At 40.4% G+C, this 57671-nt stretch carries 53 protein-coding genes and 1 riboswitch (2 of these 54 only partly in view); of the genes, 40 read left to right on the forward strand and 13 right to left on the reverse strand.

Annotation, left to right across the window (positions count from 1 at the left end):
- The 5 genes from B0I26_RS09240 to B0I26_RS09260 form a co-directional block, all read left to right on the forward strand.
- Positions 1-686 carry the 3' portion of an ABC transporter substrate-binding protein gene (locus B0I26_RS09240; protein ID WP_111645159.1) on the forward strand. The gene continues 316 nt to the left of window position 1, outside the view, so 686 of the gene's 1002 nt are visible here — the last part of the coding sequence; its start codon lies beyond the left edge, outside the window; its stop codon occupies positions 684-686.
- A gap of 162 nt (positions 687-848) precedes the next feature.
- Positions 849-1856, forward strand: coding sequence for an ABC transporter permease (locus B0I26_RS09245; protein WP_111645160.1), 1008 nt, complete (start codon positions 849-851; stop codon positions 1854-1856).
- Entirely contained in the window at positions 1822-2616 is a 795-nt protein-coding gene (locus B0I26_RS09250; RefSeq protein ID WP_111645161.1) for an ABC transporter ATP-binding protein, read from the forward strand. Before B0I26_RS09245 ends, B0I26_RS09250 begins: the two co-directional genes overlap by 35 nt.
- A gap of 116 nt (positions 2617-2732) precedes the next feature.
- Positions 2733-3452 carry an AzlC family ABC transporter permease gene (locus tag B0I26_RS09255; protein ID WP_111645162.1) on the forward strand — a complete coding sequence of 240 codons (720 nt, stop codon included), beginning with the start codon at positions 2733-2735 and terminating at the stop codon, positions 3450-3452.
- Positions 3445-3750 (forward strand): AzlD domain-containing protein, encoded by a 306-nt coding sequence (locus B0I26_RS09260; protein ID WP_111645163.1) that lies wholly within the window; start codon positions 3445-3447, stop codon positions 3748-3750. Before B0I26_RS09255 ends, B0I26_RS09260 begins: the two co-directional genes overlap by 8 nt.
- An 89-nt stretch (positions 3751-3839) precedes the next feature.
- Here B0I26_RS09260 and B0I26_RS09265 read toward each other — a convergent pair whose 3' ends face one another.
- Positions 3840-4430: an SCO family protein gene (locus B0I26_RS09265; RefSeq protein ID WP_111645164.1), complete on the reverse strand. Its 591-nt coding sequence runs from the start codon at positions 4428-4430 to the stop codon at positions 3840-3842.
- Positions 4431-4574: 144 nt separating this feature from the next.
- Here B0I26_RS09265 and B0I26_RS09270 point away from each other — a divergent pair, with 144 nt between their 5' ends.
- From B0I26_RS09270 to B0I26_RS09315, 10 genes are all read left to right on the forward strand, one after another.
- Positions 4575-5825, forward strand: a complete 1251-nt coding sequence (locus B0I26_RS09270) for a M48 family metallopeptidase (RefSeq protein WP_111645165.1) — start codon at positions 4575-4577, stop codon at positions 5823-5825.
- Between the two features lie 269 nt (positions 5826-6094).
- The gene (gene aceA / locus B0I26_RS09275; protein ID WP_111645166.1) at positions 6095-7381 is read left to right on the forward strand and encodes an isocitrate lyase; all 1287 of its coding nucleotides are present in this window, start codon (positions 6095-6097) and stop codon (positions 7379-7381) included.
- Positions 7382-7639: 258 nt separating this feature from the next.
- Positions 7640-7843: a hypothetical protein gene (locus tag B0I26_RS09280; protein WP_111645167.1), complete on the forward strand. Its 204-nt coding sequence runs from the start codon at positions 7640-7642 to the stop codon at positions 7841-7843.
- Between the two features lie 174 nt (positions 7844-8017).
- Entirely contained in the window at positions 8018-8560 is a 543-nt protein-coding gene (locus tag B0I26_RS09285; RefSeq protein ID WP_111645168.1) for a competence protein ComK, read from the forward strand.
- 148 nt (positions 8561-8708) lie between these two features.
- Complete coding sequence (locus tag B0I26_RS09290) at positions 8709-9320, forward strand: TVP38/TMEM64 family protein (RefSeq protein WP_111645169.1); 612 nt, start codon at positions 8709-8711, stop codon at positions 9318-9320.
- A gap of 11 nt (positions 9321-9331) precedes the next feature.
- On the forward strand, positions 9332-9886 hold the full coding sequence (gene lepB, locus B0I26_RS09295) for a signal peptidase I (RefSeq protein WP_111645170.1): 555 nt from the start codon (positions 9332-9334) through the stop codon (positions 9884-9886).
- Positions 9887-10085: 199 nt separating this feature from the next.
- Entirely contained in the window at positions 10086-13589 is a 3504-nt protein-coding gene (addB, locus tag B0I26_RS09300) for a helicase-exonuclease AddAB subunit AddB (protein WP_111645171.1), read from the forward strand.
- Positions 13582-17340 (forward strand): helicase-exonuclease AddAB subunit AddA, encoded by a 3759-nt coding sequence (gene addA, locus B0I26_RS09305; RefSeq protein WP_111645172.1) that lies wholly within the window; start codon positions 13582-13584, stop codon positions 17338-17340. Before addB ends, addA begins: the two co-directional genes overlap by 8 nt.
- 68 nt (positions 17341-17408) lie before the next feature.
- Entirely contained in the window at positions 17409-18584 is a 1176-nt protein-coding gene (locus B0I26_RS09310) for an exonuclease SbcCD subunit D (protein ID WP_111645173.1), read from the forward strand.
- The gene (locus B0I26_RS09315; RefSeq protein ID WP_111645174.1) at positions 18581-21958 is read left to right on the forward strand and encodes an AAA family ATPase; all 3378 of its coding nucleotides are present in this window, start codon (positions 18581-18583) and stop codon (positions 21956-21958) included. Before B0I26_RS09310 ends, B0I26_RS09315 begins: the two co-directional genes overlap by 4 nt.
- A gap of 277 nt (positions 21959-22235) precedes the next feature.
- On the opposite strand, the gene B0I26_RS09320 is transcribed toward B0I26_RS09315, so the two are convergent.
- The 7 genes from B0I26_RS09320 to B0I26_RS09350 form a co-directional block, all read right to left on the reverse strand.
- Positions 22236-22457, reverse strand: a complete 222-nt coding sequence (locus B0I26_RS09320) for a spore germination protein (RefSeq protein ID WP_111645175.1) — start codon at positions 22455-22457, stop codon at positions 22236-22238.
- Positions 22445-22885, reverse strand: a complete 441-nt coding sequence (locus tag B0I26_RS09325; protein WP_111645176.1) for a spore germination protein GerPE — start codon at positions 22883-22885, stop codon at positions 22445-22447. Before B0I26_RS09325 ends, B0I26_RS09320 begins: the two co-directional genes overlap by 13 nt.
- 20 nt (positions 22886-22905) lie before the next feature.
- Positions 22906-23085 (reverse strand): spore gernimation protein GerPD, encoded by a 180-nt coding sequence (locus tag B0I26_RS09330; RefSeq protein WP_111645177.1) that lies wholly within the window; start codon positions 23083-23085, stop codon positions 22906-22908.
- Positions 23086-23091: 6 nt separating this feature from the next.
- Positions 23092-23691 carry a spore germination protein GerPC gene (gene gerPC / locus B0I26_RS09335; RefSeq protein WP_111645178.1) on the reverse strand — a complete coding sequence of 200 codons (600 nt, stop codon included), beginning with the start codon at positions 23689-23691 and terminating at the stop codon, positions 23092-23094.
- Positions 23692-23787: 96 nt separating this feature from the next.
- Complete coding sequence (locus B0I26_RS09340; protein WP_111645179.1) at positions 23788-24009, reverse strand: spore germination protein GerPB; 222 nt, start codon at positions 24007-24009, stop codon at positions 23788-23790.
- 12 nt (positions 24010-24021) lie between these two features.
- Complete coding sequence (locus B0I26_RS09345; protein WP_111645180.1) at positions 24022-24243, reverse strand: spore germination protein; 222 nt, start codon at positions 24241-24243, stop codon at positions 24022-24024.
- Between the two features lie 66 nt (positions 24244-24309).
- Positions 24310-24534: a spore germination protein gene (locus tag B0I26_RS09350; protein ID WP_111645181.1), complete on the reverse strand. Its 225-nt coding sequence runs from the start codon at positions 24532-24534 to the stop codon at positions 24310-24312.
- A gap of 123 nt (positions 24535-24657) precedes the next feature.
- Between B0I26_RS09350 and B0I26_RS09355 the strand changes: the two genes are divergently transcribed.
- The 3 genes from B0I26_RS09355 (at position 24658) to B0I26_RS09365 (ending at position 28158) form a co-directional block, all read left to right on the forward strand.
- Complete coding sequence (locus B0I26_RS09355; RefSeq protein ID WP_111645182.1) at positions 24658-24882, forward strand: spore germination protein; 225 nt, start codon at positions 24658-24660, stop codon at positions 24880-24882.
- 398 nt (positions 24883-25280) lie between these two features.
- Entirely contained in the window at positions 25281-26873 is a 1593-nt protein-coding gene (locus tag B0I26_RS09360; RefSeq protein ID WP_111645183.1) for a long-chain-fatty-acid--CoA ligase, read from the forward strand.
- Positions 26874-26961: 88 nt separating this feature from the next.
- Positions 26962-28158, forward strand: coding sequence for a DUF418 domain-containing protein (locus B0I26_RS09365; protein ID WP_111645184.1), 1197 nt, complete (start codon positions 26962-26964; stop codon positions 28156-28158).
- A gap of 89 nt (positions 28159-28247) precedes the next feature.
- On the opposite strand, the gene B0I26_RS09370 is transcribed toward B0I26_RS09365, so the two are convergent.
- A complete protein-coding gene (locus tag B0I26_RS09370; RefSeq protein ID WP_111645185.1) occupies positions 28248-28430 on the reverse strand; it encodes an aspartyl-phosphate phosphatase Spo0E family protein in 183 nt (60 codons plus the stop codon).
- Between the two features lie 199 nt (positions 28431-28629).
- Between B0I26_RS09370 and B0I26_RS09375 the strand changes: the two genes are divergently transcribed.
- Positions 28630-29535 (forward strand): fumarylacetoacetate hydrolase family protein, encoded by a 906-nt coding sequence (locus B0I26_RS09375; protein ID WP_111645186.1) that lies wholly within the window; start codon positions 28630-28632, stop codon positions 29533-29535.
- 580 nt (positions 29536-30115) lie between these two features.
- Here the strand turns inward: B0I26_RS09375 and B0I26_RS09385 are convergent.
- From B0I26_RS09385 to B0I26_RS09395, 3 genes are all read right to left on the reverse strand, one after another.
- Positions 30116-32053, reverse strand: a complete 1938-nt coding sequence (locus B0I26_RS09385; RefSeq protein WP_111645188.1) for an insertion element protein — start codon at positions 32051-32053, stop codon at positions 30116-30118.
- Positions 32046-32297, reverse strand: coding sequence for a hypothetical protein (locus tag B0I26_RS09390; protein WP_111645189.1), 252 nt, complete (start codon positions 32295-32297; stop codon positions 32046-32048). The genes B0I26_RS09385 and B0I26_RS09390 overlap by 8 nt, the downstream gene beginning before the upstream one ends.
- A gap of 393 nt (positions 32298-32690) precedes the next feature.
- Positions 32691-33884, reverse strand: coding sequence for an ornithine--oxo-acid transaminase (locus tag B0I26_RS09395; protein WP_111645190.1), 1194 nt, complete (start codon positions 33882-33884; stop codon positions 32691-32693).
- 149 nt (positions 33885-34033) lie between these two features.
- On the opposite strand from B0I26_RS09395, the gene B0I26_RS09400 reads away from it, so the two are divergent.
- Positions 34034-34387 carry a YisL family protein gene (locus B0I26_RS09400; protein WP_111645191.1) on the forward strand — a complete coding sequence of 118 codons (354 nt, stop codon included), beginning with the start codon at positions 34034-34036 and terminating at the stop codon, positions 34385-34387.
- 125 nt (positions 34388-34512) lie between these two features.
- Positions 34513-37428 (forward strand): EAL domain-containing protein, encoded by a 2916-nt coding sequence (locus B0I26_RS09405; RefSeq protein ID WP_111645192.1) that lies wholly within the window; start codon positions 34513-34515, stop codon positions 37426-37428.
- A gap of 307 nt (positions 37429-37735) precedes the next feature.
- On the opposite strand, the gene B0I26_RS09410 is transcribed toward B0I26_RS09405, so the two are convergent.
- A complete protein-coding gene (locus B0I26_RS09410; RefSeq protein WP_111645193.1) occupies positions 37736-38284 on the reverse strand; it encodes a DUF2777 family protein in 549 nt (182 codons plus the stop codon).
- A 267-nt stretch (positions 38285-38551) separates the two neighbouring features.
- Between B0I26_RS09410 and asnB the strand changes: the two genes are divergently transcribed.
- The 19 genes from asnB to cobM form a co-directional block, all read left to right on the forward strand.
- Entirely contained in the window at positions 38552-40399 is a 1848-nt protein-coding gene (gene asnB / locus B0I26_RS09415) for an asparagine synthase (glutamine-hydrolyzing) (RefSeq protein WP_111645194.1), read from the forward strand.
- Between the two features lie 481 nt (positions 40400-40880).
- Entirely contained in the window at positions 40881-42182 is a 1302-nt protein-coding gene (locus B0I26_RS09420) for an ABC transporter substrate-binding protein (protein ID WP_111645195.1), read from the forward strand.
- Positions 42183-42290: 108 nt separating this feature from the next.
- Complete coding sequence (locus tag B0I26_RS09425) at positions 42291-43151, forward strand: carbohydrate ABC transporter permease (RefSeq protein WP_111645196.1); 861 nt, start codon at positions 42291-42293, stop codon at positions 43149-43151.
- Positions 43151-43966, forward strand: a complete 816-nt coding sequence (locus tag B0I26_RS09430) for a carbohydrate ABC transporter permease (protein ID WP_111645197.1) — start codon at positions 43151-43153, stop codon at positions 43964-43966. The genes B0I26_RS09425 and B0I26_RS09430 overlap by 1 nt, the downstream gene beginning before the upstream one ends.
- Positions 43967-44127: 161 nt before the next feature.
- Positions 44128-45654 carry an alpha-amylase family glycosyl hydrolase gene (locus tag B0I26_RS09435; protein ID WP_111645198.1) on the forward strand — a complete coding sequence of 509 codons (1527 nt, stop codon included), beginning with the start codon at positions 44128-44130 and terminating at the stop codon, positions 45652-45654.
- Between the two features lie 28 nt (positions 45655-45682).
- On the forward strand, positions 45683-46717 hold the full coding sequence (locus tag B0I26_RS09440) for a LacI family DNA-binding transcriptional regulator (RefSeq protein WP_111645199.1): 1035 nt from the start codon (positions 45683-45685) through the stop codon (positions 46715-46717).
- Positions 46718-46998: 281 nt separating this feature from the next.
- Positions 46999-47186: riboswitch (cobalamin riboswitch) on the forward strand.
- 195 nt (positions 47187-47381) lie between these two features.
- Positions 47382-47765 carry a (2Fe-2S) ferredoxin domain-containing protein gene (locus B0I26_RS09445; protein ID WP_111645234.1) on the forward strand — a complete coding sequence of 128 codons (384 nt, stop codon included), beginning with the start codon at positions 47382-47384 and terminating at the stop codon, positions 47763-47765.
- Positions 47766-48057: 292 nt separating this feature from the next.
- On the forward strand, positions 48058-48753 hold the full coding sequence (locus B0I26_RS09450; RefSeq protein WP_111645235.1) for an energy-coupling factor ABC transporter permease: 696 nt from the start codon (positions 48058-48060) through the stop codon (positions 48751-48753).
- A gap of 3 nt (positions 48754-48756) precedes the next feature.
- Positions 48757-49041 (forward strand): energy-coupling factor ABC transporter substrate-binding protein, encoded by a 285-nt coding sequence (locus tag B0I26_RS09455; RefSeq protein ID WP_111645200.1) that lies wholly within the window; start codon positions 48757-48759, stop codon positions 49039-49041.
- Positions 49038-49769: a cobalt ECF transporter T component CbiQ gene (gene cbiQ / locus B0I26_RS09460; RefSeq protein WP_111645201.1), complete on the forward strand. Its 732-nt coding sequence runs from the start codon at positions 49038-49040 to the stop codon at positions 49767-49769. Before B0I26_RS09455 ends, cbiQ begins: the two co-directional genes overlap by 4 nt.
- Positions 49770-49772: 3 nt before the next feature.
- On the forward strand, positions 49773-50603 hold the full coding sequence (locus tag B0I26_RS09465) for an energy-coupling factor ABC transporter ATP-binding protein (protein ID WP_111645202.1): 831 nt from the start codon (positions 49773-49775) through the stop codon (positions 50601-50603).
- Complete coding sequence (gene cobJ, locus B0I26_RS09470; RefSeq protein WP_111645203.1) at positions 50600-52159, forward strand: precorrin-3B C(17)-methyltransferase; 1560 nt, start codon at positions 50600-50602, stop codon at positions 52157-52159. The genes B0I26_RS09465 and cobJ overlap by 4 nt, the downstream gene beginning before the upstream one ends.
- A 13-nt stretch (positions 52160-52172) precedes the next feature.
- On the forward strand, positions 52173-53018 hold the full coding sequence (locus B0I26_RS09475) for a sirohydrochlorin chelatase (protein WP_111645204.1): 846 nt from the start codon (positions 52173-52175) through the stop codon (positions 53016-53018).
- Between the two features lie 15 nt (positions 53019-53033).
- Positions 53034-53807: a precorrin-6A reductase gene (gene cobK / locus B0I26_RS09480; protein ID WP_111645205.1), complete on the forward strand. Its 774-nt coding sequence runs from the start codon at positions 53034-53036 to the stop codon at positions 53805-53807.
- 17 nt (positions 53808-53824) lie between these two features.
- On the forward strand, positions 53825-54472 hold the full coding sequence (locus tag B0I26_RS09485) for a precorrin-8X methylmutase (RefSeq protein ID WP_111645206.1): 648 nt from the start codon (positions 53825-53827) through the stop codon (positions 54470-54472).
- A 3-nt stretch (positions 54473-54475) separates the two neighbouring features.
- The gene (locus B0I26_RS09490) at positions 54476-55594 is read left to right on the forward strand and encodes a cobalt-precorrin-5B (C(1))-methyltransferase (protein WP_111645207.1); all 1119 of its coding nucleotides are present in this window, start codon (positions 54476-54478) and stop codon (positions 55592-55594) included.
- A complete protein-coding gene (gene cbiE, locus B0I26_RS09495; protein ID WP_111645236.1) occupies positions 55575-56771 on the forward strand; it encodes a precorrin-6y C5,15-methyltransferase (decarboxylating) subunit CbiE in 1197 nt (398 codons plus the stop codon). Before B0I26_RS09490 ends, cbiE begins: the two co-directional genes overlap by 20 nt.
- Positions 56765-57466, forward strand: coding sequence for a precorrin-2 C(20)-methyltransferase (gene cobI, locus B0I26_RS09500; protein WP_111645208.1), 702 nt, complete (start codon positions 56765-56767; stop codon positions 57464-57466). Before cbiE ends, cobI begins: the two co-directional genes overlap by 7 nt.
- A protein-coding gene (cobM, locus tag B0I26_RS09505) for a precorrin-4 C(11)-methyltransferase (RefSeq protein WP_111645209.1) crosses the window boundary here: on the forward strand, positions 57463-57671 show its 5' portion. The gene runs 568 nt beyond the window's last position; 209 of the gene's 777 nt are visible here — the first part of the coding sequence; the start codon lies at positions 57463-57465; the stop codon falls past the right edge of the window. The genes cobI and cobM overlap by 4 nt, the downstream gene beginning before the upstream one ends.

Genomic DNA, 57671 nt, shown 5'->3' on the forward strand with positions numbered 1-57671 from the left:
CAACTCCAAGCGCATTGGCAGCATTAAATGCAACAAAAGATATTCCAATCGTATTTACATCGGTGACAGACCCTGTTGGCGCCCAGCTAGTCAAATCCATGGAAGAGCCTGGCGGAAATGTAACTGGTACGACAGATACTCATCCGGAAGCCATCCCGAAAACGGTGGAGTTTATTGATAAATATATGGACGGAAACCGTGTTGGAATGATTTATAACTCTGGCGAACAAAACTCTGTTGCCCAAGTTGAAATTGTGAAGAAGGCGATGGAAGGAACAGATTTAGAAATTGTCCCTGTATCTGTATCAACTTCAGCGGAAGTAAAGCAAGCAGCAGAATCACTTGTTGGCAAAGTTGATTGTTTTTACATCATCACCGATAATACGGTGGTGTCTGCGTTAGAATCCGTGATTCAAGTCGCTAACAACGAGGATATCCCATTATTTGTGGGAGAGCTCGATTCCGTTAAACGAGGCGGTTTTGCCGCATATGGATTCGACTATTACGATATCGGTTATGAAGCAGGAGAAATGGCTGCAGAAATTTTAGAAGGAAAGAAAAAGCCTTCCGATTTACCTGTTCAATATCCACAAAAACTCAAGTTGCAAATTAATAAGAAAGCCGCCGAAGAGATGGGGGTAGAACTCAACAAGGAATGGGAGACGATGGCGGAGTACATCGAATAATAGGATAACCATTCGGGGCTGATCGGAAAAGCAAAGTGTCAGATCCCACCACACAATATATAACACATAACATTGGATGAAATGAGCGATATATTGTGGAATGTATGTGAGGTCAGACACTTGTGGGTCAGCCCCATTACTTTTTAAAAGGACGGGAGAACGATGTTTACAGCATTTTTCGGTTCAGTTGAAGCAGGACTTATTTATGCGGTGATGGCTCTAGGAGTTTACTTATCTTTTCGGATTTTAGATTTTCCTGATTTAACGGTTGATGGCAGTTTTGTTACAGGAGCAGCGGTTGCGGCTGTTTTAATTATTAATGGCACAAATCCGTTTATCGCTTCTTTTGTTGCTTTGCTTGCTGGTTTTGCTGCAGGATGTATCACTGGATTATTGCATACGAAGGGGAAAATTAATCCGCTTTTATCAGGCATTTTAATGATGATTGCTCTTTATTCGATTAACCTACGAATTATGGGGAAATCGAATGTACCGCTTTTGCAGGAAGAAACCGTCATCACCATTTTGGTGGAGTGGTGGCAAAAAATCGGTGTTGATCAAATGATAGAAAATGCGTTGACATCGATGAATTTAGTGAATTTTGTGCCTAGAACATGGGCGATTGTTGTGCTAATGGCGTTTGTAGTTATCATTATAAAAGTTTTGCTCGACCAATTCTTAAAAACGGAAATCGGCTTGGCGTTGCGTGCTACAGGCGATAATAAGAAGATGATTTCCAGCTTCTCAGCGAATACGGATGTGTTAACGATTTTCGGTCTAGGCTTATCAAACGCGCTTGTTGCTTTTTCAGGTGCATTGATCGCACAATACGGCGGTTTTAGCGATGTCGGTATGGGAATCGGGATGATCATTGTCGGTTTGGCTTCCGTGATTATTGGTGAAGCGTTATTTGGAGCAAATTCGATTGCAAGAGCAACGTTAGCTGTCATTGGCGGGGCGATTGTTTACCGCATCGTGGTCACTTTAGCATTAAGGGTACAATTTCTTGAAACAGGTGATGTAAAACTGATCACGGCGTTAATTGTCATCGCCGCACTGATTTTCCCGCAATTTATCGCTTCGCAAAATGAAAAGCGGCGTAAAAAGCTAAAAAGCCGATTGAGAGGTGAAGGTGTTGCTGCAGCTAAAAAAGATTACGAAAGTATTTAACGAAGGGACATTAGATGAAAAGATTGCCTTACAATCAATTGATTTGACGCTGGCTCCCGGAGATTTTGTGACGATCATTGGCAGCAATGGAGCAGGTAAGTCAACTTTAATGAATATTATTTCGGGGCGGTTGCTGCCTGATACAGGCTCTATTTTGATTAATGGAAAAGATGTAACGGAAATGAGCGAGCATCAGCGTGCACGCTATATTGGCCGGGTATTTCAAGACCCTCTTGCCGGCACTGCACCGAATATGACCATTGAAGAAAATTTGGCGCTTGCCTATGGAAGAACGAGAAGGCGGACGTTGAAGTTTGGGGTGACGAAAAAACGCCGCGAATTTTTTAGAGAGACGCTGCAAACATTGCAGCTTGGCTTAGAAAATCGCTTAAATGCAAAAGTTGGTTTATTGTCAGGCGGCGAACGGCAAGCATTGTCTTTATTAATGGCAACATTTACAAAACCTGATTTGCTTTTGTTAGATGAGCACACGGCAGCATTAGATCCGGCGCGTGCTGATTTAATTACCCGATTAACAGAGGAAATTGTTTCTCAGTCGAAGCTGACAACATTGATGGTTACCCATAACATGGAACAAGCATTAAAACTTGGCAATCGGCTCATTATGATGGATAAAGGGCAAATTATCTTTGCAGCAAGCGGAGAAGAAAAGAAAAAGTTGACAGTTGAAAAATTATTACAGGAGTTCCAGCGCATTCGCGGCAGCCAGTTTGTCAGCGATAGAGCGGTGTTAAGTTAAAAGCTAAAACTTTGATGGAGTAGCTTTTTTAAGATGGTTCTCCCTTGAGTTTTTATTGCGGTTTTTTGTAAATTTTAAGAAAATAAGAATAATGATTGCATACAGGGGGGACTCACATGGAAACGACGCTTGCTGAAGGGAAATCATCCCAATTTCGCCAAGGAATGCAGGCGGGGATAAGCATTGCCATTGGCTATATGCCGATTGCTCTTACATTTGGACTGATTGCGAAAACAACAGGATTAGGTTTAGCGGAAACGGTACTTATGAGTTTAATTGTTTACGCGGGAGCCTCACAGTACATTTCTTTAAATTTGCTCGCGCTTGGAACGGGCATTTTTGAAATTGTGCTAACGACCTTTATCGTTAACATCCGTCATTTTTTAATGTCCGCTTCCTTGAACGAAAAGGCTGAAAAAGACAAGCTGTGGAAAAAAGCGCTTTATGCGTTTGGTATTACAGACGAAACATTTTCTGTCGTGGCAACAAAAGAAGGAACGGTAACTACTTCGTATATATTTGGTGTGAATGCCGTTTCATACGGAAGCTGGGTAATTTGCTCGGGCATCGGCCATGTTGTCGGGGCAAGCCTTCCGGAAAGTTTACAGGAAAGTATGTCAGTTGCGCTTTATGCAATGTTTATCGGGTTGTTAGTACCGGCTTTAAAAAAACATCGAAAAACGATCTGGCTTGCCGGACTTGCGGCTATTTTCAACTCCGTGTTTTCGCTCGTTCTCAAGCTTTCTACCGGCTGGGCGATTGTGAGCGCTACGTTGCTGGCGGCTGTCATTGTCGAGTTTTTCTATAAAGAAAGAGGGGAAGCGGACAATGGATAAAATGATCGTGTTAATGATTCTTGGAATGGGTGTTGTCACATACATACCGCGGATGCTGCCGCTTGTTGTTTTTAATGGAGTGAAGATGCCGCCGTTTTTGCAAGGAGTATTGAAAAACGTACCATATGCGACGCTTGGTGCGCTTATTGTTCCTGGTATCTTTTTTATTAATGAAGATATTTGGTTTGGCGTTCTCGGATTTTTAAGCGCATTGATTGCCGCCTGGCTGGGAGCCAATGTCATTATTGTTGTGCTAACAGCGATTGCGGCGTTAAGTGTATATGCTTTATTCATGTAATGCTGTTTTATAAATAAAGGTCAGACCGCACAACCAAGAATATTATGATTGGTGTGTGTGCTCTGACCTTTATTTTATATGAAAGAGTTTCATTTTATTTCTTTCATAATCGTTTCATATACTTCATTTTGCTTAAACCCTTTTTCCCCCATGCCAAACTGTTCAATGACACGGTTATTTTCATCTAATAAATACGTAACCGTACTATGAATAATCATGCCGTTGCCAGGGTCGCGGTATCGGAATTGAAAAGCATCAGCGACTTTTTTTGTATCTTCTTCGCTTCCCCGCAATAAAAGCCAGCCTTTGTCGTCTTCCTTTATTCCAAATGTTTTCGCATATGCTTGGAGTTTTTCCCGAGTGTCGCGCTTTGGATCAACGGTGATGGTGATAAATTCAACTTTCCTTCCGAATACGTTTTGTTTCTCAAGTTTTTCACGTAATTTTTGCATTTGGAACGTCGTATTCGGACAAATATCAGGACAATTTGTATAAATAAATTCCAGCAAGCGTACTTTTGGTTTCATATTGTCAAAACTGTATGGTTCTCCCCAAGCTGTTTCCATTACTACATTATTTGGGAATTCCATTTTCTCTTGTCGATAGACGGTAAAATAAAAAATACCGATCCCGATGCAAATCACTAATAAGCCGGTGAATGTAATATATAATTTTTTCAACGAAATCCCCCCTTTTTTTATCATCATACATGAGAAAAATAGTTGTAAACGTGCAAAATCCTGAATATTATTTGAATTTTATTTTCTGTTCTAAATGAGCAAAAAATTACTAAACTAAGTAGTAACGAAAGGGGGACTTGTTTCTTGCGAAAAACAATTAGTTGGTCAATCGGAATTTATTTCATATATGTGCTGTTTATTATCTGGTATTTATTTTATTTTGCTGATACTTCTATTCCAAAGGAGTTTAAAGGAACAAGCGCTGACCCAGAAACCTTTTTAACCCCCAGGGAATGGATGCTAAGCGAGCAGTATTCGCAGATGAAAAATTTATTATTTTTTTTAGCGATTCCTTATGACTGGCTTATCTATATCGTTATATTAGTGTTAGGATTATCAAGAAAATTTCAGGATTGGGCAAAAGCAACAACAAAATGGTCGGCTTTACAAACAGTGGTTTATTTGTTTTGGTTATCATCGCTTGTTACAGTGTTTACACTTCCGCTTAGTTTTATTGCCTATCGCTTGGCAAAAGAATACGGCATTAACACACAGACGTTTTCACATTGGCTGAAAGATGAGATAATCAACTTTTGGGTAAATTATGTGCTAATGGTTATAATTGTGTCTGTATTATATTGGCTCATCCGCAAGTTTGAAAAACGCTGGTGGCTTTATGCGTGGCTATTATCGATACCGTTTATCGTCTTTTTAACATTTATCCAGCCGGTTGTTATCGATCCGCTTTACAATGACTTTTACCCGCTGCGTGACAAAGAACTGGAGACAAAAATTTTGGCGTTGGCAGAGCAGGCAAACATTCCGGCGGAGCATGTTTTTGAGGTGAATATGTCAGAAAAGACGAATGCGTTAAATGCTTATGTTACAGGAATCGGCCCGAATTCACGCATCGTGTTATGGGATACAACGCTGGAACGATTACAGGAAGATGAAATTTTATTTATTATGGCCCATGAGATGGGACATTACGTGATGAAGCATATTTATTGGGGAGTAGCTGGATATGTATTGCTTATATTGATAGGATTGTATGCTACAAATAAGCTGATGAAATGGATTATTCAACGTTGGGGAGCGTGTCTGCATATAAAAAATATAAAAGAGTTGAATTCTTTGCCGCTGTTTTTACTGCTTATTTCATTATTAAGCTTTTCCGCTAGCCCGCTTGTGAATGCTGTTTCCAGATACGAAGAACATGCCGCCGATCAATATGCAATTGAGTTAACGAAAAATACGGAAGCGGCTGTTTCAGCCTTTCAAGAGTTGACAAGAGCAGGATTAAGTCAAGTGAATCCACCGTATTTAGTAAAAATTTTTCGCTATGGACATCCAACGATTTTGGAACGAATTGTTTTTTTGAATACGTATGAATAAATAGCATCTCGCGTCTGACGCGTATAAGTGTCTGACCTTACGCGTAACTAATCATATATATTGAGAAGACTGACGTGTTTGGTCAGTCTTATTTTTTTGAATTTTTTTAAAAAAAAGGGTTCCATTTTTTCGGTATCCTGTTATATAATAATAGCGTAAATTAGATTTGTTGTATTATAACAAATTTGGAGGCAGGGGATGGGATTATACAAATGCTTGGATGAGTGAATAACATTAAGGGTTTTATCAAAACAAAGGGGGAGTAAAATATGACACGGAATGATGAAAGAATTAAACAGTTGGAAGAAAGTTGGAAAAATGATGAACGGTGGAAAGGGATTACTCGTCCTTATACGGCGGAAGATGTTATTAAATTACGCGGTTCGATTGATATCGAGTATACGTTGGCGCGCCGCGGTGCAGAAAAGCTTTGGAAGCTGTTAAATACGGAAGACTATGTTCATGCATTGGGTGCTTTAACAGGTAATCAAGCGATTCAACAAGTAAAAGCCGGTTTAAAAGCGATTTACTTAAGCGGCTGGCAAGTAGCGGCAGATGCAAACCTTGCAGGACAAATGTATCCGGACCAAAGCTTGTATCCAGCTAACAGTGTGCCTCATGTTGTAAAACGAATTAATCAAGCGTTACAACGCGCTGACCAAATTCAACATCTTGAAGGAAGCGGAGATATTGACTATTTTGTACCGATTGTTGCTGATGCGGAAGCAGGATTTGGCGGACAATTAAACGTGTTTGAGTTAATGAAAGCGATGATTGAAGCAGGTGCGGCAGGAGTTCACTTTGAGGACCAACTATCTTCCGAGAAAAAATGCGGGCACTTAGGCGGAAAAGTGTTGCTTCCAACACAAACAGCCGTCCGCAACTTAATCGCCGCACGTCTTGCCGCTGATGTCATGGGTGTACCAACCGTATTAATCGCACGTACGGATGCGAATGCGGCTGATTTAATAACAAGCGATATTGACCCGCGCGACCGTGAATTCATTACAGGAGAACGAACTCCTGAAGGATTCTATCGCACAAGAGCAGGACTCGATCAGGCAATCGCCCGCGGCTTGGCATACGCTCCATACGCTGATTTAATTTGGTGCGAAACAAGTGAGCCAAACTTAGAAGAAGCCCGCCGTTTTGCTGAAGCGATTCATGAGAAATTCCCGGGTAAACTGCTTGCTTACAACTGCTCGCCGTCATTTAACTGGAAGAAAAAATTAGATGACGAGACGATTGCGAAGTTCCAGGTTGAGCTTGGCAAGATGGGTTATAAATTCCAGTTCGTTACATTAGCGGGATTCCATGCGCTTAACTACAGCATGTTTGAACTTGCCCGCGGTTATAAAGAACGCGGCATGGCAGCATATTCTGAATTGCAGCAGGCTGAGTTTGCTGCGGAAAAATACGGATACACAGCAACACGGCATCAGCGTGAAGTTGGTACAGGTTACTTTGATGAAGTGGCTCAGGTCATTTCCGGCGGTCAATCTTCTACAACGGCGTTAAAAGGTTCAACAGAAGAAGAACAATTTACAACAGTATAATAGATAAACAAAGGGCTTTTTTGGGGGATATAAAGTAAAGCTGATACATTCATTTGAAAAAGGGGCTGATAATGGTCAGCCTCTTTTTATTATTTCTTCTTTTTAATGTTTCTCGATTGATTTTATGCGTTTTGCACCTGTAAAGCCCGGACTGTACCTCCCGAGTTTAATGTCTTTCATGAACTTTTTGTTACCTTTTTTATGTTATGTGAATGTTTTAAACATATAGGAACATGCTAATAAACGGAGGTGTTAGTTATGAGGGAAAAAGATAAGCAAGAAATACCAATGGATTCTGTATTAAATCCAGGCGTAAGGTTGAGTACAGATTTTCAATTTCGTCAGGCGTTTTTACCAGAAGAAGCCTATGCGGGAGACTCTGTTGCTGAGCATACGGTGATTGAGCAGGCGAATGAATATTTGGCTGAGGAAGGAGTGAATCAAATATTTAACAATTCATAAGGCTGGCTGTAAAGAAAAGTGTCAGACCTGCAATATAGGTACATAACGTGATGAAAACACTATGTGCGGTCAGCCACTTTTTGGGCGGTATTATATTTTTTAAAAAATATAGAAAATTATGTAAAATAATGGTATGATGAAGGCGGATAAATTTATAGAGAGGGAGAGGATGAAATGAAGTTAAGAGAGTTTCTTCTTCTTGATGAATTTATTGTCAGCCGTTATACCATTGCAGTGCTACCGTATCATCATAGCGGGTTTCGTTATTCCAAAGTAATTGAGGAAGATGGTGAGTACATTGTTAAAATGAAGCCGATTGAAATCATTAAACAAAGTTGTCATTATTACGGCTCAAGTCTCAAAGGGAGGAAAGACGGAACCCGGGAAATTATTGGAGTGACTCATAAAGCACCAATCGCGATTGAACCTTTAAATGAAATCTACTTTTTTCCGACCACTTCTCCGAATGACCCTCGCTGCGTTTGGCTATCTCATTTTCATGTTTTCAAGTATGAACCTATGCAAGGAGAAAAAACATGCGTTTATTTTAATCATGAAAAAAGTATTTACCTCGATGTTTCTTACCACTCATTTGTTAATCAGCTGTATCGTACCGCGCAGCTTCGGACAAAGTTATCGGAGCGGATGGAAGCGCGGGAGAGAAAACTGCAATATTTATATCGAATGGATCGAACAAAAGGATGGACTTTGCAGTAACACGAAATGGCAGTAGCACTGATGCAAATAATTAATTGAATTTTCAGAAATTGTTAACGATAAAAATTGTATATTTCCTATCCCCCGGTTAAACATGTAAAATAATAAGTATATTAGTAACAGAGCTAATAATGAATGGGGAGTATCGATGGACTTTGAAACGTTAAAAGAATGGTTTACTTTAAAAAATGTGCTTGCATTGCTTGAACATTATCGCTCCTTCGGGATTGTACCGGGGATTATTTTGCCGCTGCTTGAGTCATTTTTGCCGATTTTACCTCTATTCGTATTTGTTATGGCGAATGCGGCTGCTTTTGGATTATGGAAAGGATTTATCATTTCTTGGGCCGGCGCATGTATCGGTTCTTTGCTTGTTTTTTATCTCGCACGCAAGGTGGGGCAGAAACGGTTTTTTGTATTTTTAAGCCGCCATCCGAAAGTTCGGCAATTGATGAACTGGGTGGAACGTCACGGATTTGGACCGCTGTTTTTATTATATTGCTTTCCGTTTACCCCGTCGGCAGCTGTCAATGTTGTAGCCGGTTTATCACGCGTGAGTATACAGCAGTTTTCATTAGCTGTTATTTTTGGAAAAATGGTGATGATTTTTACGATTAGTTTTATTGGATATGATATCGTTTCCCTTGTAAAACAGCCGCTCCGTACCGTTTTTGTTGCCATCGTTGTATTTCTTTTATGGTATATCGGCAAATTGGTTGAAGCGAGGCTTTCTTTTGCTGAAAAAGAGGAGCGGGGCTGAGGAGCGGTCATATGAATGAGAAAATAAAGAATGAAGGACTGAAATGGGGAAAATCGATCTTTATCGGACTGCTTGTCGTCTTTTTTATTCGTTTCTTCTTTGTGACAAATTATGTGGTAGAAGGCGAGTCGATGATGCCGACGTTTCAGGACGGCAACATGCTGATTGTGAATAAGCTAAACAATCAAATTGAAGAGCTAAAACGTTTCGATGTCATTATTTTTCATGCGAATAAAAACAAAGACTATATAAAGCGAATAATCGGGCTGCCAGGGGATACAATCGAATATAAAAATGACGTTTTGTATATAAACAACAAACCAGTAACAGAGCCGTATTTAAAACTTTATAAAAGTAAACTCATTGATGGAAAATTAACAGGAGATTTTACATTAAAAGAGTTAACGGGGCAAAAAACGGTACCAAAAGGCCATGTTTTTGTCCTTGGTGACAATCGTTTGAGCAGTTTGGATAGCCGTCACTTTGGCTTTGTCAAAATAGAGCAAGTAGTCGGCAAAGTCAATTTACGCTACTGGCCGATGAATGAATTTGGCGTACAGTTTTAACATCGTCTTATATACTGTGTTATGAGGACTGACACTTTGCTTGAGGGTCAGTTCTTTTTTATAAGTAAAGCTTAAATAGGCTTTTCTTTTTATTTACGAACATATGTGCTATAATAAAGGAAAATATTTGTACTTTGGAAATTGTGATGCTTTTGATATGTTTTTATAGTACATAAGACTTTGAATGTAGGTGATATCGATGTCGCTTCGATTTATTTTAGGAAGGTCAGGGAGCGGAAAGACGACAACATGTTTAAATGAGATTCGCAAACAGCTGGAAGAAAAGCCAAACGGCGAGCCGATTATCTATCTTGTTCCTGAGCAAATGACGTTTCAGTCAGAGTATGCGCTTATTAATACACCGGGGCTCGGCGGAATGATTCGCGCTCAAGTATTTAGTTTTACCCGTTTAGCTTGGCGGGTTCTTCAAGAAACAGGCGGTATGAGCCGATATCATCTCAGCGATGTTGGTGTGCGTATGCTTTTGCGCAAAATTATTGAACATCATAAGCATGAACTAAAATTATTTGGACGAGCCGCTGATAAAATCGGGTTTCTCGAACAGTTGGAAGAAATGATTGTTGAATGTAAACGATATTGTTTAACACCGGAACAGCTTCTCGAAAAACAAGCAGAATTGCGCGATACGAATGCAAAAGCGAAAGTGCTGGCCGATAAACTAAGCGATTTACAGCTGATTTATAGCGAACTGGAAAAGCAATTAATGAGCAAATATATTGAATCGGAAGACTATCTGCGCTTGCTTGCCGAAAAAATCCCTCGCTCGCGTTATCTTGCCGAAGCGGAGATTTACGTTGACGGGTTTCATCGTTTTACGCCACAAGAATATATGGTGCTTGAACAGTTAATGCTCCATTGCCGAAGAATAACGGTAGCATTAACAGTCGATGCTCCTTATAATGAAACACTTCCAGACGAACTGCATTTATTTAAAATGACAGGCCAGACGTATCATGATATTCGTGAAATGGCACTGCTCAATAATGTGCCGATAGAAGGAATCGAGCTTTTCGAACAGAATGTCCGACATAAAGAAAAAGCATTGATTCATTTAGAAAAACATTACGATTCCAGACCTGTTGTGCCGTTTGCTGAAAAAACAAAGGCAATCCGTATTTACCAAGCAGCTAATCGCCGCGCTGAAGTAGAAGGGATTGCCCGTGAAATTATTCGCCTTGTGCGCGATGAAGGATACCGATATCGCGATATTGCTATTTTAGTCCGCAATACAAATGATTATCGTGATTTGTTTGCAACGGTTTTTGCTGATTACCGTATTGCCTATTTTATGGATCAGAAAGAGCCGATGCTTCATCACCCGCTTGTGGAATTGCTTCGTTCAAGCCTTGAAGTCATTGTTTCCAATTGGCGCTACGAAGCGGTATTTCGTGCTGTTAAAACCGATTTGCTTTTCCCGGTTGATGCGGATGTCATGAAGTTGCGCGAAGCGATGGACCAGCTCGAAAATTATGTGCTTGCTTACGGAATTCAAGGAATAAAATGGACAAGTAATGATCGTTGGACGTATCGCCGTTACCAGGCGTTAGATGGAATTTCGGTTGCGCAAACAAATGAAGAGAAAGAATATGAAGAGAAGCTGAACAGCTGGCGTGAAATGATTGTGAAGCCGCTTTTTAAGTTACAAAAACGCCTGCAAAAAGCTGAAAACGGCCGAGCGATGTGCGAGGCAATCTATTTATATTTAGAAGAGTTAGAGATTCCAAAGAAATTAGAACAACTGCGCAGCGAGGCGGAAGCGGAGGGCAGGCTTATAGAAGCGAGACAGCATGATCAAGTATGGAATGCGATTATTGATTTGCTGGATCAGTATGTAGAAATTTTAGGAGATGAACATTTACCGCTTAAACCATTTATAAAAATTATCGAAACCGGATTAGACAGCCTGAAGTTTTCTCATGTTCCGCCAGCGATTGACCAAGTATTAATTGCTCCGTTTGACCGTTCCCGTTTATTCGGCATAAAATGTGCCTTTGTTGTTGGGGTTAATGAAGGAATCATCCCTGCCAAGCCGGCAGAAGATGGAATTTTAACAGAGAATGAACGGGAAGTTTTGCAGCAATTCGATTTAAAAGTGGCACCGGGAAGCCGGGAACAATTGTTAAATGAACCGTTTGCCATTTATTTGGCGTTAACAAGCCCGAGCGAGCGGTTATATATGACGTATCCTTTGGCGAATGAGGAAGGAAAATCGTTAGCTCCTTCGATTTTGATCAAGCGCTTAACCGATTTATTTCCAGCTGTTCAGCAAAAACAGTGGGGCAGCGAACCAGTTGAGGCAAATGAAGAGGAACAGTTATCATTTGTGACAAATCCAAAGGCAACGATCGCTTATCTTGTGACACAGCTGCAAGCATGGAAACGAAATTATCCAATCCATGATTTATGGTGGGATGTATACAATTATTATGCGGAAGATGCAGAATGGAAAAAGATAGGTGGAAAAATTTTATCGAGTTTGTTCTATCAAAACGTAGCGAAACCATTAAAAAAAGATATAAGCAAACAACTTTATGGAAAGAAAATACAAGCGAGCGTATCGCGGATGGAGCAGTTTAAAGCTTGTCCGTTTTCTCATTTTGCCGCGCATGGATTGCGTCTCAAAGAAAGAAAAATGTTCCGTTTGGAAGCGCCCGATATCGGCCAGTTGTTCCACTCCGCTTTAAAGTATATTTCTGATCGCATCAATGATACGAAGCTTGAATGGAGCCAGTTATCCAAACAGCAGTGTGAACAGCTGTCTTTTGAAGCAGTCGAGCAACTTGCGCCAAAAATTCAGCAAGAAATTTTATTAAGCTCAAACCGCTATCATTACATGAAGAGAAAGCTGCAAAATATTATTTCACGCACGGCTGTCATGTTAAGCGAACATGCGAAAGCGAGCGGTTTTGCCCCGGTCGGCCTTGAACTGGAATTCGGCCCTAATGGGGTGCTGCCGCCTGTTAAGTTCCAGCTTGGTGACGGTACAGTAATGGAATTAGTCGGAAGAATTGACAGAGTGGATAAAGCAGAAAGCTCCAAAGGGATGCTTTTGCGTGTCATTGATTATAAATCAAGTACAAAAGCGTTAAATTTAACGGAAGTTTATTACGGAATTGCTTTGCAAATGTTAACGTATTTAGACATTGTCATTACGTATGCTGAACAATTGATTGGCAGTGCTGCCTCTCCGGCGGGAATTTTATATTTTCATATTCATAATCCAATGATTAAAAGTGACAAACTGTTGTTAAATGAAAGCGAAGTCGAGAAAAAACTTTTTGAGCAATTTAAAATGCGCGGTCTCTTGTTAGAAGACGAAGAGGCGGTACGGCTGATGGACAAGACGATGGAAGAAGGAAAATGGTCGTTAATTGTTCCTGCTCAAATTACAAAAAAGGGCGGGTTTCATGCGAAATCATCGATTGTCAGCGAAGACGATTTTCACCGCTTGCGCTTGCACGTCCGCCATTTATTCAAGTCAATCGGTCTCGACATTGTAAACGGCATTGTCGATATATCTCCTTATAAGCTGAATGACAAAACACCATGTCAATTTTGTGAGTTTAAGCCGGTATGTCAATTTGACGATGCTTTTGAAGAGAACGGATATCGTTTGCTAATTCCGCAATCCAAAAATGACATCATTGCTAAAATCGCGGAAGGGGGTAAGGAGAATGAGTGATTTGCTTCGACCAAAACCACCAGGAAGTCATTGGACGGATGAACAATGGAAGGCGATTGTTGCCGATGGGCAGGATATTCTTGTCGCTGCTGCTGCCGGTTCGGGAAAGACAGCTGTATTAGTCGAGCGCATTATTGAAAAAATTGTTGCCAAAGACGATCCCGTAGATGTCGATCGCTTGCTTGTTGTGACATTTACGAACGCTTCCGCAGCGGAAATGAAAACGCGCATCGGCGAAGCGATTGAAAAGGAGATTGAAAAGCATCCAAGTTCACTTCATTTACGGCGGCAGTTAAGCTTATTAAACCGCGCCTCCATTTCAACGATTCACTCTTTTTGTCTAGATGTTATACGAAAGTATTATTATTTAATTGATATCGATCCCGTGTTTCGCATTGCTGATGAAACAGAGGCGGCTTTGCTGAAAGAAGAAGTAATGGAGGAATTGTTTGAGGAACAGTACGGGAAAGAGGGAAATGAAGCATTTTTTAACGTTGTTGATCGTTACACATCTGATCGGACCGATGAAGATTTACAACAGTTAATTCTTGAACTTTATGAGTTTTCCCGCTCGCATCCTTATCCGTCGGCTTGGCTGGATCAATTAGTAAACATGTATGACATCAGTGAAGATACAGCTGTTGAACAATTGCCTTATACCGCTTATCTTAGCCGTTATTTGGACATGGAGTTTCAGGCGGTTAAAGATTTGTTAACAAAAGCATTGGAAATTGCTTATCTTCCCGGCGGCCCTTTGCCGCGTGCGGAAAACTTTCTTGATGATTTACAGATTGTCGAAAGATTAATAGAGGCAAAAAAGCGTTCATGGCAAGAGCTGTATGAACAAATGCATGCATTTTCTTTTTCAAGAGCAAAAACGTGCCGCGGCGATGAATATAAAAAAGAATTGCTTGATAAAGCGAGTTCTTTGCGGGAGACAGCGAAGAAAAAGCTCGAGGGGATACGCGACGAATTATTTTCGTTCCGGCCGCAAACTTGGCTGCGCCACATGAAGGAAATGAAGCCGATTGTTGAGGTTATTGTTCAGCTTGTCAAAGAGTTTGCGGAACGTTTCCGTCAGGCAAAGCTTGAAAAAGGATTAGTCGACTTTTCTGATTTGGAGCATTATTGCTTACAAATTTTGCGCCATCCTGATTCGACGTCAGACAAGCTGATTCCTTCCGATGCTGCTCTTGATTACCGCGCCCAATTTGTCGAGGTGCTTGTCGACGAGTATCAAGATGTGAATATGGTGCAAGAATCGATTCTACAGCTTGTTACAAAAGAGCATGAACAGACAGGAAATTTGTTCATGGTAGGGGATGTAAAGCAATCCATCTACCGTTTCCGACTTGCCGAACCGTTCTTATTTTTAAGCAAATATAAACGGTTTACGCCTGATGGCAGGCAAACGGGATTAAAAATCGATTTATCGCGCAATTTCCGCAGCCGTACGGAAGTGCTTGACGGAACAAACTTTATTTTTAAACAAATCATGGGGGAAACAGTCGGAGAAATCGCTTATGACGAAGATGCTGAATTAAAATTTGGGGCTAATGATTATCCGGAAAACAAAAATGCTGCAGTCGAGTTTTTAATGATTAATCGTGCCGATACAGAGAAGGAAATTCAAGCGGAAATAGATGAGTCCAATTTCGATTTAATCGAATTGGAAACCGTACAGCTTGAGGCTCGGTTAATGGCACAGAAAATTAAACAATTAATCTCTGAGCCGTTTGAGGTTTATGACCGCAAGTTGAAGCGCAGCCGCCGGGTGATGTACCGCGATATTGTGATTTTATTGCGTTCCATGCCATGGGCACCGCAAATTATTGAGGAATTTCGTCAGCAGGGCATTCCCGTCTATGCCGATTTGTCATCGGGATATTTTGAGGCAACAGAAGTATCGATTATGTTGTCGCTTTTAAAAATTATTGACAACCCGTATCAAGATATTCCGCTCGCTGCTGTGCTGCGCTCGCCGATTGTTGGCTTAGATGAAAATGAACTGGCGATGATTCGCATTCACAATCGAAAAGGAACATATTATGAAGCGCTCATTTCCTTTTTAAATAAAGTGACAGCGGATCCAAAAGAACAAAATCTGCAGCATCGATTGCGCCAATTTTATGACGAGCTGCAACAGTGGCGGACAAAAGCGCGGCAAGGTTCTTTAGCTGATTTAATTTGGCAGCTGTACAGGGAAACGCATTTTTATGATTTTGTCGGCGGAATGCCGGGCGGAAAGCAGCGGCAAGCCAATTTGCGTGCATTATATGACCGGGCCCGACAATATGAAGCGACCTCTTTCCGCGGTTTATTCCGGTTTTTGCGCTTCATTGAACGGATGCAAAACCGCGGTGACGATTTAGGTGCCGCCCGCGCTTTAGGCGAGCAAGAGGACGTTGTCCGCCTTATGACGATTCATAGCAGTAAAGGTCTTGAGTTTCCTGTTGTATTTGTTGCCGGTCTGGCACGCAGGTTCAATTTGAAAGATATTAATCGAAGTTATTTGCTGGATAAAGAACTAGGCTTTGCGACGCGATTTGTTGATGCAAAATTGCGGATTAGCTATCCGACGCTTCCACAGTTAGCAATGAAACGAAAGCTGCGTTTTGATTTACTCGCTGAAGAAATGCGCGTTCTTTATGTAGCGCTAACACGGGCAAAAGAAAAGTTATATTTAATTGGTACGGTAAAAGACGCAGGAAAGGAAATGGAAAATTGGAAAAACTACTTGACGCATACTGACTGGCTGCTTCCTGATGCAGTTCGCGCTTCGGCAAATTGTTACTTAGATTGGATCGGCCCTGCTTTAATTCGCCATCGAGATAGCTCAAAGCTGCACGGAGAAAGTGTGGTTACAAGTTTAGAAGAAATTGCGAATCACCCTTCGAAATGGCATATAGAAATGATAGAAGCGAAAACATTGCAGCAAACGGATGAAACAACACAGCAGCAAAATGACCAAATCATCAAATCGCTTGAAAAAATGCATCCAATTTCTCAGCCAAGCGAATACAAAGAAAAAATTTATTACTATTTGACATGGGAGTATAACGATCAATTACTGACGATGTTGCGAGCGAAGCAGAGCGTTTCCGAATTAAAACGACAACGGGAAATTTTTGGCGAAAATGCGGATGATGCGTTGCTTCGACCGTTCTCTTCTCCGATTGCGAAACGGCCGTTATTTATGCAAGAAAAGAAATTAACGGCGGCGGAAAAGGGAACCGCGATGCATATGGTGATGCAGCATGTAGAGCTAACAAAGCCGATTACAGAGGAAACGGTTCGTGAGCAAATAGCAAAAATGGTTAATGAGGAGCTGCTTACTTACGAGCAGGCAGAGTCGGTCGACGTTCTCAGTGTTGTTGCTTTCTTTGCCACCGATATCGGCAAACGCCTTTTAAAAGCGAAATATATTTATCGCGAAATTCCGTTCAGCTTATCGTTAGCAGCGAGTGAAGTATATCGTCTTGAAGGAAAATCGGAACGAGAAAATGTTCTCATCCAAGGTGTTGTCGACTGTATGTTTGAAGATGAAGCTGGTCTTGTGTTGATTGACTTTAAAACGGATGCCATTACAAACCGTTTTCCAGGCGGATTAGACCAAGCAAAAGCCGTATTGGAAAAACGTTACCGCACGCAAGTGGATTTATATCGCCGGGCGATCGAGCAAATTTGGAAAAAAGAAGTGAAAGAATGTTATCTTTATTTATTTGACGGTTCTTATTTACTGTCCATGTAAAGGCGTGTTTTTTCACGCCTTTACATTTAATTCTAGTAAATTCATAAACTAGAAAGGAGTCGAGTGGCTTGCGTATATTGCATACGGCGGATTGGCATTTAGGGAGAACGCTTGAAGGAAGAAACCGGCTGCCAGAGCAAGAACAGTTTATTGATGAATTAGTGGAGATTGTTGAAAAGGAAGAAGTCGATGTTGTGCTAATGGCAGGAGATGCGTTTGATTCAGTCAACCCGCCAGCGTCGGCGGAACAGTTGTTTTATGAAAGTTTGGCGCGGCTTTCCGATAAAGGAAAGAGACCTGTTGTTGTTATTGCCGGCAATCATGATCATCCAGAGCGAATTTCTGCTGCTAGAAGCCTCGTTCAAGATTATGGAATCATTCTTCTCGGATTGCCGACTGCAGCCGTACAGCGAATCGATGTGCCAACATGCAATGAAACGCTTATGTTAGCAGCTTTGCCATATCCGTCAGAGTCCCGCTTAGCGGAGCTATTATCAGAGAGCAATGAAGAATTGCTTTTACGTGATAAATATGATGAGCGAATTCGCGGGCTTTTTGAAACAATGAGCACGATGTTTTTGCCAGATACCGTGAATATTGCGATGAGCCATATTTATGTGGCCGGTGGAAGCACTTCCGATTCGGAACGGCCGATTGAAGTAGGAGGGGCTTACACGGTTGCGGCAACAAGTTTGCCGAAAGCAGCGCAATATGTCGCACTAGGGCATTTGCATCGACCGCAAAATGTAAAACGGGCCCATACTCTTGCCCGTTATTCCGGTTCGCCTCTTGCTTACAGTTTTTCTGAAGCGGGATATGCAAAATCGGTAACAATTGTCGATGTAAAGCCGGGCACAGAAGCGCTTATATCGGAAATTCCGCTTTCCAGCGGGAAGCCCCTAGTAAAATGGAAAGCAACGGAAGGAATTGCTCAAGTGTATACATGGATCGATGAAGGAAGAGATAAGAATGCCTGGATTGATCTTGAAATTTATGTGAATTCCGCATTGTCGATGGAGGAGATTCAGCGGCTGCGCAAGCTTCATCCAGGGTTCATTCAGATTCGCCCTGTATTCCCGGAGCAGGAAAAACGTGCGGCACAATGGAAACGAGAACATGTTCCGATTGAAGAAATGTTTAAACGCTTTTATGAGAAACAGACAGGAGGCGCCCAACCAGAACCGGAGCTTGTTCAACTATTTCTTGAGTTAATTGCGGGGGATGAGGAGGCGGAGGATGCATGAAGCCGATTAGCTTAACTGTGGCAGGATTACATAGCTTTCGGGAAAAGCAGGTCATTGACTTCCAAAAGTTATGTGAAGGCGGTGTGTTCGGAATTTTTGGACCAACCGGAAGCGGGAAGTCGTCTATTTTAGATGCAATGACATTAGCCCTTTTTGGAAGTGTAGAACGTGCATCCAATAACACTCATGGCATTATCAATCATGCGGAAAATCAATTATTCGTATCGTTTACATTTGAGTTGGAGAATGCACAAGGAAAGAAGCGGTATACGGTTGAACGCAGTTTTAAACGGAGCGATGAATGGCGGATTAAGAGCACGTCCAGCCGTTTAATCGAAATCGATAAAGAATCGATCGTTCTTGCAGATAAAACGAATGAAGTCAATAAACAAATTGAACAGTTGCTTGGATTGGAAATGAAAGATTTCACGCGTGCCGTTGTGTTGCCGCAAGGAAAGTTTGCCGAATTTTTGTCGTTAAAAGGAGTCGAGCGGCGGCAAATGCTGCAGCGGCTTTTTCATCTTGAACAGTATGGCGACAAGCTGAACAAAAAATTAAAACAGCGACTGGGGGAAGCATCGTCGCAATTAAACGAAATTATGGCAGAACAAAGCGGTCTGGGAGATGCTTCTAAAGAAGCGATTGAACGGGCTGAAAAGGAATTGCGTGATTGTGAAACTCTTTTACAAAAGCGGCAAGCGGAATTGAAACAAACAGAAGAAGAATACGAAAAGAAAAAGCAATTATGGATTTGGCAAAAGGAAAAGGAAGACATCGAAGCGAAACTGGGAAAATTACAACAAGAAGAAGGAGCAATCCGCTTATTAGAGGTGAAGAAGGAGCAGGGAGAGCAGGCAGAGCGGCTGCGTCCATATCTTGAACAATACGAAGCGGCGAGAAATGCAGTTGCTGCGTGGCAGATAAAATTGGCAAACTTACAGCGGCGTGCAGCGGAAGCAAAAGAACGTTATAATCAATCGTTGCAACATTACGAGCTGGTGCGCCGAGAGAAAGCAGAAAAAGAACCGCAGCTGTTAACAAAAAAAGAACAGTTAGAGCAAGTGAAGCAGATGTTTGCAGAAATGAAAAAGCTTGAAGCACAAGTGGCATCTTTTCAGCAGCAGCTAAAGTTGATCGAGCAAAGAGAGAAAGAAAAAAACGAAAAATTTAATGAAGTAGAACAGCTCTATCAACGCGGCAGTGAGAAGCAGAAAATGTTAAAGTCAGAACTGCAACAATATCATCTATCTGTTGAAGAAAAGGAAAAAGTATATCGCGCTTATGAAGAGAAACAGCAATTGATGTCGATTCAGCAAACGGTGCAAGAAAGCAAAATGGGGCTGTTAAGAAAACAAGAAGCACTGCAGCAGGCATATGAAGTAAAGGCAAGACAAGAAACACAAGCATTAAGCATCAAAGAAAAAATTAAAAGCATCTTTTCGCGAATTGAAAAAAACTATCATCATGTTTGCGAACGGGAATTACAGCTGACAAAGCTGATTTATAAAAAAGAAAAAGAACTGGAAGAAGCTCGTGCGAAACAAGAAAAGGAAAAAACGCGACGTCTTGCTTCTCTTCTTGCACAACAGCTGCGTCAAGGAGAAGCATGCCCTGTTTGCGGTTCGCTCGAGCATCCTCATCCGTACAAACATATGGAAGAGGAGACGACGGACAGTGAAGAAATCATTAAGCAGCTTGAGCGGTTCATCAAGCAGGGACAAAGCGGATTGCAGTTGTTGTACACATTAAAAATTCAGCTTGAACAGCTTGCGCAAACGGTAATGGAACATACTTTTAATGAATTACAGTTACAACCAACAGACATAAATAAAATAATCACTGAAGAAAGTGAAACGATTCAGCAGCTTGAAGTAGAAATAAAGTCTTTACAGCAAGACTATTTACAAATAAAGGAAGAAGTGCAACAAGCGTTGCAGCGGTTGCGCCGGTTTGAAAATGAACGGCTTGAGTTGGAAAAGCAAATAAACATGCTGCAAGCGGATATCGAAGAACGAAAAAAGCAATATGAACAACGTCAGGAACATTATCAGTCATTGAAAGAAAAATGGCATGAACAATATAAAGATTTTGATTTTGATACAATGGAACAGCTTCGTGAACAAATACGGCAAAAAGAGAATGCTTTACAACAGTTACAACAGCGCATTGAACGAAGCGTTCAATTTTTGGAAGAAAAAAGAAAAGAATGGGAGCAACTAAGAGAAGAAAAGCAAATGCTAGAGAAAGAGAAAATCCATTTCGTTTCATTGCTTGAAACAAAACAGGAATTGCTCCGTGAGTACGAGGCGAAAATAAAAGGGCAACTTGGCGATGAACAAGTTGAACGATTGCTTGCACATGTTGAAAGAGAAATGATGTTGTTAAAAGAGCAGGAAGAAAAAGCGTACGATGCATGGCAAAACTCGCAACAAATATACCAAACGTTAGAAAGTGAAATGAAAGCAGCATGGCAGGCGCTTGAGGAAGGGCGGCGTCAATATGAAGAAGCAGAGAGCAAGTGGAAGTTGAATTTAGGACAAACCTCTTTTCAAAGTGAAGAGGAAGTAAGACAAGCCTTTTTGTCACGACAAGAAAAGGAACATCTAAAAGAAAAAGTCGAGCAATACTGGAGTGGTGTTAAAAAATGGAAAATAGAATTAGAGCGAGTCTCTAAAGCGATGGCTGGCCATACAGTGACAGAAGAAGAATGGGAGCAGATTCAAGCGCTGCGGCAAGAAATGAGAGAAAGTGTAAATGAAGCGATTCAGCAAGTTGGCGCAGCACAAAAAATAGTGGAGGAGTTGCTGAAAAAACATGAGCGCTTTAACGAACTAGAAAGGAAGCGGGAAAAGCTATCATTGCTTGTTTCTAGATATACGCAATTACAAAATGTTTTAAAAGGAAATAGTTTTGTTGAGTTTATTGCTGAAGAACAGCTCATTCAAGTTACGCAAATGGCATCAGAGCGATTAGGTTCATTAACGCGACAACGTTATGCGATCGAGGTCGATTCCCAAGGCGGATTTATTATTCGCGATGATGCAAACGGCGGTGTAAGACGGCCTGTCACCACTTTGTCAGGAGGCGAAACATTTTTAACATCTTTATCCCTTGCTTTGGCATTATCTGCGCAAATTCAATTGCGCGGTGAATATCCGTTGCAATTTTTCTTCTTAGATGAAGGATTTGGAACGCTGGATGCCGAGCTTTTAGATACGGTGATTTCTGCTTTGGAAAAGCTTCATTCGAATCAGCTTGCCATCGGTGTCATCAGCCATGTGCAGGAATTGAGAGCACGTTTGCCGAAGCGGTTAATTGTTGAGCCGGCAGAACCTTCTGGAAGGGGAACGCGCGTGAAACTGGAGATGATGTAGGGAGATTTTGAGGATAACGATATTGGCGTTTCATTTCATTATAAAGAGGGGCGAATCATTTCTTTGGATTCGCCCTCTATTTTTATCGTAAAACGGATGGGCAAACACCTAGCATTTAAACTTCCAAAAATAAAGTTCAACTAACATCAGTGGGGGTTTCATCCCCACTGATGTTAGTTGAACTTATCGCACTTCTAGCGTCCGTAAGACTCCCACCTGTAGAGGTGGGAGATAACCGACGATTAGAACGGGATAAAAAAGCCAACACTAGAAGCGACTAATTGTTGGCTGTAACATTGCTGTCAGACACATCTGCATCAAAGTCGTTTGTTAAGTTAATACCATTCATGATAATAATAAAATCTCCTGTATTAAAAGCCCCTGAACCGCCATTTGTTTTTGTTGCCACTTTTGGGGAGATATAGAGGGTATCTCCGAAATTGACAACAGCACCGCTCGCGACACTTGTAATTTTAATCGGACCTACTACTGAAGGCATGATGATTCATCCTTTATTATACGAATGGAGGATTGCGGGGCTATCAATGCTGGTTTGGCTCCGCTATTTGCAGCTAATTGTCTTGTGTGCTTCACTCTTGCTTCTGTGTCAATGGTGGAAGTGGAGCCGATATGGACTACGGAAGAGAAAGAAATCGCTAACACGCGAATGGTACGAACAGAAATAGCTGGAGATTCATTTAATTTATTCATCTGCCATGAAGTTGTATCCATTGCCAATCGAGGAATTGGATTGGTGAATAGAGGAAAATTACCTTCCCCTTCATTTCCGAAAAAAAGCTCCTGTTGGCGCTGGACAGCTAAAACTTTTGCACGGGATGTAATTTCTTTAGAGTCGCCAATTTGCAAAACAGCGCTAAAGCTTGTTAGTTCGTTATGAACAAGTTGAACCATGGATAGTCGCCTCATAAAAACATCAACCTTTCACATTAACCCCTTGGAGTTAAAGGAACTAACGGACCGATAATTAATGCTTCAGGAGGTGTATCAAAGGCAGATGCTACATTGATCATATCCGCGTCACCGATTAAAAACACGGCTGAACTTGTAACGGCAATAATGTGAACGTCTCCTACTTGAAGATCACGATTAATAACTGTAAAGTTCATCACTCATCATCCTTCCTTTGGCAAATGCTTAATAAATAATTCAATCGATTGTTCGATATCCCGTTTTACTTTTTCACCAATTTCATCTTCTATCTCCTTGGAAGAACCAGAAGCCGGCATTTGTCCATTGTTTATTTTTTGCTGAATGTAAAAACGAATTCGCTCGTCCACCTGCCGCCCTATATCTTGTAAAATGAACTGACGATACGTATCGTCTAAACGTTGAGAATAACGTTCTTCGATGTTCTTTAAAATATCTTTGCATTCATTTGTTAAGTAGTCATTTACTTTCGTTTGAATGTTTCGAAACAGGATAGGCTGTGGTTGCGGAATAATCACTTTCTCTGGACTAACAGCAAAATCTTCAATGGTTTCTGCACCGTTTGGAGTAAGTCCGATATTTAATGTGCCTTCCAATGTTTCGACTTTTAGTTGATCAAATTTATACTCAATTTTTTCAATTGTTGTTTGTGGAAGTTTCCTGATATTCATTAGTTCATTTTCAAGTTTGGCGATCTTTTTTTCAAGTTTTATCATTTTTTCTGTTTGCCAAGACAAATAATGCTGAAGTTTTATCAAATAGTCATAAAGAAAAGGAGCGTTCATTTGTTCATCATCCTCTCCAAAATCCTTTCTATTTCAATGTATTTAACTAGAATGGTTATCAGCACTTTTTTTGGATGATGTGTGTTTGATTTTCAATTATGATGAGGATGGTGAGGAAAGAGGAACTACTGGAGCAAATGGTGAACTTTCAACAGGTTTCTTTGCTTCAGGTGCCGGTTCTGTAAACCCACCTGAATTGCTTAAAGTAGAGAGAGATTGAATTTTTCCGGCACTGCCGATTTGCAAAACAGACGAGTTGGTGACTGAACCGATTTTCAGTTGATAAATCCAAATACTTTGATTGATATAAAAGTTCATGTCTTCACTCCTTTACGCGTTGCTGACAATATTCTGATCTGCTACATCAGCATCATGCGTATTTGTGTTGCTGTATTGATTATAAATTTGTAATCCGTCACCCGTATTAAAAGAGCCAGCACCAGCAAACGTTTTTGCGACACTATGCGGCGAAATGGCAAAAACATCGCCGATATGAAACACACCGCTGCTACTGATACTATTTATTTTTACTGCTCCCACAAATGCTGGCATTTGTATACACCCTTTTCCCGTTCTTATGACTATACTATGGGCAACTGCATAGAAATGTTCCTTTCTTTAGTTGTTTGCTGTATTGTTTGAGTCGGCGACATCAGGATCGAGAGTGTTAGTAAAGCTGACAAAGGTATTTGTTTGTAAAAAGTCTCCTGTGTTCGCTGCTCCTGCACCGCTATTAGTTTTTAAAGTTCCTTTCGGCGCAATTTGCAAAGCGTCTCCAAAATTGACAGTTCCATCACCGCTGACGTTGGTAATCTTTATTGGACCTCCAATAAATGATGGCATAGGTATACATCCTTTCTTTCTTTTTTTTAGTGTATGTCAAAAAAATAGGATGATGTACGTCCACGCCAATTCATAATTGAAACATACAATTATGTTAAGTAAGTTTTCAAAAGGATGATGCGCATGCCAGCAGTTATTGTAGGAGCGGTGAAAGTGACAAATGTCGGTGGAAACGGGACAATCAATGTCGGAGATGTGCTGCAAATTGCCCCAAAAAGCACCAATAAATCCAATTTAGGAGGCGGCGGTGGAAATACAGGAGATTTTATGATGACAAATACCGTTTTAAGCGTTACTAACTCATTTGATCCAGATATCATCGACTCGAATAATAAAGCGAATAACTAGAATAGGTTGTCTCAAAAAGGGTCAGACTTCACAACTTATATAAATGCAGATTGATTTTTCGACACGACATATGTAAAGTGCAACTTCATCAGTGGGGGTTTTCTTCATCCCCCACTGATGTTAGTTGAACTTATCGCACTTCTAGCGTCCGTAAGACTCCCACCTGTAGAGGCGGGAGTCTTACGGACGATTAGAACGGGATAAAAACGTCTTAACTGCTCTTTTGCCTGAATTACTACTTATGTCCATTTTTCAATCTGATTGATAGTACGTGAGGTCATCTGTTATAGGACAGCCCTTTTATTTTTTATAGATAATTTTATATGAAACGAATAATATGTTATAATATTTTGTGATTTTAGAATTTTTGAAATATTAGTTCGGGAGGGGATGTAGAAATGAATGTGCCATTAGTGTTGACACAGTTTTTAGATCGTGCTGTGTCACTATACGGAGAAAAAACGGGGGTAATTTGTGACGACAGAGAGATTACGTACAGAGAGTTAAATGAAAGAGTCAACCAACTTTCACATGGATTGCAGGATTTAGGAGTGAAAAAAGGGGACCGTGTTGCGTATTTAGCGCCGAATACATTAGAGATGCTTGAAGGATTTTATGGTGTTTTTCAGCTGGGAGCCGTGATGGTACCGTTAAATATTCGATTGAAGCCGGATGATTATGTATTTATTTTAAACCATAGCGAAAGCAAAATTTTATTTGTTGATCAAGAGTTATATCACTTAATTGTTCCGATTAAGGACAAGCTTGAAACGGTAGAGAAAATCATCGTCCACTATAAAGATGAGCAAACAAATGAAATCGCTTACGATGAATGGCTGGCACAATATCCGAAAACACCGTTTGCACGGCCGGAAATCGATGAAAATGATGTGTGCAGCCTCCTTTACACAAGTGGAACGACAGGAAATCCAAAAGGAGTTATGCTTACGCACCGCAACAACTATTTGCACGCTTTAGTAACGATGCATCATCTTCGCGTGTCCGATAAGGATGTTTATCTTCATATTTTACCGATGTTCCATGTTAATGGATGGGGAGCACCTTTCTATTATACGGCAAACGGAGCCACACATGTTTGTTTGCGGAAAGCGATTCCAGAAGTGATTTTCAATTATGTGAAGAAATATAAAGTGAGCGTTATGCATATGGCTCCAACCGTGTTAAATTCACTTTTACAATATTATGAGCAAAATGTTCCGGTCATTGAGCATGATGTTCGCGTTGTCATTGCCGGTTCAGCTCCGCCGCCAGCGTTTGTTACGCGCGTGGAAAAAGAGCTTGGCTGGGAGTTCATTCAAGTATACGGCATGACCGAATCCTCACCGCTCAGCCTCGTTTCAACAATTCGCTCTCATTTAAGCCATTTGCCGCTGAAAGAGCAATATCGCATGAAAGCGAAAGCGGGCCATGCAATGATTGGATGTGAAGTAAAAGTTGTCAATGACCTTGGTGAGGAGGTTCCTCACGACGGCAAATCAATTGGCGAGGTCGTTGTCAGAAGCAATGGTGTGATGAAAGGATATTGGAAAAATCCTGAAGCAACGATGGAAACGATCCGCAACGGCTGGCTTTATACGGGGGATATGGCAACCATTGATGAGTATGGCAACATTGATATTGTTGACCGCAAGAAGGATATCATTATTAGCGGCGGCGAAAACATTTCATCCATTGAGGTAGAAGGAGTTCTTTATGAGCATCCAGCCGTGCTGGAAGCAGCTGTGATTGCAGTACCGCACGAAAAGTGGGGAGAAACACCGCATGCATTTGTCGTGACACGGCCGGGCCATCAAGTGACAGAGCAAGAGTTAATAGCCTTTTCCCGTGAAAAATTGGCCCATTTCAAAGCAATTACCGGAGTTACGTTTGTTGAAGAGCTGCCAAAAACAGCTTCAGGGAAAATTCAAAAGGTACACTTGCGTAACGAATATTGGAAATCAATCGGAAAAGAAGGGCGTTATGTGAACTAAATAAACAAGGTCATCTGTCGATCGACAGATGACCTTGTTTTGTTTTTTGTTATAATGAAGTAAAAAATTTTAAAAAAGAGGTACATATATGAATAAATTAACGCCTATTTCTATGAATGAGAGAATCGAAGCGATTGATATGATGCGAGGGCTGGCGATTCTCGGTATTTTTTTCGTCAATATGCAAGATTTTAACTCACCTGTCATGTATTTAAAGCCGGGAAGCTGGTGGAAGGAACCGCTTGATCACTGGACGGAAGTTTTCATTGACATTTTTGCCCAAGCAAGCTTTTATACGTTGTTTTCCTTTTTATTTGGCTTTGGTATGGTTATTTTCCAGGAAAGAGCATTGGCAAAAGGATATTCTTTTCCCAAGCTTTTTTGCAGGAGGCTTCTTGTTCTGCTAGGACTGGGTTGTATTCATGCCTTCTTAATTTGGCATGGAGATATTTTAATTTCCTACGCGCTTTTAGGATTTGTGTTATTGTTGTTTCATCAGATGAGCCCGCGCGGCTTGCTGGTTTGGGCGCTTTTGTTATTGATTGTGCCGAATAGTATGATAAGCGTTTTGCTAGGATTCGCTGTTCTTTTAGGAGAAGGAGATTCTTCTGCATTTTATGATGAAAAGCTGGCGTATCAAGCGTTAGAAAATTATCGCGACGGTACATGGTTTGATATTTTTTGGCAGCGTTGGAATGACTGGATGTATGTAAATGGAAGTTTAGCTGGCGTTTTTTTTCTTTTCATCTCACTATTGCCGCTGTTTTTATTAGGAGCTTATTTTGCGAAGAAACGGTGGTTCGTTGATGTAGAAAAACATTCAGCAAAGCTGAAGAAAATCTGGATAATGACATGTATTATTGGTTTTTCTTTTAAGCTATTGCCTTACTTAACGGCTAATAACATCTTTACTGAATATATGCAGGATGCGTTTGGCGGTTCAGCAACAGCTGTTTTTTATGCTGCGTCGGTAGTGATTTTTTCACAAAAAACTTTTTGGAAAAAGATTTTTGCTCCGCTCGCCGTTATAGGCCGCATGTCTCTTTCCAATTATTTATTTCAGTCTGTGCTCTGTACACTATTGTTTTACAACTATGGTTTAGGATGGTATGGCCGTGTCCGCCCATTTTACGGCCTTCTTTTAACCATTGTCATCTATTGTTTGCAAATAGTTTTAAGCAAGCTGTGGCTGAAGTACTACAGAATAGGTCCGGTGGAATGGATATGGCGAACATTGACATATGGACGAAAGCAGCCGTTCAAAAGAACAGCCCCATCTGAATAGAGGAATAGTTGGACAAACAAAAAAATGAGGTTGTCTCATAAAGGGCAACCTCATTTTTTGCTGGATACTGTAAAAAATATGCTTTGTTTTTAATGAGAAAGCAGTGCTTTTTTACTTTGATCCTGCTGTGTGGCGAGAGTTTCTCTTAATTGAGTATTTAACAATTCATCTAACTCTTGACTGCATTTTACGGTTTCTTTTGCGGTAAAACCGTACACTAGGGCTAATTCAATCATTTGTTGTCTTTTTTCTTCAATAAGGGGATGACACATGATTTTTTCACCAACATTTTTTATTCGATCAGTTTTGTGCTAATGCATAACTTATTATACATATAACGTCAGAAAAGGAAATATGTTCGCTAAAATAAGTCATAACGTTACAAAATTCTACATAAAATGAGGTAGGATTTGAGGAGCGGACAGCGAATATACATTAAAAACTAAAATTTGATCATAGTGGGGGATAGAGATGAAATTTGTCACAGCCGAACAAAATGGAAATGCTTTTGTTGGGATAGCGGATACGGAACGAAATGTTGTTATTCATCTGCAGGCAGCGGAGCGTGCGATGAACGGGGAAGTAACACTACCTTCTTCGCTGCTGGAGTGTATCGCTCTAGGAGATGTTTTTATGGAAAAGGCGAGCCAAATCATGCAATGGACAGAAACTTATTTTTCGGATGAATACATATATCCGCTTTCAAACATCCGCTTGTTAGCGCCGATTCCGCGGCCGGCAAAAAATGTTTTTTGTGTCGGTAAAAACTATGTTGAACATGCGCTTGAATTAGGAAACGATTCCGATATTCCGGAGCATATTATGCTGTTTTCGAAAGCGCCGACAACCGTTGTCGGACATGAGGCAGTCGTGCTTAACCATCAGCACGTGACAAATGAGCTTGATTATGAAGGGGAATTAGCAGTTGTGATTGGTAAAAAAGGGAAAGGAATCAAAAAAGAAGAAGCGTTTGAATATGTGTTTGGCTATACCATCATTAACGATATTACGGCACGAGATTTACAGGAGCGCCATCAACAATTTTTGCTTGGAAAAAGCTTAGATACATCTTGTCCAATGGGGCCGTGGATTGTTCATAAATCGCTCATTCCAAATCCGAACCGCCTACAGATTGAAACGAAAGTCAACGGCGAAACGAGACAAAAAGCAAACACAGAACAGTTCATCTTTAATATTGAAACAATTATTTCCACGATTTCTCAAGGAATGACTCTAGAGCCGGGTGATATTATTGCGACGGGAACACCTGCTGGAGTCGGAAAAGGAATGAAGCCGCCCCGTTTCTTAAAACCGGGAGACGTCGTTGAAGTAACTATTGAAGGAATAGGGACGCTGCGAAACGAAATAGAAAAATAGCTGATGAAAAAAGGAGGCTTATACGTCTAAGTAGTTCAGATAATGTGGAGAAAATCTGAATTCACATTAAAAATTTCATTAAAAAACACAGTTGGAATAACATTAGGTTTAACAGTCCATTTAGCACCTAAAAACGCTTGGAGAAACATCCAAGCGTTTTTAATCGTATATTTTGTTCTTCAACTAAATCACCTTTACACGAAAAATGTAAAAGGATAAAAGATATAATAGTCATCTATATTATGAAATAAAAGATACCAAACGATATAAGAAACGACACAGATTATAATGGAAATACCTATCAATATTAAAACATTCTTTTCTTTTTTTAGAAGTTTGAAAGATATTGCCAAACCGAAAAAATAAAAGTAAAATTGCCCCAAATAACACATATAATCCAATTGAAAATCCAGAAATAAAACTTAAAAAATAAACAAATAAAGCACCCAAATAGAACCAAAGTGACACCTTCATTTCTTCACCCCCCTATTGATTTATAATTATTCACAATCTTATAAATTTATTTTAACATAAAATTCCATTATCCTTAAAAAACAAGTTCGCCTTCAAATTGACGAACTTATCTTTGATAGATTATATCTTTCAAATCAAATACTTTATCGGTTATTCCCAATCGTTGTGCAGGAGTTAGTTTTTTACCATCGGCAGATTTATAGGGCTTACAAAAGTTGTAATAAGTTCTCAAAATAGTTAAGGCATATTGAGCATATCTCGGATTGAAATTGGCGTAGATATAACTTTTGCCATCACCTCTGGCGGTCATTAAAGGTCTTTCAAGAATTGATAAACTTCTACGAATTTGTTGAATAAAACTATTCGTGGCATTATCATTCACATTGATTACCATTTTCGCTATGTCCTTCGGTTCGAGAGAAGATAAATCAGTTGTGCAATCCACTCTATGAAATCCTTTATCTCTTGATGCTAATGGGTGTGTAATTGGATTTTTAGCCCAAACATTAAAGGATTGTTTTGGTGTTTTAATTTCGCTATGAAAATGATGCGTTTCAAATAGTTCTTTTAATGAAAGATAAGCCAATTTCCGTAAGTTCTTTGTTTCGTACCCTCTATGAAAACCCCAATCCAATAAGTCGGCTTTTGCATCGTCAAACTCTTCTAAGCATTGTTTTCTGCTCTTGTTCTTGTCAAGCAAACAAAGGAAGTGGTGTGCATCATATGTTCTTACTTCCTTTGAAAACACCCTAAAAAACGCTATAATTACGGAAGAATCATTATCGCTAATCATTCTCCATTCAGATGCCTTTACAAGCTGTTTAATGAGCCAATAATGAGCAATTGTCGTATAAGTAGGATTGACGTGAAGACCATCTACATACTGCATTCTCTTATTAAAATTATTTAGTTCAGTTCGATATTCGTGTGGCTTTTGAGTATCTTTCGGTGAAGGTTCTTGTGGGTAATAGGAAAAGTCCAAACGATTATTCTTCTTGCTGAAATCATTCAAATGGTCTTCTTTATATATAACCGTATCGTATTTTAAATCTTCCACTGTCATTTCCCAATCATAAGCGACATCAGAGCGAAATACATATCGTGAGAGTGCATCTGCTGATACGACTACATATGTCTGCACTTGGCTGTCTTCTAAGCCAAAATACTTTTGACCACCTTGCCCCTTCTTGCGAACATTATTTAGGTTATAGTGCATTTTGTCAGTATTTAACCACATTTCTTTGAATGACATATTTGCTAAAGATGTTGTTTCGTACTTCTCTAAAAACTCTAAACAACAGCGATATAGCCATTCTAATTTTTGATAATAAGTGCCAATGCCAATTTCTAAAATATCACAAGTGCGACTGATAGGCATTTTATTTAAAAGCAATTTTGCGAACATTGGAAGAATGTCATTTCTCTTTTGGCGATATGTTGTGGATTGTCGTTTGTTTGGTAGAATACTTGTCTTTTTCTTACATACTTTGCACTGCCACCTTTGAGAATTGTTCAAGGTTTTACCTTGTTTATAAAATCTGTCAGGTGTCTCAAAAGGTGTTAAATGTCTTTCAGTACAACCATCCTTATGAAAATTGTATTCGGGTTCAATCTCTTGTGTTTGATTGATACGAATAAGCCTTGAAATTTCTTCGGCAACTGACCAATTTGAAACAGTAATTGAATTACAGTTTAGCGTCATACCTCTGTCATGGTGTATGGTATCTGGATTACAGACAAGTGATTTCTTGCTTTTTGTTCCACTAAGTTTATATCGCTTACTTTTGCCTTTTAAAGCAGCTTGTTCTTGCCCACACCATTTACAGAAAGGGTTCGTGCAGAAATTGTATTGGATTTTATGTGTAATTCCGTTCCAAGTAAATTCAATTGGGTGAAAAAGCATATGGTTATAGCGAAACGCAAATTGTTTGTCAGATAGGAGCTGATATTGTTCCTTTCTGTCTTTCAATTCTTCTTCGCTTACAGGATTATGAATAACAACGATACCGTCTTCTTTTGTCGCCAATCGTTGCAATTTAGCCAAGTTTTTCTCCCTCCATAAATTCTTCTAAACCCATTTTCCTTAACATTCTTTTATTGTGTCGAATGCCATCAATCCATTTAAGGAAACCTTCGTCTTTTAGAAGGTTTTTTAAGAACATATCCACTACTTCACTTTCGCTATACTCACAGTATTCTGCATAATTCTTCACTATCTCTCGGACTTGTTCAGAGATTAACCAATCAACTTTGTCAGCGTTATTGTTTTTAGGCTTTATAAACTGCATCCTTTCTTCACTCCTTTTAAATATAGTAAAAATAGCATAGTAATTAACACCTATTTCAACACCCCAATTTTTAATTTGACAACAGTTATTGTCACTCTGTTATTTAGTATGTGATTTTACCTGTTATTTTATACCTATTCTTATCAAAATCATTGATATATCAACAAAAGTAAAAGACCAAATCATTATGCGATTTGGTCTTAAAATTGATATGTTATTTCGACTGTTTCTCCACAATAACTGAACTACTTATTATACGTCGCCTCCGCTTTTCTTATTGTCTAGCTTCGGGCGCTATCGGCTCGAGTCGCTACGCCCCACCCTGCGGCGGCGACAGCCTCCTCGGTGGGGCTGGTGCGATCTTCGCCGATAAGCAAGCGCCCTCCGCTTTTCTTATTGTTCAAACACTTTTTTTATTTTTTCGATGGCCCAGTCAAGTTCTTCTTTTGTAATGACTAGCGGCGGGGCAAAACGGATGACTGTATCGTGTGTCTCTTTGCATAGTAATCCTTCTTGCTGTAATTTTTCGCAATATGGGCGGGCCGGACCGTATAATTCGACGCCGATGAATAATCCTTTTCCGCGCACTTCTTTAATATCACGATGCTTAATTTCCCGCAGTTTTTCCAAGAAGTAGTTACCGAGTTCTAATGAACGATCCGCTAATCTTTCTTCAATAAGCACGTCAATCGCTGCGATGGAAACCGCACAAGCAAGCGGATTTCCGCCGAATGTTGAACCGTGTGAACCAGGATTGAATACGCCGAGAATATCTTTGTTTGCCGCTACACAAGAAATCGGGAATACGCCTCCGCCTAGCGCTTTACCGAGAATATACATATCAGGAACGACCTCTTCCCAGTCGCAAGCAAACATTTTGCCGGAACGGCCTAATCCGGATTGAATTTCATCGGCGATATAAAGAACATTGTTTTCTTTACATACTTCATAAGCGGCTTTTAAAAATCCTTCCGGTGGAATGTTGATGCCTGCTTCCCCTTGGATTGGTTCGAAAATAAATGCTGCTGTATGAGGAGTAATTGCTTCTTTTAATGCCTCGACATTACCAAATGGAATCACTTTCATACCGGGAAGCATCGGTCCGAAGCCGCGTTTATATTCATCGTTTGAAGACATGGAAACAGCGGCCATTGTGCGACCGTGAAAATTATTTTCGCATACGATAATTTCCGCCTTGTCTTTTTCGACACCTTTCACGTCATAAGCCCAGCGGCGTGCTGCTTTTACGGCTGTCTCTACCGCTTCGGCACCTGTATTCATCGGTAAAATCATATCTTTTCCGGTTAGTTTCGCTACTTTTTCGTACCAAGGGCCTAACTGGTCGTTATGGAATGCTCTTGATGTTAATGTGATGCGGTCTGCTTGCTCTTTCAGTGCTTGAATAATTTTCGGATGACGATGCCCTTGATTGACAGCGGAGTAAGCGCTTAACATATCCATGTAACGATTCCCTTCTGGATCTTCTACCCACACGCCTTCCCCTTTGGAGAGAACGACCGGAAGCGGATGATAGTTGTTTGCACCGTATTGCTCCGTTAAGTGAATCATTTCCGTTGTTTTATTCATGAGTGCTCCTCCTGTTATGTATGACATTTGTCAATATTATAGCAAAATTTTGATTCATCTGTTAAAGCAAAATAAAGAGAGTTTCTTTTTCATTTTTTTGCTAAAAACGTGTTATGATAGAGTTAACCATTTTTAAAGGAGGATGTTGTATGACACATGCGCATATTACCGCTTGGGTGGTTGCCCTTCTTCTATTTTTTGTGACTGTTTCTCTGCAGCGCGGTAACTCTCCAAAAGCCCGAATGATGCAAATGATTTTACGACTGTTCTATCTTATTATCATAGGAACCGGTGCCCTTTTGTTACATAGCATCGCTTCTATCCCGCCGCTTTATATTGTAAAAGTGCTCGTTGGTGTTTGGGTCATTGGAGCAATGGAAATGATTCTTGTCCGCGCCTCAAAGGGAAAGAGTACGAACATGTTTTGGCTTCAATTTGTCATTGCGTTTATTATTGTGGTATATTTAGGGCTTAAGTTGCCTTTAGGTTTCTATTTATCTTAAAAGCTGCCAAAAAACAGGCAGCTTTTTATAATTTATTAATTTTGTAAAATATGGTATCTTAAATACAAATATATTATTCTTAATATTATGAAAAATTAATTTCTAGTGTGTGGTGAGCGATAATCATGAAAACATATAACATGATATGCACTGACATCGGAGAGATTGCCCCTTTTATCGAACGACATCGACTTCAAGAGCATCATCATGTTCTTGTGCAAATCTTCTCCGGCATATTAGACAAAACGTACATAAAAGAAATCGTTAGAAACATTAAACATATGATTCCTCATGCAACGATTATCGGTACAACAACAGATGGAGAAATTGCCGATGATAAGATTACCAATAATTGCACGGTTATTTCCTATAGCGTATTTGAACAAACTACGCTTCGGTCTGCGGTGTTATCATGTGACGAATTTGCCGGCAGTTATGCACTCGGAGAGCATGTTGCCAAAAATATTATAACTGAACGTACAAAAGCGATGATTTTATTTGTAAACAATTTAGCGGTCAATGTGAAAGAATTGCTGGCAGGAATGAAGTCCATTGCTAAAAAAGATATTGTTATTGCCGGCGGAGCAGCGGGAGATAATGGTTTATTTGAACGAATTTATGTTTTTTCCGATCAAGAGGTCATTTCTAATGGAGTAGCGGCTGTCAGTTTAAATAATGAACATTTACAAATTCATACATTTAGTAGATTTAATTGGCAGGAGATTGGAACAGCGTTCATGATTACAAAAATATCAGACAATCGAATATATGAGTTAGATCGCAAGCCGATTTTACAAGTTTTAAAGCATTATTTAGGCAGTGAATTTATGCGGCAGCTGCCGCGTTCGAGCGTCGAGTTTCCGTTTCTTTTGCAGAGAAATGAGAAAAAGGGATATTTTTTTATCACAAAGGTTCATAAGGATGGTTCTGTACAAGTCAACGAGAACGTTGATGAAGGGGAGCAAGTAAAATTTACATATTTAAATATACCACTTGTATTAGAAAACACGATTGACCAAATGAAGAAGCTAGCTAAAAAACCGGTAGAGACGATTTTTATATATAACTGTATGTCGATGCGGCGGTATTTAAAGGATTTCATTTTGCAAGATTTAAAGATGATGTGCAAAATAGCGCCAGTTTCCGGGTTTTTCACATATGGCGAAATTTTTACGAAAAATGGCCAAGTGGAGTATGGTACGCAGTCGATGACTTTATTAGCATTGTCAGAATCAACAGAAACAACACAAGCCTATGACATTGACTTCCGCTATGATATACCGGAAACATTTGGTTGGATGTTGACATTATCTCATCTCATAAAAGCGTCATCTCAAGATATTGAGCGCTTAAATTCAAATATTGAAATGTCTGAGCAACGCTATCGATCTTTGTTTGAACATAATACGGATATTGTTTATTCTACGGATTTGAACGGCAATTTTACAAGCGTGAATCCAGCGTTTGAAAAAGTGCTTGGCTTTAAAAAAGAGGAGATTTTATATACGAACTCATTGAAATACATTCATAAAAAAGACATTCCGCGTGTAAAAATGCACTTTTTTAAAGCGCTTCTTGGCAAAGTGCAGTATTATAATTTAGAAATCCCTACTAAGTCCGGCGAAACGTTATTGTTTCAAATGAAAAACATCCCGATTATTGTCAATGGAGAGAAAGTAGGAATTTATGGAATTGGACGGAATATAACCGAACAGAAGAAGGCAGAAGAAAAAATCGCGTATTTAGCTTACTATGACATAGATACCCGCCTGCCTAACCGCGCGAAATTTACGGAACTAGTTACGAAATTTATTGAGCGGAGGCGAAGAAAAAAACGAAAACTAGCCGTCTTATTTATTGATATGGATCGCTTTAAAATTATAAATGACAGCATTGGACATTATGCCGGTGATGAAATTTTAAAGCAAATCGCTGAACGGATTCGCAATATTTTGCCGTCAGGTACATATTTAGGAAGGTTTGGCGGAGATAAATTCACTTTATTGTTAACAAAAAATGTGGAAGTGGATAACATTATCAAAATGGCCCAGCATATTTTACAAGAGATCTCTAAACCGATTGTTTATCAAAACCAAGAATTTTTCATTACTGCAAGCATTGGCGTCAGTCTATATCCAAATAACGGTATTGACGCCCACTCTTTGTTGAAAAATGCAGATACGGCGATGAACCGGGCTAAACAGCAAGGTGGAAACCGCATTAAATTTTATTCAACAGATATGAATGAACAAGCTCTTTATCGAATTGAGCTTGAAGGTTATTTGCGGAAAGCATTGGAGAAAAATGAGTTTTTCTTATTGTATCAGCCGCTTGTTGATTTAAAAACAGGAACTATTTTTGGCAGTGAAGCGCTTATACGATGGAATCATCCGAAGCTTGGCTTAATCTCGCCGGCTGAGTTCATTCCGCTTGCTGAGGAAACGGGGCTGATTCATGAGATCGGACGCTGGGTGCTTTTGACCGCCTGCAAGCAGACGAAAAAATGGCAAGAAATGGGTCTCGGGCCATTGGTCATATCGGTCAACGTATCGGCAACTCAGTTTCAACAGCCAGGCTTTCTTGATGATGTGAAAATGGCATTAACAGAATCCAGGCTTGAGCCGTCTTATTTAAATTTAGAATTAACGGAAAGTTTAATGCTTCGGAACCTTCATTACAGCATTCAACTTATGAAGGAGCTTCGAGAACTAGGAGTTCATGTATCCATTGATGATTTTGGAACGGGATATTCTTCGCTTAGTTATTTAAAGAATCTGCCTATTAATGCGTTAAAAATCGATCGTTCTTTTATACAAAATTTGCATGAAAACGAGTCAGACATTGCCATTGTCAAAGCGATTATTACGATGGGACACGGCCTGCAATTAAAGGTAGTTGCCGAAGGGGTGGAAACAGAGCAACAAATCCGCCTGCTTAAAGAATTGAAGTGCCACTATGCCCAAGGATATATTATATATAATCCGATGAGTGCTGAAGAGTTTGAGAGGAGTATCTTTCGTTTCAACAACATATCTTTCTAATTGTTAACTACTCCCACTTTCCGAAAAGTGAAGGCGGCTGCTCAGCCTCGTAGGGCGACTGTTCTTCCGGCGAGAAGCGCTTGTGCTTCGATGTAGGAAGGTGATTCGACACAAAAGGCTGGGAGCCGGAGCTAGACGGATTCTGGTTAAAAGTGGGAGTCTTCTTGCGCTGTCCAACTTATATGGCAAAGGAGAATAGAAAATGAAATGGCTTGCTTTGTTAGGGTTTATTACTGCGTTTATTACGTTTGCGTTCATCGTTCACTACATAGCAAAAATTCGTCATCTTGAATAGACGCTTAAACATTTAGCCGATTTGTGTACAAACAAATCTATTTCCTGTGCTAAAGGTAATTTCAAAACGATCTTTATGTGAACTTCCGCGCTCATAGTAATGCTGAACATTGGCGATTTGTTCATTATTATCATAAATGATGAAATTTACTCCTATCTCTGTTCCAAACAAAAGACCGTTATAACAATATAAGCAATCATATAGTGAAAAATCGTGCTCATTTAAGAGCTGAATATAATAAAAAAATGTTTTATCTGACAGAGATTGAAGCCACTGTTCGTATGCATAAGGCAAATGTCTGCGGAAGCGGACGATATCTCCGTTTTTTAAAGCATAATATTGGGTGGAAAATAATATGGTGCCATCTTTCCCCATTTTTCCACCTATCCATTTACCAAAGCGAAAAACTTCGATCTCTCCGTCGGTCATATCTTCAAGCAATGCCGCTTCTTCGCTTTCTTCATCAAAAAACACCCATTGTTCATTCACATATTCTAACGTTCCTTGTATGTATGCCCGTTTTTGTTCTTTTAAATAGGTTAACCGTTGCCGTAAGCTCATTTGTCATTTCCTCCTTTCTCTCTGTATTCGTTTTTGACAAATTTTTAAGCAAATATAACTCTGTAATGGCTTTCACAAAAATGGGACAATTCATCGAAATGGAGATTGCTGCATAAAATGAAAGCATGTTACGGCTGGAGGTTGTTTTCAAGAAGGGAGTTATGTCTGTATGCCCGGCAAATTGAATTCGGACTGGAGCAAATTTTATGAAAACAGCATTTATGTATATATGTATAGCTGTTTGAATAACAGAAAGGATGGATTGAAATGTGTGGTATCACTGGTTGGATCGATTTCCAACGTGATTTACGAATAGAAAAAGAAACGATTGAAAAAATGACAGAGACGTTAGCAAAGCGCGGTCCGGATGATACGAATGCATGGTTTGCGGTGAATGCAGCGTTTGGACATAAGCGTCTTGTTGTTGTTGATCCAAAAGGCGGCACCCAACCAATGACAAGAATGAAAAACGATCATGCTTATACGATCTGTTATAACGGAGAGTTGTATAATACCGAGGATATTCGCAAGGAACTATTAAGAAGAGGTTATCGATTTCAAGGGCATTCCGATACAGAAGTGTTATTAACAGCCTATATGGAATGGCAAGAACAATGCTTGCCATTTTTAAACGGAATTTTCGCGTTTGCCATTTGGGATGAAAAGCGTCAGCAGTTATTTTTAGCACGCGACCGTTTAGGTGTAAAGCCGCTTTTCTACCGCCATGATGGCAGTAGTTTGTTGTTCGGTTCTGAATTAAAAGCGATATTAGCTCATCCGGATGTAAAAGCAGAGGTTGCTCGCGAAGGATTAGCAGAAATTTTTGGGTTAGGGCCATCGCGCACACCAGGGCATGGGGTGTTTTCGGGGATCGATGAATTGCGGCCGGCCCATGCTTTTATTTTTTCGCGTGAAGGATTAAAAATTTGGCGCTATTGGAATGTAAGAAGTGACATTCATACGGATTCATTAGAGGAAACGGCTGAGAAAATTCGCTTTCTTTTAACAGATGCCGTTACTCGCCAGCTTGTTTCCGATGTGCCGGTTTGTACATTTTTGTCAGGGGGAATTGATTCAAGCGCGATCACAGCAATTGCTGCTACTGCTTTTGAACAGGAAGGGAAGGGTCCGCTCCATACGTATTCGATTGACTATGAAGGAAACGATAGATACTTTAAAGCAAATGCTTTTCAGCCAAATGCTGATGGCCCCTGGATTGAGAAAATGTCACAAACATTTGGCACGGTACATCATCGCTGCGTTATTACTCAACAAAAGTTGGCGGATTATTTGACGGAAGCGGTGCTCGTCCGCGATTTGCCGGGGATGGCAGATATTGATTCCTCTTTGCTTTGGCTGTGCAGAAAAATGAAAGAAGATTTTGTCGTCAGTTTATCCGGTGAATGTGCCGATGAAATTTTTGGCGGATACCCTTGGTTTCACCGTCCGGATGATTTGGCGCGCGACGGTTTCCCTTGGATGCGATCGACAGAGGCGAGAGCCGGTTTACTAAAAGACGAGTGGAAAAACAAATTGAATCTAAAAGAATATGTACATCAGCGATTTAATGAAACGATTAAGGAAGTTCCAAGACTTGAGGGGGAAAATCCGCTTGAAGCGAAGCGGCGCGAATTGTTTTATTTAAATATGATTTGGTTTATGACAACCCTGCTTGACAGAAAAGATCGCATGAGTATGGGAGCAAGCCTGGAGGTTCGGGTGCCATTTGCGGATCATCGTCTTGTTGAATATGTATGGAATATTCCGTGGGAGATGAAAATGTACGGCAGCCGCGAAAAAGGAATTTTGCGATGTGCCTTAGAAGGAATTTTGCCGAATGATGTATTGTACCGTAAGAAAAGTCCATATCCAAAAACGCATCACCCTCTATATACGAAGCTCGTTAAACAATGGTTGAAAGAAATATTAACAGATAAAACTTCTGCTTTATATGAATTTTTTGAACAAGAAAAGCTAATGCAGATTGTCGAAACAGAAGGAAAAGCGTTTCAAGTACCATGGTTCGGTCAGTTAATGACAGGGCCACAATTGCTCGCCCATCTTGGGCAGATTCATGTTTGGTTTAAAGAATATGGGATTTCTATAAAAGAATAAATGAACGAAAAAGACAGTCAGCTTTGTCGGCTGTCTTTCTTTCTTCATTATTTGTTCGTTTGTTGTATGTAAAACGATAATAATAAATATTGATTTTCTGACATATATTTATTACTGACGAATTTTGCCTGTACTTAAACGTCTTCTTTATGTCGTTTTTTCAATCTGAACTTATAAAGGAGCATTAAAGAAGAGCGTTTTTCATGTAAGTGTCGGGGAGTATAATACTCTGATCCCTCAACACGAACATACGGTTATGGGAGATACGTTGTTTATTTGGCTGCATTTTAAGGCCGAACAAAACGATGAAATAGCGAAATAAGAAAAACGTTTGCACAATTTTTATATTATACACAATTTTTCAGATCATTTTTTTGCTAAAAAACTTGATAAATTCCATATATATTGTATAATAAAACCATTAATGCAACCGTTTTCATTGTGTGCAAACGATTTCTAAAGATGATTTGGAGGGGGAAAAATGAAAAGTAGAAAGTTCTTTTTAGCGATTTTTTCTTTATTTCTATTATCAAGCGTATCATTATTCGGATGTTCATCATCGAACACCTCAGAAAACAAAAGCTCTGGAGAACAAGTAACCTTGGATATTTTTCAATTTAAAGTAGAGTTCAAAGATCAATTTGAAAAAGTTGCCAAGCAATATGAAAAGCAGCATCCAAGTGTCAAAATCAATATTACAACAGTTGGCGGAGGAGAGGATTACGGGGCTGCACTTAAATCAAAATTTGCTTCAGGTGATGAACCGGCGATTTTTAATGTTGGCGGACCGCAAGATGTGCAAGATTGGTTAGGCAAGTTGGCTGATTTGTCGGATACAAAAGCTGCATCGTTAGCTCTTGACGGAACGCTTGATGGTGTTAAAAGAGATGGCCAAATTTTAGGTTTGCCATATAACCAAGAAGGATATGGATTAATTTATAATAAAGAAATCTTTAAAAAAGCTGGCATTGACGCAAGCAATATTAAATCTTTTGCTGATTTAGAACAGGCGGTTAAAAAGCTTAATGACGAGAAAAAATCTTTAGGCATTGATGCTGTATTTGCTTTTCCTGCTAAAGAAACTTGGGTAACAGGGTTGCATTTGTCGAATGCGTTTTTAGCACCGGAATTTGATTCGAACGTCGTTAATGCATTTAATGCTAAAACGGTTAACTTCGAGTATGGTAACGCAATGAAAAAACTCATTGATTTGCAAAATAAATACTCTGTTCAACCTACGGTCAGCCTAGATTATTCACAGCAGGTAGAGGAACTATTTTCTACTGGACGTGTGGCAATGATTCAACAAGGTAACTGGGTTTATAATTCGATAGCGGATATTGATCCGGAATTAGCGGAGGAAAAAATAGGAATTTTACCAATTCCAATTGAAGGATTTAAAGAAGATTCTATTCCGGTAGGGATACCGATGTACTGGGCTGTAAACAAAAATAAAGATGAAAAAGTAGTAGAAGAAGCGAAGAAATTTTTAGATTGGTTATATACGTCTAATGAAGGAAAAGACATTGTGTTGAATGATTTTAAATTCATTCCGGCATATAAAGAATATGATTCTTCAAAAATCGCTGATCCGCTATCCAGAGAAATTTATAACTATGCTCAGCAAGGAAAAACGATTGGCTGGGTGTTCATGGGATATCCAACAGGATGGGGAATGGATAAGCTAGGTGTAAATATTCAAAAATATATAAGCGGAAAAATGACATGGGACGAATTGATAACAGCTTCTAAAAAAGATTGGGAAGAAGCAAGAAGCAAATAAAATGATTAGATAAGGGGAAACAAGGCAACAATTATATATGTTGCTTTGTTTTCTTCTATTTCTAAATGAAATTCTAATCCAATATGATTCCATTGGAGGAATTTTTAAATGAAAAAACAGACATTATGGTACTGGTTATTTTTATCTCCAGTTCTTATAGCACTGATAAGTGTAGTTGTTATTCCATTTATGTTTGGATTATATTATTCATTTACTGATTGGAATGGAATACAAAGTACTAAATTTGTAGGATTTGAACATTATATGGAAATTTTTAAGGATAAGGAGTTTATAAGTTCCTTATGGTTTACTGTTAAATTTTCTATTGTATCTGTTATTCTAATTAATTTTTTTGGACTCTCTCTTGCACTTATTGTGACACAAAACATTAAAACTTCGAAAATTTTGCGTACGGTCTTTTTTATGCCAAATTTAATAGGCGGATTAATACTTGGTTTTATTTGGCAATTTATTTTTATTAAAGTTTTTGCTAGTATAGGAGATTTACTAAATATAGAAAGTTTAAGAGGGTGGCTATCGACGCCGGAAACAGGTTTCTGGGGGCTTGCTATTGTGATGAGCTGGCAAATGGCAGGTTACATCATGGTTATTTATATTGCATATTTAGAAAATATCCCGCAAGAGTTACTGGAGGCTGCGGCAATAGATGGCGCTAACAGTTTCCAAAGGTTCCGATATATCACTTTCCCTCTTGTGGCGCCAGCGTTTACGGTAAGTTTATTTTTAACGTTGTCTAACTCTTTCAAGCTGTATGATCAAAACTTGTCATTGACAGGCGGCGGTCCTTATAATTCGACACAAATGTTAGCAATGGAAATTTTTAAAACAGCTTTTAGCGAAAACCAAATGGCTTATGCTCAATCAAAAGCGGTTATATTTTTCATCATTGTAGCGGTAATTTCTTTAACGCAAGTGTATTTCAATAAGAAAAGGGAGGTGGAGATGTAATGAAAAGAGTGCAAAGATATATGATTGAGATCATCGGGATTATTTTGGCTGTCATTTGGTTGTCTCCATTTTATTTAATGATTGTCAATTCATTTAAAACAAAAAGAGAAATATTTACAGACACTTTACGGTTCCCTGAAATATTTACATTTGATAATTATGCAGAGGCTTTTAAACAATTAGATTTTTTAAAAACATTTGCAAATTCTTTATTCATTACTATTGTTAGTGTTAGTATCATTATTATATTTTCTTCCATGGGTGCCTATGCGCTTTCAAGAAGAAAGGGGAAAATAAGTTCTTTCCTATTCTTTGCATTTGTCAGTTCCATGCTTATTCCGTTCCAATCCGTTATGATTCCGCTCGTGTATATATTTGGACAAGTTGATATGTTAAATAAAATCGGATTGATATTTATGTATTTAGGTTTTGGATGCAGCCTTTCTATTTTCCTTTATCATGGAACATTAAACAGCATACCAAAGTCGTTGGATGAAGCGGCTATCATAGATGGAGCGAACCGTTTTCAAGTATTTTGGTATATTATTTTTCCGATGCTTAAACCGATAACGGTGACCGTTGCTATTTTAAATACGATCTGGATATGGAATGATTATTTATTACCTTCGCTTGTCATTAATAAAGAAGGAATGCATACGATTCCGCTAAAAATGTTCTTCTTCTTCGGAGAATATACAAAACAATGGCATTTGGCGCTTGCAGGACTGACGATAGCTATTTTGCCTGTCATTATTGGATACTTCTTTGCACAAAAACAAATTATCAAAGGAGTTTCAGAGGGAGCGGTAAAGTAACACAGTATCCAACGATGAGAATATTTTCAGCTATATAATAAAATTCTCTCCCCTTTAAATGTTGGATATATGGAATGAAAGGGTAATAATCGGTATGATAGAAGTGGTGTTGCCCTTTTCCGAACAATACAAACGATAATAAATTAAAGGGGGGAACGGAAATGGGAAAACAATGGTTGAATCTGCTTCTACTTCCGTTTCTTCTTTTTTATACGCTTCCTGCACAGGCAGCGGAAAAAGAAGAACGCAATTGGCAAGATGAAAGCATTTATTTTATTATGATTGACCGTTTTAACAACGGTGATTCAAGCAATGATTATGAAGTCAATGTAAAAGATCCGAAAGCTTATCACGGCGGGGATTTCAAGGGGATTATTCAACAGCTTGATTACATTAAAGAAATGGGCTTTACCGCTATTTGGCTGACGCCGATTTTTAAAAACGAGCCTGGCGGTTATCATGGCTATTGGGTGGAAGATTTTTATGAAGTCGAAGAACACTTTGGTACGCTTGAAGATTTTAAAAAACTTGTGAAAGAAGCGCATAAACGGGATATGAAAGTGATTTTAGATATTGTTCTCAATCATACCGGCTATCACCATCCGTGGTTGAATGACCCGGATAAGAAAGATTGGTTCCATGAAAAGAAAGAAATTTCCAACTGGAAAGATAAAGAAGAAGTGGAAAATGGTTGGTTGTTTGGTCTGCCGGATTTAGCGCAGGAAAATCCTGAAGTAAAACAATATTTAATTGATATGGCCAAATGGTGGATTGAAGAAACGGATATTGACGGCTATCGTCTTGACACGGTAAAACATGTGCCTAAGGTGTTTTGGGAAGAGTTTGCGAAAGAAGTGAAGTCAGTAAAGAAAGATTTCTTTTTAATCGGTGAAGTATGGCACGATGATCCGCGTTATATAGCCGACTATGGAAAATACGGAATCGATGCATTTGTTGATTATCCGTTTTATTATGAAGCTTCGAAAATTTTCAGTAATATTGACCAATCCATACAACCTCTCTATGATGTATGGCTTCGCAATAAAACTTTTTATCAAAACCCATACTTGCTTGGCACGTTTTTAGATAATCACGACACTGTACGGTTTACACGGCTTGCGTTACAAAATAAGCAATATCCAGTAACAAGAGTCAAAATGGGACTAACTTATTTGTTTACTGCTCCAGGCATCCCGATTATGTATTATGGCACGGAAATCGCTTTGGATGGCGGAGAAGATCCTGATAACCGCCGCTTGATGAATTTCCGAACAGATAAGGAAATTATTGACTATATTAAAAAATTAGGGGAGCTTCGCAATACATTGCCTTCACTAACGCGCGGCGATTTTGAACTTTTATATGAGAAGAACGGTATGGCGGTATTTAAACGGACATATAAAAATGAGACAGCGGTTATTGCGATTAATAATACATCGGAGTCGCAGAAGGTTCATTTTGACAATGAACAGTTGGAACCAAATAAAGAGTTAAGAGGATTGCTTGCAGGAGATTTAGTCCGCAGCACGAAGGACGGCTATGACATTATTTTAGACCGCGAAACAGCGGAAATTTACGTGCTGACTGAAAAATCAGGATTAAACATTCCGTTCATTGCTTCATTAATTGTTATTTATAGTGCATTTGGCTTTTTCCTTTATTACGCAAAGAAAAAGAGCAAAAAATAGAAACGTTTTATACATGGGGGAGTCAAAGATGAATGTAACGATAAAAGATGTTGCAAAACTAGCCAATGTCGCTCCCTCCACTGTCTCTAGAGTCATTGCCGATAGTCCGCGCATCAGCGAGAAAACAAAGAAGAAAGTGCGCCAAGCGATGAAAGAACTTGGGTATCACCCGAACTTTATTGCGCGCAGTTTGGCGAATAAATCAACGCAGGTGATCGGTCTTGTCATGCCGAGTTCAGCTGACAAGGCATTCCAAAACCCGTTTTTTCCGGAAGTGATTCGCGGTATCAGCAAGGCGGCTCATGAAAAAAAATACGCTTTGCAAATGTCGACTGGAGAGAGCGAAGAAGATATTTACGACGGTGTCATTGAAATGCTCCAAGGCAGAAGAGTGGACGGTGTTATTCTTCTTTATTCTCGCATTAACGATAAAATTACGAAATACTTACAGAAAAACGGCTTTCCATTTGTTGTGATTGGAAAGCCGCATAAAAAAACGGAGCAAATTACTCATGTGGATAATGACAACTATCGTGCAGCACGAGAAGCAACAGAGCATTTAGTCCAACTCGGTCATGAACGAATTGCGTTTGTCGGCGGTAATTTAAATTATATGGTGACAGTGGATCGTTTGCTGGGGTATGAGGAAGCGCTGAAAAATGCAGGCTTACCTTATCGAAAAGAGTATATCGTTCATGAGGAGTTTTTAAAAGAAGGCGGCCAAGAAGCAATGAAGGAACTTCTTTCCTTAGAAGAGCCGCCGACAGCGTTAGTTGTGGCTGATGATTTAATGGCGCTTGGAGTGTTAAATACATTAGATGAGATGAACTTGAGCGTACCGGATGATATTTCAATTGTAAGTTTTAATAATGTCCTTTTATCAGAGCTCTCTCGGCCGCCGTTAACATCAGTGGATATTAATATTTTTCAGCTCGGTTATGAGGCGGCAAAAAACTTAATTCAAAAAGTGGAAAACCCGAATGAGCCGATTAAGCGGATTATCATTCCTCATACTTTAATTAAGCGATGTTCCTGTGGGTATTATCGAAAGAAAAGGGGCTGACCAAAAAGCAAAGTGTCATCTCAAATGATCGTGAGGTCAGACACTTATCGGTCAGCCCTTTTTCGAAATCATTTTTATGTTATAGATTGATAAAAGTTTGAATATATTATATATTTAAATAAAAATGAATGATTGCTGAAATCAGAACTTAGAAGTTATATGCTGTTTGTTATCCCATTTGAATAATTCTCGCTCCTATGATGTTAAACATTCATTATATTAATGAAATACCATAAAGACTAAAATAGTTTGTTTGCTGGAAAATAGCTCTTTGAAAGCTGAATATGGCTGGCAAGTAGGGTGCGTATGAAAGTTATACGCTTAAAAGGGAAGAACGGTGAAAGGCCGTCACGGTACCCGCCACTGTGATGGGGAGTTTCATTGCAACATGTCACTGAAAGCGATTTCGGGAAGGCGCAATGAAGCGATGATCCTAAGTCAGGAGACCTGCCTTGCTTGTGTTTTGTACGGATGCCTACGGGACTATAGGTAGACGTGCGGTAGAATGCGATTTTCATTGTGGACGACCACGAGAATGGATAGTGATTTTTCTTGTAATGGTTGTCTGCAACGGCAGCTTGCTTTTGTTTATTCTGATTATTCGTATTTTTCTGCACCTCTACTATAGAGGTGCATTTTTTTTTTGGGAAAAGGAGGAAAAGATTTGGCTACTTGGAATTTATCTGGGACGAAGCATCACGTTCTTATTTGCAATGGCGCAAGCTGCATGCGCAAAGGGGCAGAGGAAGTGACGCAAACCATTCGTGCAGAAATTGAAGCATTATATTTAGATGACCTCGTTCATACATCAAGAACACGCTGCAACGGTAGATGTCAAGATGCCTGCGTGGTTATCGTCTATCCGGAAGGTACATGGTACAAGGCGATAACTCCTGAATTAGCTCGTCAGCTCGTAAAAATGCATTTATTGAAAGGAATCCCGCTTGAAGAAGCCATTTCCTACAAATATGAGGAACAGGAAGGATTTTTTCTCGCAAACCCGGATGTTCCGATCGGGATTTCTAAAACAGCCAAAAAGTCTACGTAAACCTCTTTAAACCTTATAGATGAGCTGCAAAATTTCCTGCCGCTCCCTGCAAGTATCATGAGAATAGCGCACGCTGGCAATAAAGTGCAACTTCATCAGTGGGGGTTCTTCATTCCCCACTGATGTTAGTTGAATAGCGTCCGTTATCTCCTACCTGTAGAGGTGGGAGTCTTACGGATGATTAGAACGGGATAAAACAAACTACATTTGCGTTTTACGTGATTTGCTTTAGTAAGGAGGTAAAAAGGTGAAAAGGTTTATTGTTTTATCATTATGTTTCTTTATATATTTCATGTTTGCCACACCGCCGTTTACATATGCAATGCACATTATGGAAGGATTTTTGCCGGTGAAGTGGGCGGTTTTTTGGTGGCTCGTTTTTCTGCCGTTCTTCATTCTTGGAGTCCGTTCACTTTTGCGGATAACGAAGGAAAAGCCTGAGTTAAAGCTGTTAATCGCCCTTGCCGGAGCATTTTCCTTCGTTCTTTCCGCGTTAAAAATCCCATCTGTGACAGGGAGCAGTTCCCATCCTACAGGCGTCGGCCTCGGAGCGTTGTTATTTGGACCAATGACGATGACAGTGATGGGGAGCGTCGTTTTGCTTTTTCAAGCGTTATTGCTGGCGCACGGGGGATTGACGACGTTAGGAGCGAATGCCGTTTCAATGGCGGTCGTTGGACCAATGGCAGCCTATGGAGTTTACCGTTTTGGAATAAGAATAACGGCCAATAAGCGGCTTGTTGTTTTCGCTGCTGCGGCTCTTTCCAACTTAGCGACATATGTTGTTACCTCTTTTCAACTGGCGTTGGCGTTTCCTGACGCAACAGGCGGAATAATAGCATCATTTTTCAAATTTGCCGGCATTTTTGCTGTGACACAGATCCCACTTGCAATTACGGAAGGATTGTTAACAGTCGTCGTATGGAATTTCCTTTCTACATACAGCCGCGATGAATTAGAACAATTACGTTCGATGAAAGGGGTGTAAAGCTTGAAACGAAATGGGTCTCTTCTTTTGCTTGCGTTCATCATTGCTGCGGCACCGCTATTTGTTATCCGCGATTCTGAGTTTGCCGGCGCCGACGGTAAGGCGGAGGAAGCGGTTCAAACGATTGCTCCGCAATATAAACCTTGGGTTCAAGCGATATTTGAGCCGCCCGGCGGAGAAGTGGAGACGCTTTTATTTTCCGTACAAGCGGCGATTGGCGCTGGAATCATTGGTTATATTATCGGCGTATATAAAGGGCGTTCAAGCCGGAGAGATGAAGTGAAATGATCAAACAGTTTGATGCAGTTGCCTATAACAACCGGCTAAGAAAAGTACCGCCTGAACAAAAAGTTTTTTTTGCCTTTGTTTTACTTTTCATCGTCATGTTTGGAAATCGGGAAATTCAAGCGGCGATTATCGTTTGGCTTTTAGTATGGATTGTTGGGTATGCCCGTGTTTCGTGGCGGATGTATGCAAAGGCTGCATTCGCTGCTTCCGTATTTCTTTTTGCCAGCTTGCCGCTCCTTATTGTCTCGGTTGATCGTTCTTTTCATATTTTTCTGAATAAAGCGGCGGTTGACTTGGCGCTTGACCTGTTTTTCCGTTCTTTTGCTGCCTGGTCATGTCTGTTTTTTCTGCTGCTAACGACGCCGTTCACAGAACTTCTCTATATGTTCAAACGAATTAAAGTTCCGTTGATTATCATCGAGCTATTGTTTTTAGTGTATCGGTTTGTTTTCGTTTTCGCACAGGCGGCGGAGGAACTTTGGATTGCGATGAAAGCGCGCAACGGCGGAAACCATTGGCGGCAGGGAGGCATGCTTATTTTTCAGCTTGTGCAAAAAATATGGTTTCATTATGAAGCGTTGTCGCTTGCTTTGCGTGCGCGCAACTTTTCTGGCGAAGTCGCTTATTTACAGAGATATGATTACGCTGTATGCAACCGTTACTTAATCGAAGCGATTGTCGGGGTGTCCGCGCTTTTGCTGTTTGGCTGGATAGGGGGAGATAGGTAGCCGATGTTGCAATTTTATGACATTCATTATAAGTATCCGAATGGCCAACATGTGCTAAACGGATTATCATTGCACGTTCCGCTTGGAAAAAGATGTGCACTTATTGGCCATAACGGCTGCGGCAAAACAACATTATTTTTGCACGCGAATGGGCTGCTTCAACCAAACCGGGGCGAAGTGCATTGGAAGGGACAGAAGATTGACTATAAGCGTCAAACGCTGCAAAACTTACGCAAAGAAATTGGCGTTGTTTTCCAAAACCCTGAACACCAGCTGGTTGCTCCGACAGTGATGGAAGAGCTTGCTTTTGGATTGTACAACTTGCGCTTAGAAAAGGATGTCATTCATAAGCGGCTTGAAAAAACAATTCAAGACTTTGCGTTGCATCCGTGGCTGGACAAGCCGGTTCATCATTTAAGTCTCGGACAAAAAAAGTGGCTTTCGCTTGCCTCCGTGATGATTATGGAGCCAAGCCTGCTGATTTTAGATGAACCGACAGCTTATTTAGACTGCTTGCAAATCGAACAATTTCTCGAAAAATTAAATGACATTCATCAAAAAGGTGTCACGATTTTGCTCGCTACGCACGATCTTGATTTCGTTTTAGAATGGGCAGATGTTGTTTTTGTGATGCATAGTGGTCAAATCGTAATGGAAGGAGAGCCAGCGAAAGTGTTTGCCGAAAGCGAAAAGCTGAATCAGTTTCAAATGGGGATTCCTTTGCTTGCTAAGGTATGGAAATCGCTTTTTCCTGTCGATGGTTGTGTTCCGTGCGACGTTAGACAGTTTATTGAGCGGTTGAATGTATTAAACAATAGGGTGGTGCGAAAATGAGCGGAAAATTGTTTGTGATTGGTTTTGGTCCAGGAAGTGCGGATCATATGACAAAACGGGCACGCGAAGCGATTGAAGAAAGCGAAGTGATTATCGGCTATAAAACGTATGTCGATCTCGTTCGCGATTTGCTGGCGAATAAAGAAATTATCAGCACCGGTATGACGGAAGAGGTGAGCCGGGCGCAGGCAGCGGTGAAACAGGCGGAATCCGGCAAAAAAGTCGCTGTCATTTCCAGCGGGGATGCAGGTGTGTACGGAATGGCAGGACTCATCTACGAAGTATTAGCCGAAAAAGGCTGGAAAAAAGAAACGGGAGTCGAAGTCGAAGTCATTCCCGGAATCTCAGCGATTCAATCATGTGCCGCCTTATTAGGTGCGCCTGTCATGCACGATGCGTGTACGATTAGTTTGAGTGACCACTTAACCCCTTGGGCCGTCATTGCAAAGCGGATCGAGGCGGCGGCACAGGCCGATTTTGTCATTGCGTTTTACAACCCGAAAAGTGGGAGAAGAACGCGGCAAATTGTCGAAGCGCGAACGATTTTATTGCGCCATCGTTCGCCAAAAACGCCGGTCGGGTTAGTGAAAAGCGCTTATCGCGAGCGCCAGCATATCGTACTGACCGATTTAGAGAATATGTTGGAACATGACATTGGCATGTTAACGACGGTCATTGTCGGCAACTCTTCCACATTTGTTCATGATGGTGTCATGATTACGCCGCGCGGATACAAGCGGAAATATACGCTTACAGCAGCGGAGCAGCCGTTAAAACCGCATGAACGGCTGCGGAGAGAAGCTGAGCCGTGGGCGCTGGAACAAACGGAGCCGGTAACCGATTCTTTAAGAAGTATCGCAGAGGAAGCGTTGCAGCGGGTGGAAAAAAAGCAAGAAGATAAACCGATTTCTGCCATCTTTGAAGTCGCGGTTTGTCCGCAGACGACGAAGCAGTTTACTGCTCAGCAGCTGATGGTCATGGCAGAAGTAACCGGAAAAAATGGCGTCATGAAATATACACCGGATCATTATATGAAGTTGGAAGTTGAGACAGACAATCCGCAAAAAATTGTTGAAAGACTGAAGCAAGTTGGCCTTACCCTCTTACCAGTCGGAAATGTTTTGACATTAAAGACATGTGACTTTTGTGATGGAGAGAAAAAAGAGTCAATTCCTTATGCAGAAGAAATTAGAAATCGTTTCAATGGAATGGAAATGCCTAAAGAATTAAAAATTGGTTTCAATGGATGCGGCATGGCTTGTTATGGTGCCGTTCATGAGGATATTGGAATCGTCTATCGAAAAGGGGCATTCGATTTATTTCTTGGAGCGAAAACAGTGGGGAGAGACGCTCATCCTGGCCAGCTTGCTGCTGAAGGAATAAGTCCTGAGAAACTGCTTGATACCATTGAAAAAATCATTACGGAATATAAAGAAAAAGCACATCCGAACGAACGGTTTTATAAGTTTTTCAAACGCGTCGGTCATATTGCCGGTTTTGCGTATGAGGAAAGAGAAACAAATGTAAAAGTACAGCCGCTTTCTTGCGGTGATTAGGAGGGGAAAACACGTGAAAGCGATTTTGTTTGTTGGGCACGGAAGCAAAGATGCGGAAGGAAATGAAGAAGTCCGTCAATTTATTGCGCAATTAGAAAAAAAAATCGAGAGTTCGTTTATTGTTGAAACATGCTATTTAGAATTTGCCTCACCAACTGTTTCTGAAGGAATCAATCAATGTGTAGCGAAAGGAGCAAGCCACATCGTTGTCATTCCAATGATGCTTCTTGCGGCAGGGCATGCAAAGCTTCATATTCCGGCAGAAATTGATCACGCAAAGAAGAGATTTCCTCATGTGCAGTTTACATATGGCCGGCCGGTCGGTATTCATGAGGAAACTTTTTCGATTTTAAAAGAAAGATTAATAGAAATTGGCGAAGATATTGACCAGCCCTCTGAACATACAGCGGTTCTCTTGTTAGGCAGAGGTGGAAGCGACCCGGACGCGAACAGCGACTTATACAAAATTACGCGGCTGTTTTGGGAAAAATCACGCTATCGGCTAGTCGAACCTGCGTTTATGGGAGTGACTGCTCCGCTCGTAAGCGAAGGAGTGGAAAGATGTGTCAAACTCGGAGCGAAAAAAGTGATTATTTTGCCATACTTTTTATTTACGGGTGTTCTCATTAAGCGGTTGGAAAAAATGGTGGAACAGTTCCGCGGACAATATAAGGGTGTAGATTTTCAACTGGCGAAATATTTCGGTTTTCACCCAAAATTAGAAGCGATTTTTATCGAACGTGTTCAGGAAGCGCTCGCTGATGAAGTAAAGATGAATTGTGATATGTGCCAGTATCGTCTGGAAGCGATGGAACATCATCACTACCATCATCACCACCATCACCATCACCATTCATAAGGCAGGGGAGCTGAGATGATCATTGTATTAGCGGGAACAAGTGATGCACGCGGACTAGCATTACGTATTCAGCAAAACGGATATCGTGTGTTAACGACGGTAGTGACAGACAATGCCGCTGAAGAAATGAAAGCTGCGGGACTTGATGTGCATGTAGGGCGTTTATCAGACGTTGAACTGGCGCAGCTCATTCGCTCAAAAAATGTACAAGCCGTCGTTGATGCAAGCCATCCGTTTGCTGAAGAAGCTTCAAAAAATGCAATGAGCGCAGCAAAACAGGTAAATGTGCCTTACATCCGCTATGAGAGAGAGTCGCAGTCTTTTGAATATGAAAAGCTGATTGTCGTTGACAGTTATGAAGAAGCGGCAAGACTCGCCATGGAAAAGAGAGGCGTGATTATGTTAACAACAGGAAGTAAAACGCTGCACATTTTTGCCGAGAAATTGCTTAATCTCCCAAACACGCGCTTAATTGCGCGCATGCTGCCGCGGAAGGATAACATGGAAAAATGCGAACAGCTTCATTTTCCGCAAAAGAATATTGTTGCTATGCAGGGGCCATTTTCAAAAGAATTAGATAAAGCACTATTTAAGCATTTTGGCGTCACATTGTTAATTACGAAGGAAAGCGGAAAAGCAGGCTTTGTGGATGAGAAAGTGGAAGCAGCCATGGAGCTCGGGATTGAAACGATTGTGATCAACCGCCCTCGTCTTGATTATGGCATTGTATATTCTACTTTTTCAGAGGTTATTTCTGCTTTAAATCAGTTAGTCTCAATCAAAAGTTGAAAAAAGGAGATGAAAACATGGATTTTCGCACGGATTTTAAACCGCTCACGGTTCAACCTGAAGCAATCGAACAAACAAGTTTTTCCATTATTGACCAGGAAATAGGTGACCATTCTTTTACAAAGGAGCAATACGCAGTTGTGCAGCGTGTGATTCATGCTTCAGCTGATTTTGAACTGGGAAAAAGTTTGCTCTTTCATCCTCAAGCGATACAAGCAGGGATACGGGCCATTCGCGAAGGGAAAAAAATTGTTGCTGATGTACAAATGGTTCAAGTCGGAATTAACAAAACAAGAATTGAAAAGTTTGGGGGAGAGGTGAAAGTATATATCTCCGATCCGGATGTCATTGAAGAAGCAAAAAGACTAAACACAACGCGCGCCATTATTTCGATGCGAAAAGCTGTCAAAGAAGCAGAAGGCGGAATTTTTGCGATTGGAAATGCGCCAACGGCTCTGCTTGAGCTTATTCGCTTAATTAAAGAAGGAGAGGCTAAGCCGGGCTTAGTGATTGGCCTGCCAGTGGGATTCGTGTCGGCTGCGGAATCAAAGGAAGAATTGGCGAAGCTGGATGTTCCTTTTATTACAAACGTGGGCAGGAAGGGAGGCAGCACCGTTACTGTCGCCGCATTAAATGCGATTTCGATTTTAGCCGATCAGGTGTGAAAGATGACAGAGAAAACGAAATTACGAGAAGGGTATACAACGGGGGCGTGTGCAACCGCAGCGACAAAAGCAGCGTTAACGGCTTTAATTACTGGAGATGTGCAGAAAGAAGCGACCATTTATTTGCCGGTAGGAAGGTTTGTCACTTTTCAAGTTGAAAGCTGTGAAGTGGCAAATGATTCAGCGACTGCCTGCGTTGTAAAAGACGGTGGCGATGATCCGGATGCCACTCATGGAGCGCATATTGTTTCAACAGTTACATGGATAAATGAAGCAAAGATTGTCCTTGATGGAGGTGCAGGAGTTGGCCGTGTAACAAAGGAAGGGCTTCCTGTTCCGGTTGGCGAGGCAGCGATTAATCCGGTTCCGCGCCAAATGATTTTGGAAACGGCAAAAGAAGTCCTTAAAAACTACCAAGTAACGAGAGGAATTAAAATCATTATCTCCGTGCCAAACGGCGAGGAGATTGCGAAAAAAACGCTAAATCCGCGCCTCGGAATTATTGGAGGCATTTCCATTTTAGGTACGCGGGGAATCGTCGTACCATTTTCAACTGCTGCCTATCGAGCAAGCATTGTCCAAGCCATTCGCGTCGCAAAAGCAAACGGATGTAATCATGTTGTCATTACAACCGGCGGGCGCAGCGAAAAATATGCGATGAAAGAGTTTCCGCACCTTCCTGAAGAAGCATTTATTGAAATGGGCGATTTTGTCGGATTTACATTAAAGCAATGCAAAAGACTAGGGATCAAAAAAGTGTCAATGGTTGGGATGATGGGGAAATTTTCAAAAGTCGCCCAAGGAGTGATGATGGTTCACTCAAAAAGTGCTCCTGTCGATTTTCACTTTTTGGCAAAAGTCGCAGGGGAAGCCGGGGCTTCACAAGAGGTGATCGAGCAAATCAAAAACGCGAATACGGCTTCACAAGTAGGCGATATGATGCTGGCGGATGGCAATATAGAATTTTTTCAGAAGCTATGTGATTACTGCTGTTTATCCGCATTAAAAGAAGTGGGTGGCGGATTGGAAGTGGAAACTTCTCTTTATACAATGAACGGGCAATTTTTAGGGAAGGCGGTACGGGAAAGTGTCAAAAATCAAAATGATTGGAATCGGAGATAACGGTAAAGACAGTTTATTTCCTTTATATGAGCAATGGATTTATGAAAGTGAAGTGCTCATCGGCGGGGAGAGGCAGCTTTCCTTTTTTCCCGACTATCAAGGGGAAAAGGTAATACTTAAAGGCGGTTTGCAGCCGATCGTTGAACGGCTGCAGCATGAAACGCGCTCCACGGTTATTTTAGCTTCAGGCGATCCTTTGTTTTATGGAATCGGAAGCTATTTAGCAGGAAAAGCAGATATCGAGATTTACCCTTATTTAAGCTCCTTGCAGCTTGCATTTGCCAAAATGAAAGAATCATGGCAGGATGCATACTTTGTAAGCATACATGGAAGAAGTATGCAAGGTCTTGCCCAACGCATTGATGGAAAAAAGAAAATAGCGGTTTTGACAGACGCGGAAAATTCTCCAAACAAGCTGGCTGAGTATTTACTTTCTTTTGGAATGAACGAATATGAGGCATTTGTTGCTGAAAATTTAGGCGGTGCAGAAGAAAGATGCCGCTGGTTTTCGTTGGAAGAAATGGTGAAAGCGGAATTTTCCCCATTAAATATTGTTATTTTGAAGAAAGTGTCTAAAAGTCCGGTGTGGCCAATCGGAATTGAAGATGATGAGTTTGTCCAGCGAAAGCCGGAAAAAGGACTGATTACAAAAAAAGAAATTCGTGTATTAAGCTTAAGTGCCCTTCATTTAAAGGAAGACAGTGTTGTATGGGATATCGGCACATGTACGGGGTCCGTGGCGATTGAGGCAGCGCGGATGGCTCGTGAAGGAAAAGTGTATGCGATTGAAAAAAACGAACACGATATCGAGATTTGTCGAAAAAATATGCGTAAATTTCGTACCGATTTCACACTGGTACACGGCAAAGCACCGGAGAGGCTCGATGAGTTCCCGGATCCTGATGCGGTGTTTATCGGCGGGACAAGCAGCGAATTAGAAAGCATTGTGCAAGTTTGCTGTGCACGTTTAAAAAAGAATGGAAGAATCGTAATAAATGCCATTACGATTGAAACACTTTCAAAAGCAGTTGAAATACTCGAAAAGAATGGATTTCGCACCCATATTGTTCTTGCGCAAATTTCACGGAGCAAACCGATTTTACAATTGACACGTTTTGCTGCGCTGAATCCCATTTACATTATTTCTGCTGAACGAAAGGAGAATGCCGAATGCTAGGAACGTTATACGGGGTAGGCGTAGGTCCGGGCGATCCTGAACTAATTACCATAAAAGCGTTTCGCCGTTTAAAAGAAGCAGCAGTGATTGCTTATCCTAAAAAACAAAAAGGCAGCAAAAGTTACGCGCAAAAAATTGTCGAAGCTTACTTTCAGCCGAACGAAAAAGAAATGCTCGGGCTTGTTTTTCCGATGACGAAAGATAGAAAGACGTTGGAAGCCAAATGGGATGAGACGGTTAACCGCGTATATGAAAAGCTTCAAGAAGGAAAAGATGTCGTTTTTGTCACAGAAGGAGACCCCTTTTTATACAGCACATTTATACATATGATGCGGCGCATGAACGAGCAGCATCCAGAAGTGGTCATTGAAGTCGTTCCAGGGGTTTCTTCTGTAAACGGAGCGGCGGCACGGCTTGGTCTTCCGCTTGCTGATGGCGACGAGCATATCGCCATCGTCCCGGCACGCGATGACTATGAAACAATGAAAAAAGTCATTCAAGAAAATGATTGTGTCATTTTTCTTAAAGTGGCGAAGGTCATCGATTTAATCATGAAGATTTTACGAGAGCTTGATTTGCTTCATAAGGCGTCTGTCATCACAAAAGCGACCTCAGACGAAGAAATCATTTGGAAGCTCGAAGACATTGAAGGTGCTGAACTAGAATACTTAACACTTATGGTGGTGAGAAAGTGAAACTGTATATAATCGGAGCGGGACCGGGAGACCCGGATTTGATTACGGTCAAGGGCTTAAAGCTTCTCCAAGAAGCGGATGCCATCTTTTATACAGATTCTCTTGTTAATGAGGAGTTGATGAAACGGGCAAAGCCAGAGGCGGAAGTGTTCAAAACGGCGGGAATGCATTTAGAACAGATCGTCGGTATGATACTGGAAAAATT

Source organism: Paranoxybacillus vitaminiphilus (genome assembly GCF_003259935.1).
GTDB classification, from domain to species: Bacteria; Bacillota; Bacilli; order Bacillales; family Anoxybacillaceae; genus Paranoxybacillus; species Paranoxybacillus vitaminiphilus.

Coding starts and splice junctions, on each gene's coding strand:
- B0I26_RS09330 (WP_111645177.1), bottom strand. CDS start 23,085: ATGAACTTTACAGTTATTAATCGTGATCTTCAAGTAGGAGACGTTCAC.
- cobK (WP_111645205.1), top strand. CDS start 53,034: ATGATCATTGTATTAGCGGGAACAAGTGATGCACGCGGACTAGCATTA.
- B0I26_RS09315 (WP_111645174.1), top strand. CDS start 18,581: ATGAAGCCGATTAGCTTAACTGTGGCAGGATTACATAGCTTTCGGGAA.
- B0I26_RS09430 (WP_111645197.1), top strand. CDS start 43,151: ATGAAAAGAGTGCAAAGATATATGATTGAGATCATCGGGATTATTTTG.
- B0I26_RS09345 (WP_111645180.1), bottom strand. CDS start 24,243: ATGCCAGCATTTGTGGGAGCAGTAAAAATAAATAGTATCAGTAGCAGC.
- B0I26_RS09410 (WP_111645193.1), bottom strand. CDS start 38,284: ATGAGCTTACGGCAACGGTTAACCTATTTAAAAGAACAAAAACGGGCA.
- B0I26_RS09280 (WP_111645167.1), top strand. CDS start 7,640: ATGAGGGAAAAAGATAAGCAAGAAATACCAATGGATTCTGTATTAAAT.
- B0I26_RS09260 (WP_111645163.1), top strand. CDS start 3,445: ATGGATAAAATGATCGTGTTAATGATTCTTGGAATGGGTGTTGTCACA.
- B0I26_RS09390 (WP_111645189.1), bottom strand. CDS start 32,297: ATGCAGTTTATAAAGCCTAAAAACAATAACGCTGACAAAGTTGATTGG.
- B0I26_RS09440 (WP_111645199.1), top strand. CDS start 45,683: ATGAATGTAACGATAAAAGATGTTGCAAAACTAGCCAATGTCGCTCCC.
- cbiQ (WP_111645201.1), top strand. CDS start 49,038: ATGATCAAACAGTTTGATGCAGTTGCCTATAACAACCGGCTAAGAAAA.
- B0I26_RS09290 (WP_111645169.1), top strand. CDS start 8,709: ATGGACTTTGAAACGTTAAAAGAATGGTTTACTTTAAAAAATGTGCTT.
- B0I26_RS09365 (WP_111645184.1), top strand. CDS start 26,962: ATGAATAAATTAACGCCTATTTCTATGAATGAGAGAATCGAAGCGATT.
- B0I26_RS09465 (WP_111645202.1), top strand. CDS start 49,773: ATGTTGCAATTTTATGACATTCATTATAAGTATCCGAATGGCCAACAT.
- B0I26_RS09340 (WP_111645179.1), bottom strand. CDS start 24,009: ATGAACTTTTATATCAATCAAAGTATTTGGATTTATCAACTGAAAATC.
- B0I26_RS09325 (WP_111645176.1), bottom strand. CDS start 22,885: ATGAGGCGACTATCCATGGTTCAACTTGTTCATAACGAACTAACAAGC.
- cobJ (WP_111645203.1), top strand. CDS start 50,600: ATGAGCGGAAAATTGTTTGTGATTGGTTTTGGTCCAGGAAGTGCGGAT.
- B0I26_RS09425 (WP_111645196.1), top strand. CDS start 42,291: ATGAAAAAACAGACATTATGGTACTGGTTATTTTTATCTCCAGTTCTT.
- B0I26_RS09285 (WP_111645168.1), top strand. CDS start 8,018: ATGAAGTTAAGAGAGTTTCTTCTTCTTGATGAATTTATTGTCAGCCGT.
- aceA (WP_111645166.1), top strand. CDS start 6,095: ATGACACGGAATGATGAAAGAATTAAACAGTTGGAAGAAAGTTGGAAA.
- cobI (WP_111645208.1), top strand. CDS start 56,765: ATGCTAGGAACGTTATACGGGGTAGGCGTAGGTCCGGGCGATCCTGAA.
- B0I26_RS09355 (WP_111645182.1), top strand. CDS start 24,658: ATGCCAGCAGTTATTGTAGGAGCGGTGAAAGTGACAAATGTCGGTGGA.
- B0I26_RS09395 (WP_111645190.1), bottom strand. CDS start 33,884: ATGAATAAAACAACGGAAATGATTCACTTAACGGAGCAATACGGTGCA.
- B0I26_RS09400 (WP_111645191.1), top strand. CDS start 34,034: ATGACACATGCGCATATTACCGCTTGGGTGGTTGCCCTTCTTCTATTT.
- B0I26_RS09435 (WP_111645198.1), top strand. CDS start 44,128: ATGGGAAAACAATGGTTGAATCTGCTTCTACTTCCGTTTCTTCTTTTT.
- B0I26_RS09485 (WP_111645206.1), top strand. CDS start 53,825: ATGGATTTTCGCACGGATTTTAAACCGCTCACGGTTCAACCTGAAGCA.
- B0I26_RS09420 (WP_111645195.1), top strand. CDS start 40,881: ATGAAAAGTAGAAAGTTCTTTTTAGCGATTTTTTCTTTATTTCTATTA.
- lepB (WP_111645170.1), top strand. CDS start 9,332: ATGAATGAGAAAATAAAGAATGAAGGACTGAAATGGGGAAAATCGATC.
- B0I26_RS09350 (WP_111645181.1), bottom strand. CDS start 24,534: ATGCCATCATTTATTGGAGGTCCAATAAAGATTACCAACGTCAGCGGT.
- B0I26_RS09360 (WP_111645183.1), top strand. CDS start 25,281: ATGAATGTGCCATTAGTGTTGACACAGTTTTTAGATCGTGCTGTGTCA.
- B0I26_RS09405 (WP_111645192.1), top strand. CDS start 34,513: ATGAAAACATATAACATGATATGCACTGACATCGGAGAGATTGCCCCT.
- B0I26_RS09320 (WP_111645175.1), bottom strand. CDS start 22,457: ATGCCTTCAGTAGTAGGTCCGATTAAAATTACAAGTGTCGCGAGCGGT.
- B0I26_RS09370 (WP_111645185.1), bottom strand. CDS start 28,430: ATGTGTCATCCCCTTATTGAAGAAAAAAGACAACAAATGATTGAATTA.
- cbiE (WP_111645236.1), top strand. CDS start 55,575: ATGATTGGAATCGGAGATAACGGTAAAGACAGTTTATTTCCTTTATAT.
- B0I26_RS09255 (WP_111645162.1), top strand. CDS start 2,733: ATGGAAACGACGCTTGCTGAAGGGAAATCATCCCAATTTCGCCAAGGA.
- asnB (WP_111645194.1), top strand. CDS start 38,552: ATGTGTGGTATCACTGGTTGGATCGATTTCCAACGTGATTTACGAATA.
- B0I26_RS09450 (WP_111645235.1), top strand. CDS start 48,058: ATGTTTGCCACACCGCCGTTTACATATGCAATGCACATTATGGAAGGA.
- B0I26_RS09490 (WP_111645207.1), top strand. CDS start 54,476: ATGACAGAGAAAACGAAATTACGAGAAGGGTATACAACGGGGGCGTGT.
- addA (WP_111645172.1), top strand. CDS start 13,582: ATGAGTGATTTGCTTCGACCAAAACCACCAGGAAGTCATTGGACGGAT.
- addB (WP_111645171.1), top strand. CDS start 10,086: ATGTCGCTTCGATTTATTTTAGGAAGGTCAGGGAGCGGAAAGACGACA.
- B0I26_RS09245 (WP_111645160.1), top strand. CDS start 849: ATGTTTACAGCATTTTTCGGTTCAGTTGAAGCAGGACTTATTTATGCG.
- gerPC (WP_111645178.1), bottom strand. CDS start 23,691: ATGAACGCTCCTTTTCTTTATGACTATTTGATAAAACTTCAGCATTAT.
- B0I26_RS09375 (WP_111645186.1), top strand. CDS start 28,630: ATGAAATTTGTCACAGCCGAACAAAATGGAAATGCTTTTGTTGGGATA.